Origin of the sequence: Pantoea sp. 9140, from assembly GCF_000745295.1 — a bacterium.
Taxonomy (GTDB): Bacteria; Pseudomonadota; Gammaproteobacteria; order Enterobacterales; family Enterobacteriaceae; genus Pantoea; species Pantoea vagans.
In genome coordinates, this window is the sequence record NZ_JQNO01000001.1 from 1 (window position 1) to 57671 (window position 57671).

Genomic DNA, 57671 nt, shown 5'->3' on the forward strand with positions numbered 1-57671 from the left:
CTAACAGCGTCTGGCAGATGCTGGAATTCATCTTCAACGGCATGGTCTTCCTGATGCTGGGCCTGCAGCTGCCGGACATTCTGCAGACCTCTATCGACCAGGCGCAGGCCGACACCAACGTCGAGCTGTGGATGTTGTTCGCCGATATCGGGCTGGTCTATGCCGCGCTGATGCTGGTGCGTTTTGGCTGGCTGTGGATCATGCAGCGTCTGAGCAAACGCCTGTTGAAGAAGAAGCCGCTGGAGTTCGCGAACTACTCGCTGCGTGAGCTGCTGATCGCCACGTTTGCCGGGGTGCGGGGCGATTACCCTGGCGGGTGTGCTGTCGATTCCACTGTATCTCACCACGGGTGATCCCTTCCCGGCGCGCTATGAGCTGGTGTTTATCGCCACCGGCGTGATTCTGGTCTCATTGCTGGTAGGGGTCGTGATCCTGCCGATTCTGCTGCGCGGCATTGATAGCATCGATAAAGGTGCCCATCGCCGTGAGCTGCAGAATGCCCGTGCGGTGATGGCGGGTGCCGCCATTGAAAGCCTGCATAAGATGGAAGATCGGCTGGAGAATGAGTCGGAAGAGAACATCGATCCGGAACTGCTGAAAGAGGTCAGTCTGCGCGTGATTGGCAACTTACGCCGTCGCGCTGAAGGGAAGAATGATCTTGAGCATGCGCTTTACGCTGAGAACCTTGAGCGTCGCTTCCGCCTGACCGGGCTGCGTGCCGAACGCGCAGAGGTCTATCATCTGCGCGCCACCCAGCAGATCTCCAATGAGACGATGCAGACGTTACTGCACCTGGATCTGCTGGAAGCACTGCTTGAAAAAAGAAAGAACCTGCACGCGCACATTCATGCCAGACAGGCGCGGCGGCCGGCCAGTGCTCGCGACAACAGTTGATCCACGCCTGCGCACTGCGCGACAGATAACTCCCTTCCCGCAGATCAATCCCAGACTCCACTTCAGTTCCGACTCCAGCGGCAGCCACAATAATGACTGCTTATCCAGACGCTGACAGATCGGCTCCGGCAGAATCGCCAGCCCCATCTCCGCCTGCACCATTGCCGCCAGAAAATCCCACTGACCGCTGCGCACCGCCACCGTTGGCGTCAGGTTAAGCCGCTGAAACGCCTGCATCAGCTGGCGATTCAGCGAGAATTCCTCATTGAAAATAAGTAAGGGATGCTCTGCCAGCTCTGCCAGTCCTATCTGCTGGCGGCTGAGCCACTCCGGGCGGCGCGGCAACAGCACGCAGAGCGGATGATGCATCAGGGGCAGCGTGTTCAGCGGCAGCTCAGGGTCAACCGGCAACGCAGTCAGGGCAATATCCAGACTGCCCGCCAGCACCGCCTGCTGTACGGTCAGGCCGCCGAACTCTGAAATTTTCAGCTTCACACCGGGATAGCGACGGCGAAAGGCGGAAATCGATCCCGCTATCTGCATACCCACCATCGGCGGAATACCGAGCCGCAGCTCGCCGGTTTTGAGCTGGTTGATGTCACCAATCTCCGCCTCCAGCTGATGAAACTCCTGCAGGATCGCCAGGCCGCGCTGATAAACTGCCTGGCCGCTGTCGGTAAGGTGCAGACGACGGCCATCTCGCAGGATCAGCGTGCAGCCCAGCTCCTCCTCCAGCTGACGCAGCATTTTGCTGATGGTCGGCTGGGTGACAAACAGCTTTTGCGCCGCACGGGTAAAGCTCTGCTGGCGGACCACTTCAGTAAAGTAACGCAGGGCGCGGACATCCATAACTATTCCTTTAAGGCATGATTGCGATAATTTTAATTCATTTTTTTCACCTTGTGCTGGCGTTTTATACTGGTGACATCAATTTAATCGGGGAGACAAGGTGATGGCGTCAGCACTCACTTTACGCAGCAACCGCGCCATGCAGTGGATCAGCCTGCCGCTGCAGCTGGGTTTCTATATCGGCCTGTTTGTCGCCTGTGACCGGCTGGTGAGCTGGCTACATCTGCCGCTGCCCGCCAACATTGTCGGGATGCTATTGCTGCTGGCGTTAATCGTGACGCGGGTTGTGCCGCTGAACTGGGTAAAAGCCGGATCGCGCTGGCTACTGGCCGAGATGCTGCTGTTCTTTATTCCGGCGGTGGTGGCGGTGGTAAATTATGGCGATCTGCTGCGGGTCGATGGCTGGCGCATCTGCGTGGTGATCGGCGTCAGCACGCTGCTGGTGCTGGCCTCCACCGCCTGGGTGGTGGATCGGCTTTATCACTATGAAGTCGCGCGCGCCGCGCGTAAGCAGGATCCTCATGCGTGATTTTCTGCTCAGCCTGCTGTGTGTGGCGGTTACGCTGCTGGTGTATGCGCTGAATAAACGGCTTTACCGCCGCTGGCGGACGCTGCTGTTAATGCCGCTGGTGATGACGCCGCTGGTGCTGGTGGCACTGCTGCTGCTGACCCACATCAGCTGGCAGGATTACATTGCAGAAAACCACTGGCTGCTCTGGCTGCTGGGCCCGGCGACGCTGGCGTTTGCGGTGCCGGTCTATGAGAACGTGGAGATTATAAAACGCCACTGGCTGTCACTGAGCGCGGGTGTTCTGACCGCCACGCTGGTCGCCGTCTGCAGTTCGGTCTGGCTGGCGCGGCTGCTGACGCTGCCGGAGTCGATCCAGCGCAGTCTGGCGGTGCGATCCATTACTACGCCGTTTGCGCTGGCCGCAGCCGGACCGATTGGCGGTCAGCCCGATCTAGTGGCGCTGTTTGTGGTCATTACCGGCGTGTTTGGCATGGCGGTGGGTGACGTGCTGTTTCTGCGCATCGCGATTAAGCAGGGGTGGCGAAAGGGGCCGGGTTTGGGCTGCGTCACACGGTGCCGGCACAGCTCGCGCTTATCAGCTTGGGCAGCAGGAGGGCGTCGTCGCCAGCCTGGTCATGATGCTCTCGGGCGTCGTGACCGTGATACTGGCTCCGGTGATTGGACACCTGATGTGGACAATATAGTCTACACTGCGTTGCGCAGGGACAGCTGTAATTCTGAACGCGACACGTATTTTTACGTAAAGTTTCCCGGATTTTGTTGTCTCCCCGTTTCAGGCTGTTAACCTTGCGGCCCAATTAATTGTCCTTCACGGAGTGGAATCATGTTTAAGCAACTTGTTACCGGGAGCGCCCTCGGGCTGGTTTTACTGAGTGGTGCTCAGGCGATTGAAGGGAGTGTTGATGTCAGCGAACACAACACCAACCTGAATCTGGGTCTGGGCACCACTACCCCCGGTCTGTTTCTGAAAGGTAACTGGCTGCGTAGCGACCATGACGGCAGCACCTACGGTGCTGGTCTGGGCTACAACGTTGACTTCGGGCCGCTGCGTCTGGCGCCGACGCAAAAGCGATCTTCACCCATCCTGAAGATGGAAAAGATGGGTTTGCGGTGGCGGTGGGTGGTGCAGCGCACTACAGCCTGAACAGCATGTGGGGCCTGTATGGCGAATATTATTATGCGCCAGAGTCGTTCACCGATCAGCTCGACAGCTATCAGGAAGCCGCTGGCGGCCTGAGCTTCACGCCGGTTTCACTGCTTAACCTGCGTGTGGGTTATCAGTACATCGAACTGAACAACAAAGATGGACGCAAAGATAACGTGCTGGTCGATGGCCCGTACGTGGGTGCATCACTGCGCTTCTGATTCTGCTGCGTGAAAGAAAAGGGCGACTACCCAGGTAGCCGCCCTTTTTTATTGTCCGATCGTCAGGAATGAAAATGGCGATCAGTGCGCTTTGCCCTGTTCAATGCCGGTACCGGTCTGCGAACGAATAAATTGTGCGCGGAAAGCGTGAACGCTCCTCTGCGCCCTGCTGCGAATGGTCGGTAATCGAGAAGAGCCAGATACTGACAAAGCCACCACCATCGAGAACAACGCCGGATACTCATACGGGAAAATCGGCGTGGCGTTGCCCAGCACCTGTACCCACACGGTCGGGCCGAGGATCATCAGGATAACCGCGGTCAGCAGACCGAGCCAGCCGCCCACCATCGCGCCACGCGTAGTGAGTTTTGACCAGTACATCGAGAGCAGGATGATCGGGAAGTTACAGCTGGCCGCAATCGAGAAGGCCAGCCCGACCATAAAAGCGATATTCTGCTTCTCAAACAGTATTCCCAGCGCAATCGCCACCACGCCCAGCGCCAGCACGGTAATTTTGGAAACCCGCAGCTCATCTTTCTCGCTCGCCTTGCCTTTACGATAGACGCTGGCGTAGAGGTCATGCGACACCGCTGACGCACCCGCCAGGGTTAAGCCTGCGACTACCGCCAGAATCGTGGCGAAGGCCACCGCAGAGATAAAGCCCAGGAAGGTGCTGCCGCCGACCGCGTTAGCCAGATGCACTGCCGCCATATTGGTGCCACCAATCAGCGCGCCGCTTGCATCTTTGAAGGCCGGGTTCGCACCCACCAGCAGAATCGCTCCGAAGCCGATAATAAAGGTCAGGAAGTAGAAGTAGCCCATAAAGCCGGTGGCCCAGAAGACGCTTTTGCGCGCCTCTTTGGCATCCGCGACGGTGAAGAAGCGCATCAGAATATGCGGCAATCCGGCCGTACCAAACATCAACCCCAGCCCCAGCGACAGCGCCGAGATAGGATCTTTGACCAGCCCGCCAGGCTGCATGATCGCGATGCCTTTGGGATGGACCGCCATCGCCTCGGTGAACAGTGTGTTAAAGCTGAAGTTGGCGCTTTCATCACCATTATGGCCATAAAGGAGGCACCAAACAGCAGCAGCACCGCTTTGATGATCTGCACCCAGGTGGTCGCCAGCATGCCGCCAAACAGCACATACATCACCATCAGAATGCCGACCAGAACCACCGCCACATGATAGTTAAGACCAAACAGCAGCTGGATCAGTTTACCGGCTCCCACCATCTGGGCGATCAGGTAGAGCGCCACCACCACCAGCGAACCGCAGGCTGACAGCGTACGGATCGGCATCTGCTTCAGACGATAGGAGGCGACATCGGCAAAGGTATAGCGACCCAGGTTGCGCAGCCGCTCGGCAATTAAAAACAGAATCATCGGCCAGCCGACCAGGAAGCCGAGCGAGTAGATCAGCCCGTCATAGCCGGAGGTGTAAACCAGCGCCGAAATGCCCAGGAACGAGGCCGCTGACATGAAGTCACCCGCCATCGCCAGGCCATTCTGGAAGCCGGTGATATTGCCGCCTGCGGTGTAGTAGTCGTTACGCGAACGGGTTCGCTTTGACGCCCAGTAAGTAATCCCCAGGGTGGCACCGACGAAAATCGTAAACATGATAATCGCCTGATAGTTAGTCGCCTGGCGCTGCACCGCACCGGTGATCGCATCGGCGGCCAGCGCTGAAAACGGCAACATTAAGGCCAGCAGCCATAAGGTGAGACGGGTCATGATTTCACCTCGCTGAGAATCGCTTTGGTTAAACGGTCAAACTCACCGTTGGCGCGCCAGACATAGACGCCGGTCAGCACAAACGACATCACAATCAGCCCGACACCAATCGGGATACCGCGCGTGACGTTGGTACCGGCATGCAGCGGCGTGCCGAGCCAGCCGGGGCAAATGCAATCAGCAGGATAAAGCCGACATAGAGCACCAGCATGATCAGCGACAGCAGCGTCGCGAACGCCTGGCGCTTACGGACTAACTCATGAAAACGGGGATTACGTTCAATCTGCTGATTGATTGCATCCTGATTCGAAAGGGCGTCATTCATCACATTTTCTCCAGAGGGCTTGCAGGCGAGAACCTCACGACAGGGCGCGGATTCAGCTGGTTATAATTTTTGTGACTAGCGAAACAGACTGCGTAGGGCGGGTGTGGCGGGAAGCGATCTTCCCGCCGGACAGCGTGCGCTTAAGGCATTTTGATCGACTGTTTCTCCTCAAGCAGTTTTTCGACAACGCCAGGATCGGCGAGGGTAGAAGTGTCACCCAGGTTACTGGTATCGCCGGTGGCAATTTTGCGCAGAATACGGCGCATGATTTTGCCGGAGCGGGTTTTCGGCAGTGAGTCGGTCCAGTGCAGTACATCCGGCGTGGCGAGCGGGCCAATCTCTTTGCGGACCCACTGACGCACTTCGGTGTACAGCTCTGGCGACGGCTCTTCGCCGTGATTCAGCGTGATATAGGCGTAAATCGCCTGACCTTTAATGCTGTGCGGAATCCCGACCACGGCCGCTTCGGCAATTTTAGGATGCGACACCAGCGCCGATTCAATCTCGGCAGTGCCAAGACGGTGACCGGAGACGTTGAGCACGTCGTCGACACGTCCGGTGATCCAATAGTAGCCATCTTCATCGCGACGGGCACCGTCACCACTGAAGTAGACGTTTTTAAAGGTGGAGAAGTAGGTCTGCTCGAAACGGTCATGATCGCCAAAGAGGGTGCGCGCCTGTCCTGGCCAGGACTCGGTGATCACCAGATTGCCTTCACAGGCACCTTCCTGGGGCTGACCTTCGTTATCCACCAGCGCCGGTTGTACGCCAAAGAAGGGTCGGGTGGCGGAACCTGCTTTCAGTTCGGTCGCACCCGGCAATGGCGTGATCATGAAGCCCCCGGTTTCGGTCTGCCACCAGGTATCCACTATCGGACAGCGGCTGTTGCCGATTTTTTTGTAGTACCACTCCCAGGCTTCCGGGTTAATGGGCTCACCGACCGATCCCATAATGCGCAGGCTGCTGCGATCGGTACCTTCAATGGCCTTGTCTCCTTCGGCATCAGTGCACGGATGGCGGTGGGTGCGGTGTAGAGCAGGGTGACTTTATGTTTATCGACCACTTCCGCCATACGGCTCGGCGTTGGCCAGTTCGGCACCCCTTCAAACATCAGCGTGGTGGCACCGCACGCCAGCGGGCCATAAATCAGATAGCTGTGTCCTGTTACCCAGCCGACATCGGCGGTACACCAGTAAATGTCATCCTGATGATAATCAAAGACGAACTTAAAGGTGGTGGCGGCATAAACCAGATAACCGCCGGTGGTATGCAGCACGCCTTTGGGTTTGCCGGTAAGAGCCAGAGGTATAAAGGATAAACAGCGGATCTTCCGCGCCAACTTCGGCTGCAGAGTGGTTGGTGCTGGCGTCCCGCATCAGGTCATGCCACCACCGATCTCGGCCTTCAACCCAGCCTACATCTTTGCCGGTGCGCTGGAACACCACCACGTTTTTCACGCTGGTGACATTCGGATTTTTTAACGCGTCATCGACATTTTTCTTCAGCGGAATACTGCGACCGGCGCGGATCCCTTCATCGGCGGTAATCACCAGCGAGGCGCTGGAGTCGACGAATGCGGCCAGCGACCGCTTCCGGTGAAAAGCCGCCAAAGATCACGGAGTGAACGGCACCGATACGCGCACAGGCCAGCATCGCCACCGCCGCTTCCGGCACCATCGGCATGTAGATCGCCACCACGTCGCCTTTTTTCACTTCCAGTAACTCCAGCACATTGGCGAAGCGACAGACTTCAGCATGCAGCTGGCGGAAGGTCAGGGTTTTGCTTTCGCTGGCGTCGTCGCCTTCCCAGATAATCGCCGGGTGATCGCCGCGCGTCGCTAAATGACGGTCAAGGCAGTTTGCCGCCAGGTTGAGCGTGCCATCTTCGTACCAGCGAATGTTAATGTTACCTGGCGCAAACGAGCAATTTTTCACCTTGCTGTAAGGTTTAATCCAGTCAAGGATTTTGCCCTGTTCGCCCCAGAAACTGTCTGGATCGTCGACAGATTGCTGATACATCGCCTGGTACTGTTCAGCCGTAATCAGGGTGTTTGCTGCAATGTTCTCTGGAACGGGATGTTTATGTATTTGGCTCATGGCGGATCTCCTTGAAGATGTTAATGATATGTCAATCAATGGTTAATTGAAGCCTGCGCCATAGCTTTGTTTCTTTTTTGCGCCACAGATCACGAGATAAACCTCTTCGGGAGAAGCGTGAAGCCGTTCTGATATTTCTGGTTAACTCTCTGGCGGCGAGGGGGAATTAAGAAGCGGTGTCATCCGGGATTAGACTGGATAAAAAGCAAGCAAACGCGCCGGACGCGTTTTTAACCCACTCTGCATAGCTATGCGGAAATTCATCTAAGTATTACTTTTCATAACAGCAGGTTAGGGATTTTTACTTCCGGCAGCACTTTATGCTACTCAGGTGGCTAACTTTTAATCGGATTCGCCAGGGGTTGCATTTACCACAGTGAAAATGGTACTTATCTCGCCCCTGTTCTGCAGGTATCAACTCAGACCGCGTCTGAAAATGGGTATGGGAATCATCAGATTTTCATACGAGGCGCTGTTTCTAAACACCCTCTAATTTACCGGGCTTTTTGCTCACTCCCTGTGTGTATTGTCTTCTGCACCTTCGCAGTAGAGAGAAACGGGTTTTGACTGAGGAAATTACGCGTTATGAAAGGTTTTAAAATCAGCCTGGCCTGGCAGATTCTGACAGCCCTGGTGCTCGGCATCGTTGTGGGTGCTGTGTTGCATAATCAGCCAGACAATCGTGAATGGTTAGTCACCAACATTCTCAGTCCTGCAGGCGATATCTTTATTCATCTTATCAAGATGATTGTGGTACCGATTGTGATTTCATCCCTGATTGTCGGCATCGCTGGTGTGGGTGATGCAAAGAAGCTGGGACGCATCGGCGTCAAAACGATTCTCTACTTTGAAGTGATCACCACCATTGCCATTGTGGTCGGTATTACGCTGGCCAACGTATTTCAACCCGGCACCGGCATTGATATGTCAACGCTGGCAACGGTGGACATCTCTAAATATGAAGCCACAACGGCAGAGGTACAGGGCGGTCCGCACAGCCTGGTGACCACCATTCTGTCGCTGATCCCGCAGAATATTTTCGCCTCTATGGCGAAGGGCGACATGCTGCCGATTATCTTCTTCTCGGTGCTGTTTGGCTTAGGCCTGTCGTCACTGCCGTCAGAACAGCGCGATCCGCTGGTGAACCTGTTCCGTGGTATCTCTGAAGCGATGTTTAAAGTGACGCACATGATCATGCGTTATGCGCCGGTCGGTGTGTTTGCGCTGATCGCGGTGACGATTGCTAACTTCGGTTTTGCCTCGCTGTGGCCGCTGGCTAAGCTGGTGCTGCTGGTTTATGCGGCGATTCTGTTCTTCGCCTTTGTGGTGCTGGGCGGGGTAGCGCGCTTCTGTAAGCTGCGCATTACCACGCTGATGCGTATCCTGAAAGATGAGCTGATTCTCTCTTACTCCACGTCCAGCTCGGAAACCGTGTTACCCCGCATCATGGAGAAGATGGAAGCTTACGGCGCGCCGAAAGCGATCACCAGCTTCGTGGTGCCGACCGGTTATTCATTTAATCTGGATGGTTCAACGCTGTATCAGAGCATCGCGGCGATCTTTATTGCGCAGCTGTACGGCATTGACCTGTCGCTGACTGATGAGATTGTGCTGGTTCTGACGCTGATGGTGACCTCGAAAGGGATCGCTGGCGTGCCAGGCGTATCCTTCGTGGTGCTGCTGGCTACGCTGGGCAGCGTCGGCATTCCGCTGGAAGGTCTGGCGTTTATCGCCGGTGTTGACCGCATCATGGACATGGCGCGTACCGCGCTGAATGTGGTCGGTAACGCGCTGGCAGTGCTGGTGATTGCCCGCTGGGAAAACCAGTTCGACGCCGAACAGGCGAAAGCGTATGAGCTGCAGCTGCGGACGCAGACGGCAAGCTGAGAACAGCGCTAACGTAAAAAGGGCTCAACGAAAGTTGGGCCCTTTTTGTTTGTGCGGCTTAGTTCTTACCTGCTCAATAGAGCAGAAATGAAAGATCAGCCTTTGTGCCGTTCAGTCGGGCACAAAGGCAGGCTGTGTAAAGTCGGCATAAACCCGTCCCTGGGCCTCGGCCGCCGGTTACTCGCCTCATCCATGAGGCTCGCCCGCAAGCGGGCCAGCGCTTTACGTTGTTCAAAAACGCTCCAGGCGTTTTTGTCCATGCGGCGGATGCTTTACTCCGCTACTCATGTTTATTCGCCACACTTGTTCGAACAGCAGTAAAACAGCCTGAGGGAAGAAAAGGTTCACCTGAAGAGTAAAGCGTCCCACGCCAGGGACGGCGTGGGACGAGCGTCATGGATGACGAATGCGTCTTTACGATCAGGTGAACCTTTTCTGACCGGCTCCGATTTCCCAGCAACACTACTCACACACCCTGCGCCCAGGCCGGAATGCACAGCATTTAAACTCCGTATACCAGTCACCCTGCTTAAACTCAACGCTGTCCCGCCCACTCCCCGCAACATGATTCACCCCACATCCATTGAAAAAAGATCTCACTCAATGAATTAATCATTCGTTATGATGTTTTGTAATTTGAATAATTTATTCCTTAACGGAGCCCGCCATGAAACTCGACCTCAGCCAGATGATCACCGAAGGCCGCAACCCGGCCAGCCAGAACATCGATGAACTCTCAACCGAAGCGATGCTGCGCGTCATTAATGATGAAGATAAAAAGGTGGCGCTGGCGGTAGAGGCCATCGTGCCGCAGATCGCCGACGCCGTTGACGCCATCTGCGCTGCGTTCCAGGCGGGTGGGCGATTAATCTATTGCGGTGCGGGCACCTCCGGGCGACTCGGCATCCTGGATGCCAGCGAGTGTCCGCCTACTTTTGGTACGCCACGCGAGCAGGTCATCGGCCTGATTGCCGGCGGTCATACCGCCATACTCCAGGCGGTCGAAAATGCCGAAGATAACCGGGAACAGGGCGCGCAGGATCTGAAAGATATCCACTTCAGCCGCCACGATGTGCTGGTCGGTATCGCCGCCAGCGGCCGCACACCTTACGTGCTCGGTGCGCTGGCTTACGCCAACGAGCTTGGCGCAACCACCGTGTCGCTCACCTGTAATCCCGGCAGCGCCATGTCGCAGGTCGCTGCGATTGCGCTCACGCCGGTGGTCGGCCCGGAAGTGGTCACCGGCTCCTCACGGATGAAAGCGGGCACGGCACAAAAACTGGTGCTCAACATGCTCACCACAGGCTCGATGATCCGCAGCGGAAAAGTCTACGGCAACCTGATGGTTGATGTGGAAGCGACCAACCAGAAACTGGTGCAGCGCCAGGTCAACATCGTCATGCAGGCCACGGACTGTGATGACGCGACCGCCAGCGCTGCGCTTACCGCCTGCGGCGGACACTGCAAAACCGCGATCCTGATGGTGCTGGCTGACCTGGCCGCCGATGAGGCGAAAGCGCTGCTCAGTCAGCATCAGGGCTTTATCCGTCAGGCTCTGCAGGCAGCGGGAGCACGCTAATGGCGAAAATCACCGAAGCACTGTTGCGTGACATCCTGCAGGCGGTCGGTGGCGCGCAAAATATCGCGGCCTGTGGTCACTGCATGACGCGGCTCCGCCTGACGCTAAATCAGCCGGAACAGGCTGATCTGGCAGGATTAAAAAGCCTGCCGGGCGTGCTGGGCGTTATCGACAGCGAGGCGCAGTTACAGATTGTGCTTGGGCCAGGCAAAGCGCAAACCGCCGCCGAGGGGATACAGAGCCTGCTGGCGCAGGGCGATACCGCGCTGGCACCGCGGGGTGAAACAGCCGATCTTAGCCAGCGGGCGGCGCAGCAAAAGCAGCAGCTAAAGGCAAAACAGACCAGCGGCGTGCATCAGTTTCTGTCGCGCTTCGCGACTATTTTCACCCCGCTGATTCCGGGTTTTATCGGCGCGGGGCTGCTGCTGGGCTTTGCCACGCTGATTGAACAGAGCCTCCACCTTAATGCGCCCGGCGACCATGCGCCCTGGCTGCTGCACACCGTGGCGTATATGAAAGTGTTTGGCAAAGGGCTGTTTACCTTTCTCAGCATCCTGATTGGTTACAACGCGCAAAAAGCCTTTGGCGGCAGCGGCGTCAATGGTGCCATCATCGCCTCACTGTTTGTGCTCGGCTATGTGCCCACCGCCACCACCGGCTACTACAGCGGCATGGAGAGCTTCTTTGGCCTGACGATCGACCCGCGCGGCAACATTATTGGTGTGCTGATGGCGGCGATTATCGGGGCGTGGATTGAGAAACGGCTGCGCAAAATCATTCCCGACAACCTCGATATGATCCTGACTTCACTGTTTACGCTGGTGATTACCGGGGCCATCACCTATCTGCTCATCATGCCGCTGGGTGGTGAACTGTTTAAGGGGATGTCGTGGCTGTTTATCCATCTCAATAACAATCCCTTTGGCTGTGCGCTGCTGGCCGGGCTATTCCTGATCGCGGTGATGTTCGGCATCCATCAGGGCTTTATTCCGGTCTACTTTGCGCTGATGGAAACGCAGGGTTTTAACTCGCTGTTTCCGATTCTGGCGATGGCGGGCGCAGGGCAGGTCGGTGCATCCCTGGCGCTGTGGTGCAAAGCAGAAAAAGGCGCGCTGTTACGGGCGCAGATCAAAGGAGCTATCGTGCCCGGCCTGCTGGGTGTTGGAGAACCGCTGATCTACGGCGTCACGCTGCCGCGCCTCAAGCCGTTTATCACCGCCTGTGGCGGCGGGGCACTGGGCGGTTTCTTTATCGGTCTGGTGGCGTGGCTGGGTTTGCCGGTCGGGATGAATACGGTATTCGGACCCTCCGGGCTGGTCACGCTGCCGCTGATGACCTCCAGCCAGGGGATCTTCGCCGGTATGGCGGTTTATCTGGCCGGGCTGATGGTGGCCTGGAGCGGCGGATTTCTGCTGACCTGGTGGTTCGGCACCCGAAATGTCGACCTCAGCTAGCCGACTGCCGGAATTCTGAAATCCGGCTAACGGATAAATAATCACCTGAAAATGTGAAAGCCGCTGCAAAGCGGCTTTTTTATTGCCAGTAATTTAACTTAATCGCTAAAGAGTAGGCGGACGGATGCCGAAAACATAAAAAAAGGTAATCGTTATTTCTCAGCCCACCGTTTTCACGCTGACACGCAGACTGTCACGTGCAGGACGTCGGGTCTTCAAGGACTTTTGATGCGTAACAACCAGCCTGTCTCTCAGCGTGAATATCAGTTTGACGATCATGCGACACTCATGTCGACCACCGATCTCAGCAGCCACATCACTTATGCCAACGATGCCTTCATTGAAGCGAGTGGATTCTCTGCCGACGAGATTAACGGCCAGCCGCATAACATGGTGCGTCATCCCGATATGCCTCCAGAAGCGTTTGCTGACATGTGGGCGACGCTGAAACAGGGTGAACCCTGGACTGCACTGGTTAAGAACCGCCGTAAAAATGGCGATCACTACTGGGTGCGGGCTAATGCCATTCCGGTGGTGCGCGACGGTAAAGTGCAGGGCTATATGTCAGTACGCACCAAACCCACGGCAGAGGAAGTCCGTCAGACCGAAGCGCTCTATCAGGATTTTCGTGAAGGTCGGGCCAGAGGGCGACGTTTTCACAAAGGCCTGCTGGTTCGCAGCGGCTGGCGTCGTCCCGCCTCTATCCTGAAAACGCTGCCCCTGCGCTGGCGGATCCGCAGTACGCTGCTGGCGTTACTGCCCCTCTCGGTGGCAGGCGTCTGGGCGCTGGGCATGACGCACGCAGCACTGGCCGGCTTTGCCGCAGGCATGGCGGCGCTACTCACACTGAGCAGTCTGTGGCTGGAGCAGCAGATTTCACGGCCTATCGAGCGGATGTGCAAACAGGCGCTGAGCGTGGCGACCGGTGCGAGTCACAAGGTCGAGCAGATGGATCGCGTTGATGAGGTCGGCGTCACGCTGCGCGCTATCGGTCAGCTCGGATTGATGTTCCGCTGGCTGGTGGATGATGTCAGCGGTCAGGCGATCAACGTGCTGAGCGCCAGCGACGCCATCGCCCGCAGCAATAACGAACTGAGCCGACGTACGGAGCAGGCCGCCGCTAATGTACAGCAGACTGCAGCCACCATGAACGAAATGACCGCCACGGTGAAGAGCAATACTGAAACGGCGAACGAGGTGAATACCCTGTCAGCTGACACCAGCCAGGCAGCCAGCAAAGGCGGTGAAGTAATGACCGAGATGATGGGCATGATGGGCGAAATTGCTGACAGTTCAAAGCGGATTGCCAATATTACCAGCGTTATTGACGGCATTGCATTCCAGACCAATATTCTGGCGCTGAACGCCGCAGTAGAAGCGGCACGGGCCGGTGAGCAGGGCAAAGGCTTTGCGGTGGTGGCAGGCGAAGTTCGTAGCCTCGCACAGCGCAGCGCCAAAGCCGCCAGCGAAATCAAAATGCTGGTCGAAACCAGTGCCAGCCGCGTTCAGTCGGGCAATGAGCACGCCAGCGCGGCGGGCCGGACGATGCAGGATATCGTTTCGCAGGTACAGAATGTGACTGCCCTGATCGCTCAGATTAGCGCCGCCACGGCCGAACAGGCAACCGCGCTCAGCGAAGTCAGTTCAGCGGTGGAAGATCTCGATGACATCACCCACCAGAACGCCGCCCGCGTAACAGAAAGCGCCGAGGCTTCAGGTCGCATGACCCACCAGGCTAACCGGCTAGTGGAAGCGATTAGCGTGTTTCGTTAAGAGATTAGATTACGAGGCCAGCGCCTGCGTGCCGTCGCGTCCGGCACGCAGCGCGCCTGGCGACTGCCCGACAATCCGCTTGAAGGCGCGACTGAACGCCGCAATCGAGCCGTAGCCGAGATGATAAGCGACGGCTTCCACCGCTTCGCCATTGTTTACAATCCGTTGCACCGCCAGCCGCATCCGCAATTCGGTCAGATATCGCAGCGGCGTCATGCCGGTAGCCGTGAGAAAACGTCCGGCGAACACCGAACGCGAACAGCCCGCCACGCTGGCGAGTCGCGCCACCGTCCAGTTTTCGCCCGGCTCCCGATGCATCGCGGCAATCGCCTGGCTCAGACGCGGATCGCGCATCGCCTGCACCAGCCCGCTACTCTGGCCGCAGCCGTTCTCTACCCAGCCGCGAACTATCAGCGCGGCAACCACATCAGCCAGACGCGACAGAATCCCGGCAAATCCCGCCTGGCGGGTCCGCGATTCCCGCTCCATCGCCGCCAGAATAGGCTGAATCTCCGGGTACTGCGACAGCAGCGTACTCACCAGCATCACATCCGGCATGGTGTTGATCAGCGGTTGCATGCCGCCAAGCTCAAACGCCATGCAGGCGCTGAACAGCAGCACGCTGTGCTCGTCATCACAGGCATCTTCCGGTGCGGCAATCGCACAGACGCTGTCGCAAATCGGCTTACTCGCCATGTTCTTAATACACTGGCAGTCCGCCTCCTCACTGGAGATCAGGCTGTGTGGCTTACCGTGCGGCACCAGCAGCGCATCACCGCTGTTGAGCTGAAACACCTCACCGGAGGCGCCGCGTACCAGCAGTGAACCGCGCCCGACAAAGTGAAACTGCGCCCGCCCCGGCGCGTGCTCATAATGCAGCCCGAACGGCGCGCTTACCGCGATACGCTGATAGTTCACGCCATACAAACGCATTCCCATCAGCAGCTCACTGGTCAGATCTCCATAGTGGCTCATACGATTCCAGACGAATTATCAAAAATGAAGGTGTAAGCATCATAGATCGTCCTGACGCTCCACTCTATGCTCTCACTCACTTTTTTATCTTCCGGAGAAGCAGCATGAGTCTGACAACCGAAGTGGCTGATGAGGTTTCCTCGCCGACCCGTCCCGCCTGGGGCGCGGTGTTTGCTATGGCGTTTGGGGTGTTCAGCCTGATTACCGCCGAATTTTTACCTGTGAGTCTGCTGACGCCAATGGCCCACAGCCTGGGCGTTTCAGAAGGGCAGGCGGGACAGACCGTTACTATTACCGCGCTGGTGGCGCTGTTTACCAGTCTGGTTACCGGCAGCGTCACGCGGCGCATCGATCGCCGCATCGTTATGCTGGTGTTCTCGCTATTGCTGATCGCCTCGGCGCTGATGGTAGCGTTTGCGGCTGACCTGACGGTGATCCTGCTGGCGCGGGTGCTGCTGGGGATGGCCATTGGCGGCTTCTGGACGCTCTCAACGGCCATCACCATGCGTCTGGTACCCACCGATCAGGTACCGCGTGCGCTCTCTATTGTCTTCAGCGGGATCTCGCTGGCGACGATTATCGCCACGCCACTTGGCAGCTATCTCGGTGGACTGGTGGGCTGGCGCAACATCTTTATGCTGACCGCCGGACTGGGTGCGGTGGCGCTGCTGTGGCAGTTCTTTACCCTGCCCGCCATGCCAGCAGAGAACAAAGCCCGTAATGGCGGCGTGCTGGCGCTCCTGCGTATCGGCGTGATGCGCTGGGGCATGCTGGCGGTGATCATGATGTTTACCGGCCACTTCGCTTTCTTCACCTATCTGCGTCCATTCCTGGAAGGCGTTGCACAGCTCAATCTTAATCAGCTGTCGCTGGCGCTACTCGCCTTTGGCGTGGCGAACTTCTTTGGTACCTCGCTGGCGGGTTTCCTGGTCACCCGTAGCGTATCGCTGACGCTGAGCGGGATGGCGCTGTTAATGAGCGTCACTGCGCTGATGCTGGTGAGCTTTGGCGATGTCAGCTGGATGGTAGGCGCAGGCGTGGCAATCTGGGGGATGGCATTTGGTTCGATGCCAACTGGCTGGTCAACCTGGATTTCGCGCGCGGTGCCGGATGACGCGGAATCGGGCGGCGGGTTACTGGTCGCCACCATTCAGCTGGCGATTACCGTCGGCGCGGCTGCGGGCGGCTGGATGTTTGACCTGCGCGGAGCAGGCGGCGTGTTCGTTGCCAGTGGCGTGCTGATGCTGCTGGCTGCACTGACTATCTTCACGCGGGTGCGGCATCACGGTTAATCTTCTGAGGGCAGCGCATTATGCTGCCTTTTTTTATGGTAGTGGGTTATTAACCTTTTGAGCGATAACTGTGCGATACGTGCTTTTTATGTTCAGTTTTACTGAAAGAGTTAAGCAAAACCCTCCGCTTTTTACTGATCAATTTCCGGACTAATATATCTATCAACAAGGCAGCACGCCTTACCTGATAAAAATTAACCGAGGAATTGACCATGAAATCTATCAAAACTTTTGCAGTTGTTATCGCGCTTTCTGTTCTGCCATTCGCCAGCTTCGCGCAATCTGTGACCGCCATCGACTCTACGCTGGATGGTGCAGAAGCGAAAATTGCTGCACAGGCGCAGGAAGCTGGTGCTTCATATAAAATCACTGAAGCTTACACCAACAACGGCGTTCACATGACCGCTGAGCTGCTGAAATAAAACGCTTTACCCTCTTGTGCTGACAGGACGCCTCCGGGCGTCCTGGCTTCGTTTCTCCGCGAATAATCCTGTCCCTTTCCTTCATAAATAATTATCATTCTCAAAAAACGTAAATCAGCCTGTGCGTCAGGCCTTTCTGGTTGCAATGTCGGGCTTTCTTATCACTGCGTCTGCAGTGGATTAACTCTGGAGAAGTTATGAAAGCGATTACCATTACGCGCCGGACCCTGCGTCCGCTGTTATTGGCTACGGCCCTGTTCTCTGCCTCAGGATGGCTGGCGGCGCAGGCGGCGGATCTTAATCAGTCCGTGGGTAAAGGTGTTTATGAACTGGCGGTCAGCCCGAAAGACAACGCGCTGTTTGTGGCGACAGCGCAGAACAGCAGCGGTAACGGCGGTACGGTTTTCCGTCTTGACCCGGCTACGCTGGCGGTACAGCAGGCAATCAACACTGAGCTGAAATCCTTTGGTGCGGCAATCAATCCCCAAACCAACGTGCTTTATATTGGTAATACCGTAAACGGTTCGGTCACCGCTATTGATGCCAGTAGCGGTAAGGTACTGAATACGCTGGTGCTGGATAGCCGTCCGCGCAGTGAGACCGTGCGTCCGCTGCAGCCGCGCCAGGTGGCGGTGGATGTGAAAACTAACCGGGTGTATATCACCGGACTGGGACCGCAGAGCGTGGTCTGGGTGGTGGATGGCAGCACGATGAAGCTTGTCAGCACCATTCCGAATACCGGCAAAATGGGCACAGGTCTGGCTGTGGATGCCGATGCGCAAAAGGTCTACGTCACCAATGCGGATGGCGAACTGGTTACGATTAATGCGCGTACAAATGCGGTTGAGAAGAAGCAGAAGATTGACGGTAATAAAGCGCACTTCTTCCTGAACCTTGCGCTGGATACGCGTGGTCAGCGCGCTTTCCTGACCGATTCAAAGCAGGCGCAGGTGCTGGTTGTGGATCTGCGTAATCAGCAGATAATTCAGCGGATTGATGTGCCTGAATCGCTGGCGGTGTTGTTCAATGCGCAGCGTGATGAGCTTTATGTTACCCATCGCAAAGCCGGTGAAGTCAGCATCATCGACGCCAGCAGCTATAAGGTGAAGCGCACGGTAAAAACCCCGGCATTGCCTAACAGTCTGGCGCTCTCGGCGGATGGTAAGGTGCTGTACGTCAGCGTAAAACAGCCCGGCTCGCGCAAGGAACCGCCCAAAAATCCTGATAGCGTGATGCGTATTGTACTGTAAGTGATTCCTCTTCCTCTCCAGCCAGAGAGGAAGAGTCTTCCCCTGAACCACTAAACCTCTTCCGATGCCTCGCGCATCATCTCATCATGCGGCACATCATCCAGGATCTGTTCAAAGCTGCGCAGACGTTTGTAGATCGACATCAGCTCGATCAGCGTTGACCAGGAGGCGATCAGATACTGGAACGAACCGCGCACCTGATCAAACACGTTGGTGATCTGGTTGAGTAAGCCCAGCGTGATGGTGCCTGCCACAATCGACGGGAACAGCAGGAACAGACCAAACACGTTATCGACTTGCAGATAAAGAATGCGGGTGATGTTGAAGTAGAGATAGTGGAAGTAGAGACGAAAGTAGTTAACCCGTACCCGACTGAACAACTCCTGCACTGTCTGTGGCTGTGCACGATCGGCATTGTCTTCGCCGTAGACCAGCTCTTTACGGTATGCAGCTTCAACCCGCTGATTACGGAACTCCAGACCCGGTAGCTTAATCCCGACCAGCGCCAGCAAGCCGGTGCCGAACACAGACCAGAGCACCGCTGCAATCACCAGCGCGTAAGGGATATTGCCGAGGATCGGGATATCTTTCACGTGATGTGACAGCGCCACCAGCACCGGTAAAAACGCCACCAGCGTCATAATTGCCTGAATAAAACTCACACCCCAGTTTTCCAGCGTGGTCGCAAACCGCATGGTGTCTTCCTGCACACGCTGTGCGGCACCTTCGACATGACGCAGACGCTGCCAGTTGTGCATGTAGTAGTTATTCATGGCAGTACGCCAGCGGAAAACCCAGTGGCTGATAAAGAAGGAGTTGAGGACGCCAATCACCACCGCGATTAATGCGATGCCGAGAAAAGAGATAACCTCATGGTAAAACTCTGCAATCTGCACCGATCCCGCTTTGGTCAGGGCTTTCTGAATCAGGTCATAGAACGGACCATACCAGGCATTAATGGCCACGCCCACCTGCACACCAAACCAGGTGACAAAGATAATCAGCGCGGAACCCCATACTGACCAGCGTTGCCACGGATGCGCATCAATCAGCCGCCAGGCCAGGGCAAAAATGGCTACCATGATCCAGTAATAGAGATAAAACCAGATCTGACTCGCGGCGATAAAACGTGCCGCTGTGGTCGGTAAAGGTTGTTTCATTGCCGTTTCAAAAGTTGGCCACATGCCGGGCAGATGCGCGGCAAAGCCGAACCAGGCAAAAATCGCTACTAAGCTCCAGACAGCCGCAGAGCTGAAAAACAGCGCTGGCCGCGGAAAAAAAGACTTAAACATAGGCACTCCGCTGTTGTGTGTTGCCTGTTATAACGTTTTTGGCGGGTCGCTGTCTGTAGTCTGTTGTTTCTGCTCATGACAGGACGGTGAGAGATGTTAATGAAATTGTGCGGTTTTGTTTCGTGGAACTAAATCTTTGTGAATGGCAGTGTTACAATATGGTGCTTTGTTACCGGTAACAAAAATCTGTCACCCTGAATTTGCTTATAAAAACCATTACAACGCAACCCTCTACTTTTTCATACCGCTCACGATAGCGGGAATGAGGCAATGTCATGTCAGAACAAAAAAAGGGTCATTCACGCAGGGATTTTTTGCTGAAGACTATTACCCTGGCGCCTGCAATGGCGGTAGGTTCCACAGCGATGGGCGCGCTCTCCCTGCCGCTCGCTGCGCAGGCGGCTGAAACCCCGGCGGGTCCACAGCAGGCGCGTGACTACCAGCCAGCCTGGTTTACCGCCGAAGAGTTTGCCTTTATTGCTGCCGCCGTAGCTCGCCTGATCCCCAGCGATGAATGCGGGCCGGGTGCGCTGGAAGCGGGCGTGCCGGAGTTTATCGATCGTCAGATGAATACACCGTATGCCACGGGTTCAAACTGGTATATGCAGGGGCCGTTTAATCCCGATCTGCCGAAAGAGCTGGGCTATCAGCTGCCGCTGGTACCCCAGCAGATCTACCGGCTCGGTCTGGCCGATGCCGACAGTTACAGCAAGCAGCAGCACGGCAAGGTTTTCGCCCAGCTCAGTGGCGAGCAGCAGGATGCCCTGTTGCAGGCGATGGAGAGTGGCAGCGCGGAATTCAGTCAGCTGCCATCAAAAGTCTTCTTCAGCTTCCTGCTGCAGAACACCCGCGAAGGCTTCTTCAGCGATCCCATCCACGGCGGAAATCAGGGCATGGTCGGCTGGAAGCTGATCAACTTCCCTGGCGCACGCGCCGACTTTATGGACTGGGTAGAGCGCGGCGAACGGTATCCGTTCCCGTCAGTGTCGATTCGCGGGGAGAGAAGCTAAGCATGGCTAACGAAATGAAAAAAGTGGATGCAGTGATTGTCGGCTTCGGCTGGGCAGGCGCAATTATGGCGAAAGAGCTGACCGAAGCGGGCCTTAACGTGCTGGCGCTGGAGCGCGGACCGCATCGCGACACCTATCCTGATGGCTCTTATCCGCAGTCAATTGATGAGCTGACCTATAACATCCGCAAAAAGCTGTTCCAGGATCTGTCGAAAAGCACCGTGACCATTCGTCATGACGCCTCGCAGACGGCCGTTCCCTATCGCCAGCTGGCGGCGTTTCTGCCCGGCACCGGTACTGGCGGCGCGGGCCTGCACTGGTCCGGCGTCCATTTCCGTGTCGATCCGGTTGAACTGCGGATGCGCAGCCATTACGAAGAGCGCTACGGCAAGAACTTCATCCCGGAAGGCATGACGATTCAGGATTTTGGCGTCAGCTACGATGAGCTGGAGCCGTTTTTCGACAAAGCAGAAAAAGTCTTTGGCACCTCCGGCAGCGCCTGGAGCATCAAGGGGAAAGTGGTCGGCAAAGATAAAGGCGGCAACCCGTTTGCGCCGGATCGCTCCGATAACTTCCCGCTGCCCGCGCAGAAGCGCACCTATTCGTCACAGCTGTTTGCTCAGGCGGCCGAGTCGGTTGGTTATCACCCTTACGATCTGCCGTCCGCCAATACTTCGGGTCCTTATACCAATACCTATGGCGCGCAGATGGGGCCGTGCAATTTCTGCGGTTACTGCAGCGGCTACGCCTGCTACATGTATTCCAAAGCGTCTCCTAACGTCAACATCCTGCCCGCGCTGCGTCAGGAGCCGAAGTTTGAGCTGCGCAACAACTCGTATGTACTGCGGGTCAATCTCAGCGGTGACAAAACGCGCGCAACTGGCGTGACCTATGTGGATGGTCAGGGTCGTGAGCAGATTCAGCCTGCTGATCTGGTGATCCTTTCCGCCTTCCAGTTCCACAATGTTCACCTGATGCTGCTGTCAGGCATTGGTAAACCGTACAACCCGATCACCAATGAAGGCACCGTAGGCCGCAACTTCGCCTATCAGAACCTCTCTACGCTCAAGGCGCTGTTTGATAAGAACACCACGACCAATCCGTTTATCGGCGCGGGTGGTGCAGGCGTAGCGGTTGATGATTTCAACGCGGATAACTTCGATCACGGGCCGCAGGGCTTTGTCGGCGGTTCGCCATTCTGGGTTAACCAGGCGGGCACTAAACCGATCTCTGGCCTGCCGGTGCCAGCGGGTACCCCTAACTGGGGCAGCAAATGGAAAGCGGCGGTGGCGGATACCTACACCCACCATCTGTCGATGGATGCGCACGGTGCACATCAGTCCTATCGCGCCAACTACCTCGATCTCGATCCCAACTACAAAGATGCCTATGGGCAGCCGCTGCTGCGCATGACCTTTGACTGGCAGGATAACGACATCAAAATGGCACAGTTTATGGTTGGCAAGATGCGCAATATCGCGGAAGCGATGAATCCGAAGATGATCATCGGCGGCGCGAAAAAGCCGGGCACCCATTTTGACTCGACGGTGTATCAGACCACCCACATCAGTGGCGGGGCGATCATGGGCGACGATCCTAAAACCAGTGCGGTGAACCGTTATCTGCAAAGCTGGGACGTGCCAAATGTGTTTGTACCAGGCGCATCCGCCTTCCCGCAGGGACTGGGTTATAACCCGACCGGCATGGTGGCGGCGCTGACCTACTGGTCAGCCAAAGCGATTCGCGAACACTACCTGAAAAACCCCGGTCCACTGGTGCAGGCATAAGGAGATGGCGATGAAAAATGGCATTCTGGCTCTGATTCTCGGCTCCCTGTCGTTCGCCGCCCTGGCGGATAACAGCCAGGACGATCTGGTTAAACGGGGTGAATATCTGGCGCGTGCCGGTGACTGTGTGGCCTGCCACACCAGCAAAGGCGGCGCGGCGTTTGCCGGTGGTCTGCCGATGGCGACACCGATTGGCACCATCTACTCCACCAACATCACGCCCGATCGCGACACCGGCATTGGCGAATACAGCTACGACGACTTCCAGAAAGCGGTGCGTCACGGCGTGGCGAAGAACGGCGATACGCTCTATCCGGCAATGCCATTCCCCTCCTACGCGGTGGTCAGCGATGAGGACATGAAGGCGCTTTACGCCTACTTTATGCATGGCGTTGAGCCGGTTGGACAGCCAAACCGGGAGAGCGACATTCCCTGGCCGCTGTCAATGCGCTGGCCGCTGGCGATCTGGCGCGGCATTTTTGCGCCCGATGTAAAAGCCTTCCAGCCTGCAGCGCAGGAAGATCCGGTACTGGCGCGTGGTCGTTATCTGGTTGAAGGACTGGGTCACTGCGGGGCCTGTCACACGCCGCGTAGCATTACCATGCAGGAGAAGGCGCTGACCAACGAGGAGGGCAGCGACTATCTGGCGGGCAGCAGCGCACCCATTGATGGCTGGACCGCCAGCAACCTGCGCGGCGACAACCGTGACGGGCTGGGTCGCTGGAGCGAAGAGGACCTGCGTCAGTTCCTGCGTTATGGCCGCAACGATCAGACCGCCGCTTTCGGTGGTATGACCGACGTGGTAGAACACAGTCTGCAGCACCTTAGCGAGTCCGATATCACGGCTATTGCACGCTATCTGAAGTCGCTGGGCGCAAAAGACCCGCATCAGGCAGCGTTCAGCGTGGATGATGCCACGGCAAAAGCGCTGTGGCGTGGCGATGACAGCCAGACCGGTGCGGCGACCTACGTCGACAGCTGTGCGGCGTGCCATAAGACCGATGGCAGCGGCTATAAACGCTTCTACCCGGCGCTGCGCGGTAATCCGGTCGTCATGGCGGATGATCCGACCTCGCTGATCCACATTGTGCTGGTGGGCGGACAGTTGCCTGGCGTGAATGGTGCGCCGTCGACCATTACCATGCCGGCATTCGGCTGGCGCCTCAACGATCAGCAGGTGGCGGACGTGGTGAACTTCGTGCGCAACAGCTGGGGCAACAAGGCGTCGGAGCAGGTCAGCGCGAAACAGGTGGCTGAGCTACGTAAAGATGAAAAAGATCGGCTGGGCAGTGCAGATATCCGGGTACTGGAAGGCAAGTAACCGGCAGTAAAAAAGGCCGTCATCATCAGGATGACGGCCTCTTCTTTTAAATATTCTCCAGATCGATTCCGCGCGTTTTCGGCCCGTAAATTCCCACCGACAGCATTACCATCACCATGCTCAGCACGATAAAGGTAATCACGCCTGGCGTTCCGGCATACTGCAATATCACCCCGATCAGGATGCTGCTGAAGACTGTAGAAAGGCGGCTGAAGGAGTAGCAAAAACCGACTGCCCGCGCCCGAATATGGGTGGGGAAGATCTCGGTCTGATAGGCGTGGAAGCTGAAGGTCAGCCAGGCATTTGACCAGGTGATCAGGAAGCCGCACATAATCAGCAATACCGGCTGCGTCTGGAAGGCAAAGAGCGTACCGAACACCACCGTCATCAGCGACGACAGGACGATTTGCCACTTATTCTCCATTTTGTCAGCGTAGCGGCTACAGATTAGCGATCCCAGCGGATAGGCCAGCGTGATGAAGAAGGCGTAGAGCAGGCTATGCGTCACCGTGGCACCGCGGCCTGACAGCAGTGCAGGCAGCCAGTTACCAAAGCCGAAAAAGCCAATCGCCTGGAAGAAGTTCATCACCACCAGCATCAGGGTGCGCTTACGGTAAGCGGGTGACCAGATCTCACTGAAACGCCCCTGTTTTGGCAACTGTGCCGCCGCATCATCGGCTGAAAATGCGGGTCCGGCCGGGATGCCACAGCGCTGCTCCATCGCGGACAACACCTGATGCGCCTCCTGATGACACCCCTGCTGCGCCAGCCAGCGTGCTGATTCCGGCAGGTTCCTGCGTACCAGCCAGATCACCAGCGAACAGACCGCGCCCGCGATCACCACCCAGCGCCAGCCTTCCAGGCTGAGCAGCGTTTGCGGAATCAGCCACCACGACATCAGCGCCACGGCAGGCACCGACAAAAACTGCACGAAAAAGGAGAAGGCAAAAGCGCGGCTGCGCAGATGGCTCGGCACCCATTCCGACAGATAAGTATCAATGGTCACCAGTTCGACACCCAGCCCGATCCCCACCAGGAAGCGAAACAGAATAATCATCTCCGCACTCTGCTGAAACGCCATCAGCAGCGAAAACAGTCCATACCAGAGCAGCGCGCACATAAAGGTCAGGCGGCGGCCAAAGCGGTCAGCATAGGGTGCCAGCAGGCTGGCACCGAAAAACAGACCGAGAAAGGTGGCCGAGGCGAACGCGGCCTGATCGGAGAAGCCCAGTACACCCGCCGCGCCGGTGTGAAATACGCCCGCCGATAGCAGGCCGGTGCTGATATAACCGGTTTCAAACAGATCATAAAGCTCAAAAAAACCGCCCAGCGCCAGTAGCGTGATAAAGCGCCATAATCCGGCAGAGGAGGGCAGCGCATCAACGCGTGCGGCTAAGCTGTTACGGGCCGCCGATGAAGCGTGCATCGGCGGCAGTCTGGTGGAAGTGGTGGTCATATCAGCGTGAACCTCAGGCAGTGTGGATACGACTCGCAGCCGGTCAGAGGCTTATTAAAATAGTTAACCGTTAGCAAGCGAAGAGATAGCAGGATAATCAATTCATCCGCCGTTGCCGAGAGCGTCGTTGCTGACGATTTAGCAATGTACGTTGCAGGTTTTGCCATCCATGGCACGGCGCCTTAAGGCAGTTTCGGCCAGACGCCTGGCCCGATTGGCAGACCCAGCAGATACCACACCATCAGCAGCGCTATCCAGCTGATAAAGAACACCAGCGGATAGGGGAAGATCAGCACGTAATAAGTGCCGAGCTGCGCATCCTTCTGGTAACGCTGCAAAAAGGCCAGGAACAGCGGCAGAAACGGCGACATCGGTGCCAGCGGCAGCACGGCGGAGTCCGCGATGCGGAAAATCATCTGGGCAAAGGCGGGATGGAAGCCAAGCAGCATAAACATCGGCACGAAGACCGGGGCGAGAATCGACCAGATTGCTGAGCCGCTGGCAATAAACATGCAGAGAAACGCCGACAGGAACATCAACCCCAGAAACGCGGGCGCACCGCTGACGCCAGCGCTTTCCAGCACGTCGGTCAGCCCGATTGCCATGAACTTGCCCATGTTGCTCCAGTTAAAGAACGCCACGAACTGCGACAGCGGAAACACCATCACGATAAAGCCCGCCATGCCCTTCATCGGATCGACCAGCAACTGCGGGATATCATCCGGACGGCGGATCTGTCGGGTGACCACACCGTAAGCAATGGCGACCACAAAGAAGAACAGAATGATGATCGGTACGATGCCCTGAATAAAGGGGGAGGGGATAATGGCGCCGGTAGCGGGGTTGCGCAGCGGCGCATGTTCCGGCACCACCAGCAACGCCATTACGGCGATAAACAGTAATGCGGCGATCCCGGCGGCCCGCAGGCCGCGGTTCTCCAGCGGCGTCAGTGCCGCCAGCTTCTCACCATTGCCCTGCCACTCTGGCAGGCGCGGCTCGACAAATTTGTCGGTCAGCAGCGCACCCACAATCGTCAGTACAATCACCGAGGTAGCCATAAAGAACCAGTTATCGATGACGCTGACGTGCACTGTGTCGCTGACCGCTTTAGCCGCTTCGGTGCTGATCCCCGAGAGCAGCACATCGGTGGTGACAATCAGCAGGTTGGCGGTAAAGCCAGAAGCCACACCGGCAATCGCGGCCAGCAGGCCCGCCACCGGATGACGCCCTACCGCCAGGAAGATCAGCGCACCCAACGGCGGCATCACTACCAGCGCGGCATCCGAGGAGATATGGCTGAAGAAGGCGATAAACAGCACCATGTAGCTGGCATAGCGGCGGCTGACGCGCGATGCCATCTTTACCATCAGCGACTGTAACAGGCCGACCTTTTCCGCCAGTCCGGCACCAATCACCAGCGCCAGAATCGATCCCAGTGGGGTAAAGCTGCTGAAGTTCTTAATGATATTGGGCAGTATCCACTGAATGCCTGCGACGCTCAGCAGGTTGTTCACCCGGACAAGTTCGCCGTTGCTGGGGTTTTTTACCGCCAGGTCCAGCGCGCTGATAACGGCGGTCGCCACCATCAGAACAACAATCAAATAGACAAACAGTAAAAAAGGGTTGGGCACTTTATTGCCCACGCGCTCGATCCAGCTGAAAAGCCGGCCAGGGCTGCGGTTCCCGGAGGTTGCTTCCATGGTATTGGTTCTCGTCTTGTATTCCCCTTATCGGCGGAGGTCCGGCCTGGCGCCGGTCGTGGTAGACGACAGACGGTGAGTTCAGTTCCGGCTCCGCTGAATCAGGGAAGTGTTTGCAATATTTTTATAATGGTCCGCGTCAGAGACACGGCCGTTGGCTCATTCGGCCAGTTTTGTGGGTGTGATCCCCGCCGGGATCGGACAGATATAAGGCTGCGCGGCGCGTACTCGATCAAACTCGGCCCGGCAGCCAGCCAGCGCCTGCGGATCCGTTAACAGCGTTAACACCGTGGCTGCCATCACTTTGCCCGCCAGAAACATCCCCTTATGCCCGATACTGGTGCGGCCCTGCGCCACCAGTTGCCAGGTGTGCAGCGGTGTACCGAAGGTAAAGCAGGGCGCAAAGCACTGTGCGGTCGGCGTCACCCAACTGACATCGCCGACATCGGTGGAGCCGTAGAGCAGCTCGCGCGTGACCGCATAGGGCGCGACCTCATCCATAAACAGTTTATCGCCCAGCTGTTCAGCCCAGGTATGACCGGCTTCGCCACCGGTGCGGGCGGCATTGAGCCGGGCATTGCGCAGATCGTCATCGGTCAGGGTGGCACGCAGTTCAGCCGCAAACGCGCGTTCTTCGTCGCTGTAACCGGGCAAACCAAACTGATGCAAATAACGCTCCATCACCGCTTCCAGCGCGCGATTAGGCACGTAGTCAGAACAGGCTTTGTCAAAACGCACGGTCAGCGTGGTGTCGGTCATCAGCGCTGCGCCCCTGGCGATATTGATCACCCTCTCATAGATCGCCTGCGCCTGAGGCAGTTCCGGGGCACGAATCAGGTAGAGCACCTCCGCATCGGCCTGCACCACATTCGGCGAGACGCCGCCGCTGTTGGTGATGGCGTAATGCAGACGCGCTTCCTGTACGATATGCTCGCGCAGGAAGTTGGCGCCGGTGTTCATCAGCGTGACGGCATCCAGTGCGCTGCGGCCCAGATGGGGTGAGTTGGCGGCGTGAGCGGCGACGCCTTTGAAGCTGAAGGCCGCCTGAATATTGGCAAGCGTGCGCAGATTAAACATCCCGCTGAAACCTTCCGGATGCCAGGTCACGGCGGCGTCAACGTCGTCAAACAGCCCCTCGCGCACCATAAAGGTTTTGCCCGAGCCGCCCTCTTCGCCAGGACAGCCATAAAAGCGAACCGTGCCGCGGGTATGATGCTGCTCCATCCAGGCTTTCACGGCGCAGGCGGCGGCAACACCCGCCGTGCCAAGCAGGTTGTGGCCGCAGCCATGTCCGTTGCCATTAGCTTCCAGCGGTTGTGGCCGGGCGCAGCCCGACTGCTGGCTCAGACCGGCCAGCGCATCAAACTCACCCATGATAGCAATCACCGGCTTACCGCTGCCCTTGCTGGCGATAAAGGCCGTGTCGATACTCCCCACACCGTGTTCCACTGTAAATCCTTCTCTTTCCAGCGCATCGGCCAGCAGAGCAGAGGAACGGGTTTCGGCGAAGCGCGTTTCCGGCGTGTCCCAGATGGCGTCGCTGAGCGTGCTGAAGCGGAGCTGATGGCGATCGATATAATCGGCAATAAACGCTTCCATCATCGTGAGCCCCCAAACTGCGCCTGGTTCAGCACCAGCGTTGCCAGCAGCGTGATGGCGTCTGGCATGACCCGCTCGTCAAAGTCGAATTTCGCATTGTGGTGACCTGCCGCCAGCGCACAGCCGAAAATGACGTAAGAGGCCTGACCGCCGCGCTGCTTTACCCGCTCCATCATGTAGGTCGCATCTTCCGACCCTGCCGCCTGCGCTTTACGATCGACCACCGAGTCGAAAAGGCCGAGTGCGTCCGCCTGCTGGTGGATGAAGTCGACCCAGGGTTGCGTCGGCGTACAGCTGCGCGCAGCACCCATCAGTGAAACCTGCTGCTCAACGCCATACATCGCTGCCGCACCGGCAATCACCCGCAGCGCCTGCTGATAAATATCGTCGTTAACCTGATTGGTCACGCCACGGGTTTCGACTTTCAGCAGGGCGCAGTCGGCCACTACGTTGCGGCCGGTTCCCGCCTGCAGCACGCCCACGTTAACCCGCGCCACACCGCCGCTGTGCTGGGTTAAACCATGCAGCGCCAGCGTCGCCTGTGCCGCGGCCAGCAGAGCATTGCGACCCTCTTCAGGGCGACCGCCCGCATGGGCACCGACGCCGGTAAAGTGAACATCCAGCTTGGTGGTAGCCAGGAAGCTGTCGCTGCCGCACACCACTTCACCTGCCGGCACGCCGGTACCGATGTGAATCGCAGTGAAGCGCTCAACGTCATCGACCACGCCCGCGGCGACCATCGCTTTCGCGCCGCGCACACCCTCTTCGGCGGGCTGGAAGATCAGTTTAATCGTACCGCTGAGCTGATCTTTCATCGCCATCAGCACTGCGGCGAGGCCCAGGCCAATGGTGGTATGGCCGTCGTGCCCGCAGGCATGCATCATGCCCGCGTTACAGGAAGCAAATCCTTCACGCTGCGGCAGATGATCGGTGGCCTGGCTTTCGTTGAGATCCAGTGCATCCATATCGACGCGGAAGCCCATCACCGGGCCGGGACGGCCGGTATCGAGTGTTGCCACGATGCCGCAGAATCCGCCAGAGAAGTGGCTGATCCACTGCGGCAGTGCGCCCTGCTGCAGCGCACGGGCTTCCTGCTGCTTCAGCACGGCGTCGTCGGGCAAGCCCATCCGCGCATCGGCATCGATCACTTCACGGCCCAGCTTCAGTTGATAACCGAGCCTATGCAGTTCTTCAGCCACTAAGGTGGCGGTACGGAACTCCAGCCAGCCTGATTCGGCGTAGTGATGGAAGTCGCGACGCCACTGTTGCAGCTGTGGCAGCAGGGCGCTGACGTGGTCTGAAAGGGGTTTCATCGGCTCTTTCCTCATTGTTGATTTTTTATGCACTGCGTTGAATCTACACAATGGTACTGGGTGGCATAAGATGCGAATATCTTGTGACTGATAAACAACGGTTATCGCAAAACTATGTCTGCCAATCTTAAACTTCATCAGCTGCGCGCCTTCACTGACGTAGCACGACAGGGCAGTATCCGGGCGGCAAGCCGGCTGTCCGGGCTGTCGCAACCGGCGTTAACCAAAGCGATTCAGGAACTGGAGCGAGAGCTGGGCGCAAAGCTGTTTATCCGCCGTCAGCAGGGCGTGGTACTGACCGATATCGGTGATAACTTTTTTCGCCATGCCAGCCTGGTGCTGGCGGAACTGCGGGTCGCAGAAGAGGATATCCAGCAGCGGCTGGGACTGGGTGGCGGTCAGGTGAACATCGGCGTGGGGGGCAGCGTGGCGCGCACCATCATGCCGCAGGTGATAAACCAGTTTCATCGCGAATACCCGCTGATTAAGGTACGCATCGTCGAGGGCCAGCTGGTGTCGATGGTGCATGAGCTGCGTCAGGGCGCGCTCGATTTCACCATCAACACCTACGATCAGAGTCATCTCGATCAGGAGCTGATGTATGAGCGGGTGATGGAGCGCGAGTATAGAGTGGTGGTGCGTAAAGGCCACCCGCTGGAAAAGGCCCGTTCTCTGGCGGCGTTACAGCAGGCGGACTGGACGATGCCAACGCCAAAAGGGAGTTACTACCGCCTGCTGCACGATTTGTTTGGCGAGCGCGGTATGGCACCCAAAATCGTGGTGACCTGTGAAACCTTTATGGCCTGCACCAGCCTGGTCGCGCAAAGCGATTTCATCAGTATTCTGTCGGTCGACGTGATTGACGATCCCATTCTGGGGCGGTCGCTGGTGGCGCTGACGCTCGACGAGCCCCTGCCGAAAGCCATCTTCTATCTGATCCAGCGCAAAGACACCGCGCTGACGCCGATGAGCAGTTATATGGCGCAACTCTTTCGGCGTTATTGCCAGTAAATTCAGGGAGTAAAGTCGATCGTCTACACTATAGGGGTACTGTAATAAATCCACCCGACAAATAGAGGTTACGATGCAAGTCAGTCCTTATCTGTTTCTCTATGGCCGTTGTGAAGAGGCTATCGACTTTTACCTGCAGGCGACCGGGGGAGAGCTGCTCTCTAAAATGAAATTTGGTGATATGCCGGATCAGGGTGAGCAGGTAGGCGATCAGTCTGCTGCGCCGCAGCCGCCAGAAAAGATCATGCATGCGCAACTGCGTATCGGTGACGGTGAGCTGATGTTGAGCGATGGTAATACCGAGAAGCCGCCCGCGTCTGAACATGCCGGTTATGCGGTCAGCCTTTCAACTACTGATGTCGAAAAGGGTAAAGCCTGGTTTGAGAAACTATCGGCAGGCGGCAAGGTCACAACGGAGTGGCAGGAGACGTTCTGGTCGAACGGATTCGCGATGTTTATCGATAAGTTCAACATTCCATGGCGCATCAACGTTGAGAAGCCACAGGAATAACCGAAGGTAAGATGGAGGACTGAGTTGCTAAAACTGCCTCTCAAAAGCTGGCCTGGAGAGACAACGCTCCAGGCCAGATCTCCTGCGTGACGGGCGGTTTTTTCAGCCGCCCGTTATCTTTATCAGAAGTTGTAACCCGCCACCAAGTAGTAACCCCAGCCCGTCGATTTCACTTCAAACGGGCCTTTGCCGAAGTTCAGCTCCTGACCATCCGCCCACTGTCCGCCGTTGTGGAAGTAACGCGCCACCGCAGAAAAGTGCCAGTGATCGTAACCCAGTGACAGAATGTGGCTGGAGGCGATGGAGTTGCTGGTGCGTGATGAACCGCCTTTCTCGTTGAGATCGGAACCCCAGTCGAAGTTGGTGAAGCCCACATAGCCCAGATTACCGCCCCACAGCGTGGTGATAGGCACGAAGTATTTCACCTTGAAGCGATAGCCATCCCAGCTGTTTTCGTTCGCCGCGCCGTAGTTTTCCCACTGATATTTGGCGTAGACGTTCAGCGACAGGCCGACATCGCTGTGCGTATCGATATCGGTGCCCAGACCCATATACCAGGTGTTCTGGCGGTTATCGCTATTGCGGCCCATATCGTAGATGTAGTTGTTAGCGAAATACCACTCTTTGAACGGACCAAAGGCCAGGCTGGTGCCGGTCAGTTTATCGATAGAGAAGCGCGGTTCAATCTCCATAAACATCGGTGAACCGTGGTCGAATACGCCGTTGGCATTGCTGTTGCCGACGCCGAAGAAGTTAGGTACGTCGAGATAGCCGTAGAAATCGAACCAGTCTTTCTTCGCAAACGCTTCATATTCCAGATAAACGTCGTTGTTAAACTGCGGTCCGAAACGCGTGTGGTAGCTGCCTACCACATTAACGCTCTGATGCCACCAATCCGAGAGATACTGCGGATCGCTTTCAGCGGCCTGCGCAGCACCACTCAATGAACATGCCAGCACGGCACCTGCTATCAACGTTTTATATTTCATTATTATCAGCCACATGCTTTTGACCGCTGCACACCAGACGCAGTCAGAGAAAAATCGGTCCCTTGATGGGAATGAGGGTTTCACAGCGAATAACAACCCGTTCTTCAGCCCGCGTAGCGTGCCTGTAACAGATCGATAGAAAATAGATTTTGCTCACGTTTGTCAAAAAGTGTTGCATTACAATTCAGCTAAAATGTGATGCACTTCACAATAACGGCGTGGATCGAACGGAACCAGGCAACCGTTTACGTTGTCTGGTTCGTGATCAAACAGGTGGGATCAGGGAAGAGTGACGCGAACCTGCAAACCACAAATTGCACCCTGTGGCGTCAGGCAATTGGAAAGGGCGACGTGAATCTGATGTTTCTGTGCGACGTTGCGCACAATCGATAATCCCAGCCCGCTGCCCTGGGCTTTAACGTCTGGCGAACGGGTAAAACGGTCGAACGCACGTTCGATAAAGGATTCCGGCATGCCCGGTCCGTTATCAACAATATCGACCACCGTTTTGCCCGCGACCCGATGCAGCAGCACATCGACCAGGCTACCTTCCGGCGTGTGCAACATAGCGTTACCAATCAGGTTGTCGAACAGGCTGCGCAATTCGGAACGGCTGGCCTGCAGGCGATACTGCGTGGAGCCATTAAAGCCGATATCGATGCCGCGCTTATCCGCCACCACCATCAACTGCTCAATGCTCTCTTTTAGCAGATCTTCAAGTTCGATCTGCTCCACGCTGGACACCACGCTCTGGTCATCCTGGCGTGAGACATTGAGTAACTGCGTGACCAGGTGACGGGTACGCGTGACGCCCGCTTCCAACTGGCTGAACTGACGGCTCGCTTCACCCGGCTGAATATGCTGACGCAGGTTTTCCAGCTGTAACGTCACCGCTGTTACCGGCGTACGCAGCTCATGCGCGGCATCTTCCAGGAACTGACGCTGCGACGACCAGGCGTCACGCAGCTTACTCAGCAGCGAGTTGTAAGCGGCTACCAGCGGCAGGATCTCATCCGGTAAGCCTTCCGGTGAGACATTGTGTGGATGATGGGTTTCCTGCGCCGCAATCTGACGCGAAGCGACCTGCAGATCGCGGGTGATCTTGCGCACCACCAGCCAGATCACCAGCAGCGACAGCGGCATCATCAGGATCATCGGAATGATCGCCGACAGCGCCCGCTTGACCATTGAGGCCTTCATGTAGCTGAGGTTGTGCATCACCTGAATCGTTTTGATCTCGCTGCCAGGCATGCCGGGCCGGGAAAAAATACGCCATTCACAGTCGTCGCACTGACCCACATGCACATCGTGATAACCGCGCTGGTTTTGCAGCGGGGCCTGCAACTCCGGCCATGAACTGGCCCGCAGCTGGCCCTGATCGTCCCAGAGCTGAACTACAAAGGCGCTCTTTGCTTTGTCAGGTGCAATAAGCATCGGCATCAGGGCGGGCATCTGTTTATTGGTGGACCAGGCATCAGCGATTTTTGCCAGCTGATCGTCCTTCATGGTACCGACCATATCGCCGTAACAGCTGAAGAAATACCAGGTGACGCCGCCGATCATCAGCAGATGAATAATCAGCAGGGTAGAGAGAAGTTTATTGCGCAGTGAGCGCATAAAGCGGAAAGGTTTCATATCGCCGGAACCCGCCAGCCCAGTCCGCGTACATTACGGATCACGTCGTTATCGAGTTTGCGACGCATGCCGTGGATCAGGACATCCACCGCGTTGCTGCTGACTTCATCGCCCCAGCCGTAGATGCGGTTTTCCAGTTGCTCGCGCGACAGAATAGCGCCCGGCCGCTCCAGCAGCGCGTAGAGCAGGGCATATTCCCGCGCCGTCAGCTGCTCGCGCTGGCCTTTGTAGAGCACCTCGCGGGTCATCATGTCCAGCTGCACATCGCCGCTGCCAAGCACCGAGTCTGCCGCGCCGTGGCTGCGCCGGGTAATGGCGCGCATCCGGGCCATCACTTCCTGGAGATCGAACGGTTTAAGCAGGTAGTCGTCCGCGCCGCTGTCGAGTCCCTGAATACGCTGCGCCACCGTGTCGCGTGCGGTAAGAATCAGGACCGGCGTGGCGTCGCCGCGCCCGCGCGCCCGGCGCAGAACCTGCAGACCGTCATCGCGCGGTAAGCCGAGATCAAGCAGTACACAGCTGTAGCCGCCCTCGCTCCAGGCATTCTGGGCATAGACGCCATCGCGCACCCAATCTACTGACCAGCCCGCGCCCTGCAGTGCCTGTTGCAGGTTCGCGCCGATCATTTCATCATCTTCAACCAGTAACACGCGCATGGCTGATCTCCTTTATAAAGATGAGAGAGAGTTTATCCATCAATTGTTAGGCCAGAATTATCCTTCCGCCGTCATACTTCGCACTGTGGCGGCGTTGGCTGCTTTTGCTCACCCCAGTCACTGACCAATGTCAGCTCCTGGGGATTCGCGCCTTTGCCGCCTTGCCACAGCACGAATTATTTTGGCGGACAATCGTCATAGCTTGCTCTGAAATGGCTATTATCGCCCCATTCCCGCCGTTGCTAATTCTGCGCTAATTTTCTGCTAATTAAGGGATAAATTTTAGCGGGTAGAGTGGCTCCACTGCACATCAGCATCAACAGGAGGAACCATGAATCAGCGCGAGTTTATTCGGAGTTTGCTGGACTGGATTGAGAACAACTTAGGACACGATCTGCATCTGGATGAGGTGGCACGCCGCTCGGGCTATTCGCGCTGGCATCTGCAACGCCTGTTTCGCCAGCACACCGGCTTTTCACTGGCAGAATATATCCGCCAGCGCCGCTTAACCGAGTCTGCACTCAGTCTGCTAAGCAGCAACGAAGCGATACTGCAGGTGGCGATGAACTACGGCTTCGATACCCAGCAGGCCTATACCCGCACCTTTAAAAACTACTTTATGATGACGCCGGGCCAGTTGCGCCGTCAGCGTCGCGTTGAGCCGGATCGGCTGCTGTTTCCTCTGGCGATGGCCAGCTGATGCCTGTTAAGACCTTCCCGTCACCGCGCATACAGACGGGAAGGTCGGCCCGCGCTCAGCGCCGCTCTCCTCCTGAACTTTGCCTCGTCTTTTTTTGCCCGCCCGCCACAGTGACCCCGCCCTGACGTGTTAGTTTGTTGCCTGCCCCTTTTACTGTCGGAGTCGGGAACATGGAAAACGGCGAGAATTTAACCGCCATGTTGGTGTTTGCACGGGTCGTGGAATTGCAGAGTTTCAGTGAGGCAGCACGGGCACTTGGCCTGTCCAAATCTCACGTCAGCCGGGAAATTGCCCGTCTGGAGCTGCGGCTCGGTATCCGGCTGCTACAGCGTACCACCCGGCGGCTGGCACTGACTGAGCTGGGCCAGGCTTATTATCCCTACTGTGTGCGGATGCTGGCTGAAGTGCAGCGCGCCGAGGCGTTTGTGCAGCAGGTGCATCAGCAGCCCACTGGGCATGTCAGGCTGCAGGCGCCCGTCACGTTCGGCTGCCAGTGCGTGGTTCCCGTTCTCAATCATTTCCTGCGCCGCCATCTGCATATTAACGTCGATCTCGATCTGACCGATCGCAATCACGATCGGCTGGACGATCAGGTGGATCTGGCGATTGTGATCCGATCCCGATCGCCGCAACAGGGCAATTTCAGGGTACTGAGCGATATCGAGTGGGGGCTTTATGCCGCGCCGGCTTATCTGGCGCAGCGACCCGCCATCACTCATCCTGAGATGCTGCCGCGCCACGACCTGCTGCTGTTTCATGGCCCGGCGCACACCGCCGCGCTGCCGTTCCGCCGTGATAAACAGCGGCTGGCACTGGACGTGCGTAGCCGCTTCCGCGCCAATAACAGTATGGCGCTGCTCAATGCCGCACTGGCGGGCAGCGGCATTGCCTATCTGCCTTCCTACATGGCGCAGGAGGCGGTGGCGCGCGGCGATATCCGGCAACTGCTGCCGGAGTGGCAGATGGATCGTCTGCAAAGCTATCTGCTGCTGCACGACACGCCTGAACCGGCATCACCGATGACGCTGCTGTGCGATGCGCTGGTTGCTGCACTGAATCCGGGCTGATTGTTGCCTGCTGACAACAATCAGCGCCACAGAGTAACTATTCCGCCATCACTGTTGTTACTGCGCTGCGCCGGTTAGCCTGTATCCCTGATCATTCAACGGATATCACCATGCAACAGTCACCCGAAACGGCAGAGTTTCAGTACTGGAGACGCAACTTAGCAGTCTGCGTCGTTGGCTCTTTTACCACCATTGTGGCGATGACGCTGCTGCTGCCGTTTCTGCCACTCTATGTGCAGCAACTCGGCGTTGAGCAACCCGCCGCTATCGCCTGCTGGTCGGGGCTGGCCTATGGCGCGACCTTTTTCAGCGCCGCGCTGACTGCGCCGCTGTGGGGCAGGCTGGCTGACCGTTATGGTCGTAAGCTGATGCTGATTCGGGCCAGTCTGGGGATGGCAATTGCGATGTCGCTGATCGGCATGGCGACCGCGCCCTGGCAGCTGGTGGCGCTGCGGCTGCTGGCCGGGCTGCTGGGTGGCTACGCATCGGGATCGACCATTCTGGTGGCAGCGCAGACGCCAAAAGCGCAGACCGGCTGGGCGCTGGGCGTATTGTCCTCCGGCATTATGGCGGGCAATGTGGTCGGGCCGCTGCTGGGTGGAGTGTTACCGCCGCTGATCGGCATCCGTCAGACGTTCTGGCTGACCGGCGCGGTAATCTTTCTTGCCTTCCTCGCTACCACCTTTTTACTTAAAGAGCAGTCGAGCGCTACCGCGACGTCGCGCGCCAGCCAGCAAGCGCAGTCCGCAGACGAGCCGGTTAATCACACCCTGGTACGGCTGATGTGGCTCTCCGGCATGTTGCTGATCTTCGCCAGCATGTCGATTGAACCGATAATCACGCTCTACGTGGGCGAGTTCGTGCAGGGCGACCATCAAATCACGATGATCGCCGGACTGGTGATGTCTGCGGCGGCGCTGGGCACGGTACTGGCGTCACCCCGGCTGGGTCGTCTGGCCGATCGGGTAGGGCACTGGCGGGTTCTGACCGGCGGACTACTGGTCAGTGGGGTGCTGCTGATTCCGCAGGCGTTTATTACCGCGGCCTGGCAACTGGTGATACTGCGTTTTCTGATGGGGATGGCGCTGGGCGGATTGATGCCGTGCATTACAGCGATTATCCGCCATAACGTGCCCGGTTCCCAGGTCGGGCGGATGCTGGGATATTCGACGTCGGCGCAGTATATCGGCCAGGTCAGCGGTCCGTTGTTCGGTGGGCTGGTGGGAGGGACATTCGGGATGCGGCCAGTGTTTCTGGCGACCTGCGTGGTGATGCTGTTTTGCGCCTGGCTCAACTGGCGCGGGATGCGTAAATAACGCGATCAAAAAAGGCGGACCGGAGTCCGCCTTAGGTTATTCACAGCGTAGTGAATTACTTCTGGTCTGGCAGGGCGTAGGCAATCACATAATCGCCCAGCTTAGTACCAAACGAACCGTGACCGCCTGCTGCGATGACAACGTACTGCTTGCCATTCACTTCATAGGTCATTGGGGTCGCCTGGCCGCCTGCTGGCAGACGTGCCTGCCATAACAGCTCACCGGTATCGGTGCTGAACGCACGCAGGTAGTTATCTGCTGTCGCACCAACGAAGAACACCTTACCGGCAGTGGTGATAGGACCACCCAGCATCGGCATACCCATTTTGAACGGCAACGGAACCGGTGCGCTATCGCGAACGGTACCGATACGCTGTTTCCACACCACGTCGTTGGTCTTCAGATCCACCGCGGAGATGTAACCCCAGGCAGGCTGTTTACATGGCAGACCAAACGGTGACAGGAATGGATTCAGCTCGACGCCATACGGCACGCCATACTGTGGCTGAATACCGGTTTCCGTACCTGAACCACCCTCAGCGCCTTTCGACGGCTCAATCGGGTTGCCCGGGCCACGTGGAACCAGCTTCGAGACAAACGGCAGCGCCATTGGGTTAGCAATCGCAATCTGACGATGTGGATCGACGGCAATACCGCCCCATTCGAACATACCGAGGTTACCCGGGAACACCAGCGTACCCTGCTCAGAAGGCGGGGTGAACGGACCTTCATAGCGCAGGCGCTTGAAGATCACGCGGCACACCAGCTGGTCAAACATCGTTGCGCCCCACATATCCTTGTCCGTCAGGTTCTGCTTCGGACGGAAGGTCAGCTCAGAGTAGGGCTGAGTAGCGGCAACGTGATCGCCTTTGGCAGCACCCTGTGGTACTGGCGTTTCTGGCGCAGGTACCACTGGCTTGCCGGTGCGGCGATCCAGGACAAAGATGTTGCCGGTTTTCGCTGGCGCATAAACCACCGGTACGGTGTTGCCATCTTTATCGGTGATGTCAGCCAGCGTTGGCTGCGACGGCAGATCCATATCCCACAGGTCGTGATGCACGGTCTGATAAGACCAGACCAGCTTACCGGTGGTGGCGTTCAGAGCCAGCACGCTGCTCGCATAACGCTCCTGCTCTGGTGTGCGGTTACCGCCCCAGATATCCGGTGTGGTCACGCCCATTGGCAGATAAACGGTATCCAGTTTCGGATCGTACACTGCCGGTGCCCATGAGTTCGGTGAATTCATGGTAAAGGTGTGTTCATCCGCCGGAATGGCATTCGGGTCTTTCGCGCCTGGATCAAACACCCACAGCAGTTTGCCGGTATTCACATCAAAACCACGAATCACGCCTGACGGCTCGCGGATTGAGAAGTTATCGGTAACCGCACCCGCCATGACGATGGTGGTGTTGGTAATGATCGGTGGCGAGGTCGGCTCATACATACCCGCAGTCGTGACAGGCTGTTTGTGCTGCAGATCCAGCTCGCCGTTGACGCCAAATGACGGGCAGCGTTCGCCGGTCTCTGCGTCCAGGGCAAACAGGCGACCATCGTTGACAGGCAGATAGATACGACGTGAGCAAAGCGCAGGCTGCGTGTTTGCCGCATCGGCTGCTGCCGGCACTTCGTGGTAAGAAACACCGCGACAGGTCACGTGCTGGAAGGTCGGATTCACCTTCATGCCCGGATCAAATTTCCACTTCTGCTTACCGGTGGCCGCATCCAGAGCAAACAGGATCTGATGTGGCGAGCAGAGGTAAAGCGTATCGCGGATTTTAATCGGTGTAACTTCGTCGGTGATTTCACCCGGATCGTTAGGGGTTTTCATGTCGCCCGTCTGGAACTGCCAGGCAACCTGCAACTCTTTCACGTTCTGGCGATTGATCTGCTTCAGCGGCGAGAAACGGGTTCCCTGCTGATCACGCGCATAAGCGGGCCAGTCAGCATCCGGGATGTTGCTCAGCGGCGCAGCCTGCGGGGCGTTGTCAGCGGTTTCTGGCACTGAACCGTTTATCACCTGCGGGTCGTTAAACACCGCATAGGCCAGCACGAGAGCACTGGCAACCAGCGCTACAGCCATCGTACCCAGCGCGGCTTTACTGCCCGCGTTGAAGCTGCGATAAACAAACGGCAGGATCAGCCAGACACCAAAAATCACCAGCACATCGGTGCGCGGTGCCAGTGCCCAGAAGTCTGTACCCACCTCCCATACACCCCAGATCAGGGTGCCGATCAGCAGCAGCGCATAGAGAACCAGCGCGGTGCTTTTACGACGGGAAAGCAGATAAGCGGTGATAAGCATCACCACACCGCCGAAAACGTAATACCAGGAACCACCAATGGCGGCTAACCAGCCACCGCCAATCAGCATAAACGCGCCCGTCAGTACTGCGAACAGCACTGTCAGGAAACGAATTACGCCAAAAGATGAGGAGTTTTTCCCCATAATATCGACCTCGTTTCGTTGCCATAAAACACACGAAAACAACCAGATAGGCTGTTTCCAGTTATCAAGTACAAATGATTAGGGTGTTCTGAAGTATCTCTTCCGTTAAGACAGACGATCCCTTTGTGTTAAATGTTATAGCAAAATCAGATCGAGATTTGATTTTTTTGGCTTAAATCGCTTAACAACCGGAATAATACGACATTTTATGGGGGATTAAAGGACGTTAAGCGCACCGCCGTGTGCCCTTAACGCCGGAAGGCAGGATTTGTGAATCAGCAGCTAATAAGATCGCCATCCGAGCGTTGCTGTTGCCAGCCGCTGATATTTATCTCAGCAAACTGCTCAGCCGTTAAAGTCGGCGTATGACTTCGTACGATGACCTCTGCTCCTTTTTCACGAAATGTCGCCATAAAAAAGGGAAAGGTAAATTTTTCATAATTGTCATTAAAGAACGCTTCGTTTAAAACAATCCCTGAAAAAGGAAAGGATTCCAGCAGTCGCCAGTCTGCTCCCGGCGGCGCAAAATCATAAAGCCAGAAATCAAATTTCTTAGTTAATTCAAGCAGTGGCGCATAATGTGCCGCTAAACTGGAATAATTGATTCCAATCCGGATACGCCCATTCTGTAAATGTGAATAAGCGTCCGGTACAGCAATCATTCCCCGTAATCGCATATCATCGATCGGAATAATCATTAATGCTGCTTCAGTGGCAATTTGATTGTGTAATGAAATAATGTTGTTTGTATTAAGTGTATTTCTGCTTTCCTGGTTTTGCTGAAGATAAGGCACGCTATAGCAAATGCCAGAGACATTACGCTTAACGTGATGGATAGGTTCAGTAACATAGGGGTTATATAAACTGTTTTTCATTATCTCTATGAAATGCAATAAAAAAGGATTTGTTGATAATTAATCATATAAAAAGTCGCATTTTTTTAAACGCGTGAATAAATATAGATCACATGCTTAATCCAAATCATCCTTTTGTTGCCTGAGAAAGTAAATAAACCCATTAGCAAAGAGATCATAATTCCTTTGGCGTCTGATGATGTGCTGGAATATATTCAATAGTCGGGACCAATAGGCTGGTAATAGTCAGGAGCGGTCGGACGTACCTGTGCCGGACAGGTATGCGTTTTGTTGGACAGAGAGACAGGGCTGGAGCCGCAGCCATTCAGGTCTCATCCGGTCTGTTAATTTAACATCATCAATCACCACACCAATAACACCGTGAAACGATGCGGGCTTCCTCACCTGATTTGGGATAAGACATGGGATTTATGGCATCAACAGCGGAAGAGTCGCTGTGGCGACATCGGACATTTGTGGCGTTCTGGCTGGCGCGTACCTGCTCATCATTTGGTTTTCAGATGTTCTCGGTAGCGATCAGCTGGCAGATCTATGCGCTGACCAACAGCGCAATGGCGTTAGGGATGATTGGCCTGATGCAGTTTCTGCCGTCGGTATTGCTGGCGCTACCTGCAGGTCATCTTGCGGATCAATATGACCGGCGGCGCATTGTGCTGCTGGGGCAGCTGGTGGAATTTGCTGCACTGGTGGCATTAGTGGTGCTTACCTTATTCCATACCGCCGATAAGACCGCCCTGTGGGGGCTGGTGTTTATGATTGCGGTGGCGAAGGCGCTGGAGTGGCCCGCGATGTCCTCAATGTTGCCGTCGCTGGTGCCGCCCTCGATTCTGGCACGCGCGATGGCGATGAACTCGGTAGGGGGCCAGGCGGCGGTGATTGTCGGGCCGACGATAGGCGGCTTGCTGTATGTTGCCGGGCCGCATGTTGTGTATGGCGTTTCCGGGCTGTTTTATCTGATTTCGCTGACGCTGGTGAGTCTGCTGCGTTATGAGCGTCCGGTGCAGACCCGTCTGCCGATGAATATGAAGAATCTGTTTGCCGGGATTCACTTTATCCGTGAGCGCAAAGATGTCCTTGGGGTGATTTCGCTCGATCTGTTTGCGGTGCTGCTCGGTGGCGCAACGGCGCTGCTGCCGATTTTTGCCAAAGATATTCTGCATACCGGGCCGTGGGGATTGGGGATGCTGCGCGGCGCGCCGTCGGTCGGTGCATTGCTGGTAGGCATCTGGCTGAGCCGTCACAAGCTGGACAAGCATGTCGGGATGATTATGTTTGGCTCAGTAGCGGGCTTTGGCGTGGCCACGCTGGTATTCGCGCTGTCCACGCAGCTGTGGCTGTCGCTGATTGCGCTCTGTGCGCTGGGCGGCTTTGATATGGTGAGTATGGTGATCCGGGGTGCGCTGGTGCAGCTGGATACGCCGGATGCCATGCGCGGACGGGTGAATGCGGTTAACGCAATTTTTATCAATACATCAAATCAGCTGGGCGAGTTTGAGTCGGGATTGCTGGCAGCCTGGATGGGGGCGGCACCCGCGGCAGCGATTGGCGGCATCGGTACACTGATTGTGGTGGCGTTGTGGATGAAGCTGTTTCCGCATCTTCGGCGGCGTCAGAAGCTGGAGAATGAGGTGGATCCGGTTTAGAGCTGGTTAGAGGTATGCAGCGGTCATGGGCCACTGAGCAGGCTCAGGGAGTATACGCCTTTCGCAAAGACGCAAAAGACGCCATCCCTGGCAGGCTCAGCGCGGCCCATCCCTGGCCCGCGATGCTTTGCTGCAGGCGTATGCTCCCATCGCTTTAAGTGCGTAAGTTGCCTTGGGCTGAGGAGTGGTTTGTTAGGGCTGGTTGTGGAGAGCAGGTCTGGATCGGATGCAGGCCTATGTCCCCATCGCTTTAAGAATGTAAGTTGCCTCAGGCTGGGGAGAAGGGAAAAGACGTTGGTTGAGAGTTGGGCAGAGTTATTAAGGTGGCGCTCAACATCAATAATGTCACTGGCCCGAAGGCCAGTAGAGGAAGTTACCAGTCATACTGCCATTCAAAACCCGGAGTCAGAGGGGGAGACCGACCCGCAGGCTGGGGCCATCAGGCCCCGGTTTTTCCCAGGTTGGCGTCAAATGTTAGCCAGCTTTCACGCATGTCCACTACGCTGCGGGTTTTGCGCGCCTCATCGATTTTTATGGCGGTGAGGCCCGCTTCCAGCGCGTCCACAACTGAAACTTTCAGCGGTGTTCCCTGTTTAATATGTTTAACGATCTCTTCTGCCATCAGGGCATCTGCACCGTAGTGACCATCATAAGCATTGCCGCTGTAAGCGGTGTCGACCTCTTTCTCACCGCTGCGCGCGTTGTGAACGCGGAAGTAGTTTCGCACGAAGTCGCCTTCCGCCATGCCGTCCGTGCCCATGACGCAGAAACGGCGGAACTCATCCGGAACGTTGAGGTTGGCATGGAAAGCAAGTGTCGCGCCGCCTTCGTACTCAATCAGGGCTGTCTGGTAATCAACAATATCGGCGTCGCTGTCGAAGACCGCATCGGTGCTCGACCAGCCGCTGGGTTTCTCGTGATAGAGCGCTGATTCAGCGGTGATCGCCCCCTGCGGGGCATGCGCCGGGGTAAAAGATTTGCGGCCACCAAAGCTGGCGACGCGGATCGGACGCTCCTGCAACAGGCCCTGATAGAGGTCGATGTCGTGGCAGCACTTCTCCAGAATGTAAGGGCCGGCATACTTCTCCAGACGTCGCCAGTCGCGCTGGAAGAACGCGCCGTGGTAAGGCTTGATATGTTCCGTCGCCTCAATCGAGGTGATTTCACCTAATTGCCCGGCATCGCGTGCCGCCAGCAGATCGTGATAAAGCGGGGAGTAGCGCAGCACCAGGCCGACCAGAATGCGTGCCTCGCCATACTGGCGCACCAGCTTCGCCATCTCCATGGTCTGCTCTTCATTGATCACTACCGGCTTTTCGGTAAAGACCGTGTAGCCCGCCGCCAGCGCCTGACCTACATGCTCCAGATGCAGGAAGTTGGGGGAGCCAACCAGCACCACATCCATGCCGCCGTGTTCCAGCAGCGCGTCGATGGATGCAAAGGCCTGGCCGGGCGCGATACCAAAGCTGTGCAGATTAGGCAGTCCGGCCGGGGCCGGATCGTAATAACCCACTACCGAGAAGGCGTCATCGGCTTTGCTGAACTCTTTGATCACGTGGGACAGACGAAAGCCGAGACCAATAATGCCTACTTTCATGTTAAACCCCTGCTCCTGAAATCGGATAATGCATAGCCCGCCTGCGATCGGGCGCGCCTGTTGATAATCTGACCACCAACTTATTACGACGGAAAAACTAATGTCAATAACACGCTGCGCGTTTTGCGGCGCACTTTTTGTTATCTCAATGTAAAATAAACAAAAAGTGTCGATATATTTTTGCCATATTTATTTGTTATTGCGATTTAAGTTTTTTTATCCTATCGTTCGCTCATTATGGCTATAACCCAAAATCGGGAAGGAAGCGCGTGCAACCACACTATCTTCTTGGCATTGATGGCGGCGGTACACAGTGTCGCGCGCGGTTAACCGACCTGCAGGGCCGCGTGCTGGCGGAAGCCACCGGCGGGCCTGCCAACGTCTGGTCAGACTATGACGCGGCGCTGACCTGCGTCGGACAGCTGATTGACCGGATATTGTCACTGGCGGGATTAGCGCCGGAGGCGCTGGCACAGACCGCGCTGGTGGCCGGATTAGCGGGTGCCAATGTCGCTTCGGTGCAGGCGCGGCTCGCCAGCTGGCAGCCTGCCTGCGCGGCGTTACAGATGGTCAGTGATGTGGAAATCGCCTGTGCGGGCGCGCATGCTGGCGCTCCTGGCGCCGTCTTTATCATCGGCACCGGCAGTCAGGGCGCGGCCTGGGATGGCGAACGCTTTACGCTGCTTGGCGGCTGGGGCTTTGCCCTGTCCGATCAGGGATCGGGCGCGGAGCTGGGCCGCCGTGCGCTGCGTCTGGCGCTGCTGGCCCATGAGTTCATTATTACGCCGACCGCCTTTTCCCGGCAGCTGATGGCACAGTTCGGTGACAGCCCGGAAACGATGCTGCTCTGGACGCGCTCAGCGACGCCTGCCGACTGGGCGCGCGTGGTGCCACAGATTTTCGCATCCGCCGATGCGGGCGACAGCCACGCACAGGATCTGCTGCATCAGACCGCCGCCGATATCGGCCTGATGGTGCGCCGTCTGATTGCGCTGAGCAGCGGACGGGTGGCGCTGATGGGTGGCCTGGCTACGCCAATTCAGCGCTGGCTGGACGACGATATCCAGGCCCGGCTCGTGACGCCACAGGGCGATGCCCTGAGCGGGGCGCTGATACTGGCGCAGCAGCTGACCTCTGTCCGATTACCGATCTGAAACTGGCTGAGCCTTCTCAGCCAGATAACCCGAGGAATTTATGACCGCTCCCAACGTAACCGCGCGTATTCTGCGGTTGATTGTTGAAAATGCGCCGATCAGCCAGTCAGACCTGAAAGTCCGCAGCGGACTGAGCATGTCGACCGTGTCGCAGGCCACTAATCGGCTGCTGGCGCAGGAGATTGTGCAGGAGCTGGGGCTGCGTCGCGTGTCGATGGGGCGACCAAAAACCCTGCTGGGCCTCAATCCCGATCGCGCCAGCGTGATTGGCATTCAGCTCAATGCGGAACGTAACCTGATCGTCATGACCGATCTCAGCGGCAATCTGCTGGGCGAACAGCAGATGCCGAAAGGTACGCTGACACCACGTCAGCTTGGCGATGCGCTGGCGAAGTTCCTGCGCGGCGTGGAGGAGAAGCGGGTTGGGGCGATAGGCCTGGCGCTGTCGGGCCTGGTCGATGCCGAAAATGGCTACTGCATCCGCTCCAAAGTGCTCGACTGGGATAACGTCCCGATTGCACGCCTGCTGGAAGAACGCTTCTCGCTGCCGGTGTTTATCGAGAACGACGCCAACGCCATGGCAATGGCTGCGCTGGTGTTTGGTCAGCTCGGCAACGCCCAGTCGGCGGTGATCGCGACCTACGGCAAAGGGATCGGGGCGGGCATCATCCTGAATCGTCAGCTCTACCGCGGTCGTCACGGCAAGGCAGGCGAGATCGGCAACGGGCTGGTGGGCGACGGCTCGCTGCGTCTGCTGGAGGATGTCGCCTCATCGCGCGCCATTCTGCAGCGGCTGGCTGAGCAGGAACCGGTAGAAGGCCTCACGTTGCAGGCGCTGGATCAGCGACCCACGCCTGAGGTTCTGGCGGTACTGCAGGAAGCCGGGCGCGAGCTGGGAATTTCGCTGGCGAACCTGTCGGTGGCCTACGACCCGGATGTGGTTTATCTGGCGATGGAGCCGCATATGGCGTCACGTATTCTGCTCGATCACATCACCCAGAGCTTCCAGGCTTACCGGCTTAAACTGACACCGCACATGACGCCGCTGCAGTTCCTGACGGAATCGAACCGGATGTGGGCGCTGGGCGCAGCGGGTTTTGCCGTCAACCGGCTGCTGGATCTGCTGGCGGCGCAGGCCGACGAAGAGCCGGTCACCTGATTGAGCTCTCAAATAAAAAACGGGCGCTTCGGCGCCCGTTTTTTATTTCCGCGTTTGCCTTAGCGCAGGCGCATTCCCTGCTCATCAAACAGCAGGCAGTGTGCGGCAGAAAAGCCCAGTTCAACCTGCGTACCCAGACCGCGCGTAGTTGCCTCGCGCTCTTCCACCACCAGCATCTGCTCGCGCCCGATATCCAGGTAGAGATAGTTGGTGTGGCCCAGCATCTCGCCATAGGCCAGCTCGCCATGAAAGCGCTGTGCCTCCGGTGTCTGCGCGGCAGGCTGGAAGTGCTCAGGACGAATGCCCAGCGTCACGGTTTGCCCCTCGCGGCAGTCGGCGGCAATCTTCAGCACCAGCCCCTCAATCTTCAGTTCCGGCACCCGCAATTGCACTTCACCCTCGCCGGTGGCACTGATCTCCGCCCGCAGAAAATTCATTTTTGGTGAGCCGATAAAACCGGCGACAAACAGATTATCCGGGTCGTGATAGAGCGTCAGCGGCGCGCCGACCTGCTCAATGCGGCCCTGACGCAGCACCACAATGCGGTCAGCCAGCGTCATCGCCTCCAGCTGATCGTGGGTCACATAAATCATCGTGTTACCGAGTGAGGCGTGCAGCCGGGCGATCTCAATCCGCATCTGTAGACGCAGCTCTGCATCAAGGTTAGAGAGCGGCTCATCGAACAGGAAGATACGCGGATGACGGATAATCGCCCGGCCAATTGCCACGCGCTGCCGTTGTCCGCCCGAGAGCGCGCGCGGCAGGCGATCGAGCAGTTCGGTGAGATGCAGACGGGCTGCCGTCTGAGTGATCGCCTCGTTGATCTCCGCTTTGGACTTTTTCATCACCTCCAGCGGATAGGCCAGATTGCCGCGCACCGTCATGTTGGGGTAGAGCGCATAGGACTGAAACACCATCGCGATGCCGCGCTCGGTGGCGGGCTGCTGCGTCATGTCCTGCTCCTCAATCAGCAACTGTCCGCTGCTGATCTCCTCCAGCCCGGCGATCATCCGCAGCAGCGTCGATTTACCGCAGCCAGATGGCCCGACAAACACCACAAATTCGCCGCTGTTGATCGTCAGATCGATGCCATGAATGACATTAACGTGTTCATACGACTTCTTCACATTCTGCAAGCGCAGGCTGGTCATCGGCTACCTCACTCAGAGTAACTGGCCCATGTAGATGGCATTGCTGCGCAGGATGGGGGTAAAACCCATGCGCGCATAGAAGGCGCAGACCTGCTCATTCTGCAGGCTTACGCCAAGATGGACACCACTGACGCCCGCCGCCCGCAGCGCCGCCAGTTCATGCTCAATCATCCGACGACCCCAGCCGCCTTTCTGCGCTGCCGGCAGCAGGTTGATATGCAAATGCGCGGGCCACTGTGTCACCAGCGTTTCTGCGGGCTGGTCGGGATGGCGGATCGCGTCGAGCACCTTGCTGTCGAGCGGGGCGCTGGGGCTGCGGTCGCGATATTTTTCCTGCAGCTGTGGCCACCATTCGGCCTCAAGCTGGGCTTCGAACGCGCGGGTATCCGGTGTTGCCACCACATATCCCTGCACCTCATTGTCCCGCTCCAGCACAAAAGCAAAGTCTGGCGCGAAGCGCGCATAGGGGACGGCAAAACGCTGGCCGGGATAGTCAGGATCGGAGTAGAGCGCGCGGGCATCGCCGCCTGCATCGGCTGTTTCCAGGCAGATGCGGTAGAGCGCCGGGTAGTCCGCCGGCGTGGCCGGACGAATGACACCTTGATTCGCCATGGTGAATTCTCGTGAGTGAGGGAACCGGTCAGGGATTGAACAGATCCGCAGGTGAAAGTTACGTTAATGAAAGTGGACTTAGTTTTCAAGATAGAATAATTACCTTATCGCACTAACATGGGCGGTTCGGCAACGTTTAACGGCGTCAGGATGCACAACTGTGATCGCCAACACGCCCGGAACAGGGCGGCTGGCGGCAGATTCACGGCCGATCAAAAGAGAAAATTGTGAGCGTGATAGGATTTTCATATGTTTTATCAGGACGTTATTTTGCGATTATCAGGCTGGTATCTCCTGCTGAAGAAAAAGCGGCTGGCGACGTGCCGCCACGGTTAATGACGTAAAAGCCAGCGTGGCGTGCTGAATTTCGCCTCATATCGTTGTTTATTTGCGCGTGCTCACAGCGTTGCAATTCCCAATGCAGGCTGTTTGACTTTATTTTTCCATTAAAGTAAGTATGAGTGAGTGCGTTTGTGTGCGGCTGCAGCCTGCAGGATGTCAGGCGGTGAGATGAAAGGATGCCGATCCTGGTCTGAAGAAGGTGAGCATAATGTCTGTTTCCTCCGTTCGTTCGTTCCGAATTCGCAATGTGGGTCGGCTGCTGGCAGCGGGCCTGCTGGCGGGCAGCGTTTCTCATGCCGCTCACGCCGCCGTTACTCTGAATGAGTGGGATATCTACAATTACCCGGAGCAGACTGCTGCGGTGGATGAAGGGATTAAAGAATTCTCACAGCAGAATCCCGGCATCGTGATTAACCGCTCGGTTCACTCCTTTGAAGATACCCGTATTCCGCTGAAGCTGGCACTGACCGCCGGTGATGGCCCGCAGATCGCGCAGGTCAATCAGGGCGGCGGTGATATGGGTTCGCTGGTCAAAGATAAGCTGCTGCTGCCGCTCGACAGCTACGCCGCCAGCTATGGCTGGACGACCCGCTTCCCGGACTCGATTCTGAAACGTAACCGCTGGTCAGACAGTGGCGAGTTCGGCAGCGGCAAGCTTTACGGCGTCGCCAGCCTGGGCGAAATGGTCGGCCTCTATTACAACAAAGCGCTGCTGGATAAAGCGGGCATCGCGGTGCCAAAAACCCTGGCCGAACTGGAAAGTGCCATGGCGAAGCTGAAACAGCAGGGCACCGCACCGATGATGCTGGGCCTGCTGGATGGCAACATGGGCCAGCAGCTGCTCAGCACCCTGTGGCAGGCGCAGATTGAGAGCCACGACCGCAAGACGCTGGATAATCTGATTTACGATGTGGGCGGCACCTTCAAAGACAGCAAGCTGGTCAATGCTGCCACGATGATGAAGAGCTGGACCGACAAAGGGTACTTCTTCCCGGGTTTCCAGGGCATTGGTCACGACGATGCGGCGACACTGTTCCAGAACGGCCAGGCGGCGTTCCTGGTCAGCGGCACCTGGTATCTCGGCCAGTTTAAAGACAACAAGGATATTCACTTTGCTGCGATGCCTGCCGGTGACGGCGTGAAGCAGCCGCTGATGGTAGGCGGAACCGATCTGGCGTTCTCGATTACCAGCACCGCTAAAGGCAAAGATCAGCAGGATGGGGCGGCGAAGTTCATCAACTATATGGTCTCGGATGCCATGGCGAACCGCTGGCTGAAAGTGGGCTTCCTGCCGGCCAGCACCAACAAGGCGGCCAAAATGCCGGCGGATAATCCGCTGCTGGCAGAGGCGTATCAGGTCTGGCTGACGCTCAACGACTATGACGGTTTAGGTCACTATGTAGACTGGGCCACGCCGACCATGAATGCCGAGCTGAATCAGAATGTCCAGCTGCTGCTGGCGGGTCGTCAGACTGCCGATCAGATGGTGGTGAATTTTGATAACAACTATCAGCGTTACCTGAAAACCCTGAAGCATTAAGCCGGAGGCCCGGCGCACAGCCGGGCCTGAGCATCGTTCTGAACCACGAGTAGGGTTATGTTGAATTTAAGCAGCTGGCGTAATTTTCTCTATGTTCTGCCTGCGGTGCTGGTCTATGCGGTGTTTCTGCTGTTCCCGCTGCTGGCCTCGCTGGGCATCAGTTTTACCGAATGGGACGGCACCTCGCTGCCGGTGTTTAGCGGCATCAGCAACTATCTGCGGATGTTCAGCGATCCGGTGTTCTGGATTGCGCTGGGCAATAACGCCATCCTGATGCTGTTCTATACCCTGTTGCCGATTGGCGTCGGCCTGCTGCTCTGCAGCTTTCTCTATGACACGCGCAACAACAGCGAACGCAGCGTACTGCGCATTCTCTTTTTCCTGCCCTACATCATGCCGATGGCGGTACTGGGCGTGGTGTGGCGCTGGCTCTATAACCCGGCGTTTGGCCCGATCGACCAGATATTACGCGCGATCGGCCTGCCACAGCTGGCGCTCTCCTGGCTGGGTGATTTTACCTGGGCGCTGCCCGCTGTCGGTCTGGTCGCCACCTGGTACTTCTTTGGCTTCTGTCTGGTACTGTTTATGGCGGGCCTGCAGCGCATGGACCCTTCACTGCTGGAAGCCGCCGACCTGGATGGCTCATCGCGTCGCCAGAAATTTATGCGCATCACGCTGCCTGGCCTGCGTCCTGAGCTGCGGATTGCCCTGCTGCTGACGGTGATCGCCAGCCTGAAAGCCTTTGACCTGGTCTATGTGATGACCCAGGGCGGGCCGGGCACCTCCACCATGGTCACCAACATCTTTATGTATAAGCAGGGCTTTGACCTGCACTACTTTGGCTACGCCTCATCGGTAGCGGTGTTCAGCATGATTATTGTTTTAGGGATTAACTATCTGATCCATCTGGCCCTGAAGGAGCGTTACTGATGCGAAGCACGCCGGTAATTTCACGCGCGCTGATCTGGATCGTGGCGCTGATGACGATTCTGCCGTTTCTGATGGCGCTGATGACCTCGTTTAAAACCCAGATGGAGCTGTTTCAGGGTGTTTTCACGCTGCCCGCCTCGCTGAATTTCAAAAACTACGTGACCGCCTGGCAGCAGGGACACTTTAACGTTTATTTCCTGAACTCTGTGCTGGTGGTCATTCCGGTGGTGCTGTTCAGCGTGCTGCTCGGCATTCTGGCCGGGTTCGGTTTTGCCTGGCTGAAAATCCCCGGTAAAAAAGTCATCGGGGCGATGCTGGCGCTGGGGATGGTGCTGCCGAGCGAAGCCTTTATCATTCCGCTCTATCACGAGCTGCGCTGGATGGGGCTGACCAACACCTACCTGGCGCTGATCCTGCCGCAAATCGCCCTGTCGCTGCCCTTTACCACGCTGATGATCGCCAGCGCGTTTCAGCAGGTGCCGAAAGAGCTGGTAGAAGCGGCGGTGATGGATGGCGCGTCACGCGTCAAAATTCTGTGGGGCATTTTGGTGCCCGCTATCTGGCCGACTCTGTCAACGCTGGGGCTGCTGCTGTTTATCTGGACCTGGAATGAGTTCCTAATCCCGCTGATTCTGGTTAACAAGGATGAGCTGCGCACGCTGCCGATTGGCATGATGTTTTTCCAGAACAAAAACACCATCGACATTCCGGTGCTGATGGCGGGCGCGATGATTGTGATTATGCCGCTGATCGTGGTGTTCCTGATTTTCCAGCGCAAGTTTATCAGCGGCGTCACCGAAGGGGCCGTTAAGTAATTTGTGATGTCCCGCACGAAACGGCGCACTGGCGGCCAGACAAAGGTTTGCCGCGCCGTGTCGTGCTGCAATTCCTCCTCCTCAACCCTGCGGGAGACGCATGATGCACCTTTCCCTTGCTGATTTTCACCCTGTCGCCGATGGCGAAACCCCGGACACGGCCGTGTTGCAACGCGCGATGGATCAGATTGCGGCGGCAGGCGGTGGCCGTCTGACGCTGCCTGCCGGACGTTATCGCAGCGGCTGCCTGAATCTGCCCTCTGATTTTGAACTGCACCTTGAAGCAGGTGCGGTGCTGATCGCCAGTCCGCGGCTGGCCGACTACCAGGCGGTGCAGGCGCTGAGCTGCGCGGAAAAGTCCCACAACGTGCTGCTCTATGCGCTGGGCCAGCGCAATATCATCATCAGCGGCACCGGTCGCATCGATGGCGAGGGTGAAGCCTGGTTTGCCGCTGAGCGGGATGAGCAGGGCTATCGTCTGCCGCGTGCCGACCGGCCACGCATTATTGTGTTTGAGGATTGCGAGCAGGTGACGCTCACCGCTTTTACCATTGTGCAGGCACCGATGTGGACAGTGCATCTGGTGAGCTGTCGCCATGTGCATATCGACCACCTCACCATCGACAATGCGATGACCATGCCGAATACCGATGCGCTGGATATCGACAGCTGCGAAGCCGTGTTTGTCAGCAACAGCTACCTCAGCGCCGCTGATGATGCCATCTGCATTAAAACCACCCATAAACCGGCCGCGCTGCGGCGTCCGGCGCGGCAGATTATGATCACCAACTGCCTGCTGCGCAGCTACAGCTGCGCCTTTAAGATCGGCACCGAAACCTGGGATGACGTCGAAGATGTCACGGTAACCGGCTGCACCATTTTTGATTCCAACCGCGGCATCGGCATTCTGTCGCGTGACGGCGGCGCGATGCGGCGTCTGCTGTTCAGCAACCTGACCTTCGCCTGTCACCACGCGCCGCCCTGTCACTGGGGTAAAGCCGATCCGCTGCATATTTCGGTGCGCCGCCGCGATCCCGCCATCACGCCTGGCATTGTGGAGCAGGTGCAGTTCAGTAATCTGACGGGGGTGGCAGAAGGGGCGATTAACCTGCATGCGGCTGAACCCGGCTGGATACGTGATGTGGTGATCAGCCAGCTGCAGATGCGGCAGAGCGTGTCGCCGATGACACAGGGACACTATGACGTGCGGCCGCCTTGTAACCCGGACTCACCGACCGGCATGGGGCTGGATAACGCCTACAAACTTGACCTGAAAACTGGCGAAGCCTTTGGCGTAGAGCGCTATCCCGGCGGACTGCCGGGCCTGTTCGCGCGTGGGGTAAAGAACCTGCAACTGCAAAGCCTGGTGATAACACGTCCGGAGCCGCTACCGCCAGGCTGGCACCCTGAGTGTGTGGTGCAGTTGCCGGATTGATTTACAGCGCGGCGGCGATGGCGGCACCAAGCTGTCCGGTGCTGGCGCTGCCGCCGAGATCGCGCGTCAGATGCTGTCCCGCCGCCAGCGTGCGTTCAATCGCATCTAACACCTCATCACCCGCGGCTTTGTAGCCGAGGTGTTCCAGCATCATCGCCCCGCACCAGATCTGACCGATGGGATTGGCGACACCTTTGCCAGCGATGTCGGGCGCAGAACCGTGAACCGGTTCGAACAGGCTGGGGAACAGGCCTTCCGGATTGATATTGGCGGACGGCGCAATGCCGATGGTGCCGGTACAGGCCGGGCCGAGGTCGGAGAGGATATCGCCAAACAGGTTGCTGGCGACCACCACATCAAACCAGTCCGGGTGCAGCACGAAGTTGGCGGTGAGAATATCGATGTGATATTTGTCGACGCGAACCTCGGGGAACTGGCGGGACATCGCTTCGACGCGGCTATCCCAGTAAGGCATGGTGATGGCGATGCCGTTGGATTTGGTGGCGGAGGTCAGGTGTTTCTTCGGCCGGCTCTGCGCCAGCTGATACGCAAACTTCAGGATGCGATCGACGCCGGTGCGCGTCATCACCGTCTCCTGAATCACCACTTCACGGTCGGTGCCGGGGAACATGGTGCCGCCAACGCTGGAGTATTCACCCTCGGTGTTTTCGCGTACCACATAGAAGTCGATATCGCCGGGCTGACGATTCGCCAGCGGCGCTTTGACGCCTGGCATCAGTCGTACCGGACGCAGATTAACGTATTGATCAAACTCCCGGCGGAACTGCAGCAGCGAACCCCACAGCGAAACGTGGTCGGGCACCACATCGGGCCAGCCGACCGCACCAAAGTAGATCGCATCAAAGGCTTTCAGTTGCGGGAACCAGTCGTCAGGCAGCATTTTGCCATGCTGCTGCCAGTAGTCGGCGCTGGCGTAATCGAACCACTCCCAGCGCAGCGGAATGTTAAATTTCTCTGCGGCCGCATTCATTACGCGGACGCCTTCCGGCATCACTTCTTTGCCGATGCCGTCGCCAGGGATCACAGCAATGCGGTGGATTTTGTCAGTCACAGGGCACCTTTCCGGTTGATGTTCGAATTGTGTACGCAGTATAACTGTCGATTCCGGGGAAATAATGAGCCTGAAAGGCAATCCATTGTTGAATCAAAGTAGAGAATCCCGCACCTCCACCGATGACTTAGCCTTCTTTGTTCGCCTGGCCGCACTGGATAGTCTGACTGCGGCGGCGCGCGAACTGGGCCTGTCGCTGGCGGCGGTAAGCAAACGTCTGAGCCAGCTGGAGCAGCGCCTTGGTGTGCAACTGCTGCGCCGCACTACGCGACGGCTGGAGCTGACGCCGGAAGGCCGCCGTTATCTGGCGGGCGCGCGCCCGTTGCTGGATCAGCTGGCGGCGCTGGAGGAGGCAGTCAGCGGTGAAACGGCTCAGCTGCGCGGCACGCTTAACATCAACGCCTCATTTGGTTTTGGCCGTCGCCATATTGCGCCCTGTGTCTCTGCCTTTGCTGCGCTGCATCAGGAACTCTCACTCTCACTGCAGCTCAGCAGCCAGCCGCTTAATTTTCTGGATGCGCACATGGACATTGATATCCGCGTCGGCGAACCGCCGGACTCACGGCTGGTGGCGCGTAAACTGCGCACGAATCCACGCATCCTCTGCTGCTCACCCACCTATGCTGCCCGCCACGGCCTGCCCGTTACGGTGCGCGATCTGGCGCAGCACAACTGTATTCTGCTGCGCCAGCACGACAGCGATTTTACCCTGTGGCGGCTGACCAGCGGCGAACAGAGCATCAGCCAGAAAGTGCGCGGCAGCCTGATCACCAACGATGGTGAAGTGGCGATGCGGCTGGCGATGGATGGGCATGGCATTCTGCTGCGTTCCTGGTGGGACGCGCAGCACAGCCTGGCAACAGGCGAGTTACTGCATGTTTTACCCGACTGGCAGGCACCTGATGGCGATATTTTTGCGGTCTGGCAGGCGCAGCGCCAGCTGCCGGCACGCATCATCGCGTTTGTGGCGTTTCTGCAGAGCAATCTGCAATCGGTTGATTAATCATGTTTTTATACTGACTGACTGACTGACTGACTGACTGACTGACTGACTGACTGACTGACTGACTGACTGACTGACTGACTGGCGTGCGTGAAAAAGCGCCTGTGGACAATCAACATACCGTATTAAGCTGATTCGGTGGCTTCAGGCTGCCGCTGCGTTTACAGCCTTTTTTCTGCTGCGTATGATTCTCATTCATTTTCTTCCCTGCCTGCCCTCTGCATTGCGGCCAGCCGGGAGAGCAGGTCGATAGGGGAGTTAAGCATGAAAGCGTTGTTCAGCCCGCGTAAAACGGCACTCGCACTGGCGGTGGTCATCACCTTCAGCCTGACGGCATGCCAGACCGCGGTGAAAAAAGTCGATGGCGGCGCCGTAGTGATGCAGCCCTCCAGCCCCGATAACCTGATTGAGCGCGAGCTGGGTGAAGGTTTGTATGAGATGGCTTATCTGCCCGCGAAAAACGCGCTCTATGTCGCCAGTGCGCCGGAAGGTAAGGATATCAGCGGCGGGATGATCTACCGTCTTGATGGCACCACGCTGCAGAGCACCGGGGCGGGGCATTTCGACCTGAAAAACTTTGGGCTGATTAGCGAGCCGGACGGCAGCGCACTCTACGCCGCCAACTCACTGGACGGCGGTATCTCGAAGATTGATCCGGAGAACGGAAAGGTGCTGAAGCGCCTGATGTTTGACGACAAAAACGAGAAAGAGTTACCTGTTGGCACGCGTGAAATCTTTCTGCATGACGGGCTGCTCTATGTCGGCGGCACAGGCGATCCGGCTGTGATCTGGGTGGTCGATACCAAAACGCTGACCCTGAAAACCCGGATTAAAAATGCCGGGAAGTGGGTCACAGGCATTATCTTCTCGCCGGTCAGCGACCGGATTTACGCGGCGAACGGCAGCGGCGAAATCCTGGTGATCAATCCACGTAATCACAGGATCGAACAGCGTCTGACAGCCGGTGACGGGCAGAACACTCAGTTCCTGAACATGGCAGAGGATCCGGCGACGGGCCGCCTGTTTGTCACGGATAATTCTAAGGCGAAAAACACTCTGGTGTTTGATGAGCGCAGCGGCAAGCTGATTCAGCGTCTGGATCCGGCTGATTCGATGGGGATTAAGTTTAATGGCAAGCGCAATGAGATTTATATCAGCCAGCGCGACTCGAAGAAGGTGCTGCAACTGGATGGCACGACCTATGAAGTGAAAAACAGCTGGTCATTTGATAGTCACCCGAACAGCCTGCTGGTGTCACCGGACGGGCAGACGCTGTTCGTGACATTGAAGCAGGGCTTTAATAGCGATCACAGCAGTCAGGGGCTGGATGGCGTAGCGCGCATTCAACTCAACTAAGATAAATAATGGGGGGCTTCGGCCGCCTGAATATATCCCATTATGGATGTGATGTTATATTTAATTAATTCAACTCGAGAAAATCCACATAAAATTAACTTTTAAAATATAATTTCTTAAAGCAGGTTTTATTTTTAGAAATGAATCAGGACTTTTTAAGATGTGGCCTTTTTTTATATGAACAAATAAAACGAAAAAGTTATATGTATCCTGAAAATGGATGTTTTTACTATTTCTTCAGGTTAGTATCTAAGGTATTGTATTAAATCAATGAGGTTTGTACCTCCTGAAATAGCAGTGCTATAAAACCTACAGTTATCAGTCGAGGTTAAAGAATGAGAACACTAAAAAAATATGAAATTAGTGTCGTCAGTGGTGGTGCTGTAGCGACTGCCAATGAGGTTAACGCTTTTTTTGAAGGTATTGTCTGGGGGGCGCTGGATGGATTAGCAACCGGTGTTACCGTCGGTGGAAGCGCAAGCCGTGATGCAGTATTCGGCATTATCGCACAGGGAGTCGGAGCGATATTAGGTGGCATTATTGGCCCAATAGCGGGCGCGATTATGGGCGCAATGGTTGGCAGAGACGCAGTCGCAGCGTATGCGGCTGACTTCAGAAAGCAATACGCCAGCTAACTGCAAGCGTTGCGTCATACCCTCTTCATTAAAAATACTTTTTAATGAAGTGTTTTTATCAATACTTATTTTAAATAAAAGGAAATTAATCATGCGTGAATTATCTTTGATTG

At 57.0% G+C, this 57671-nt stretch carries 42 protein-coding genes and 7 pseudogenes (1 of these 49 running past the window's edge); 30 read left to right on the forward strand and 19 right to left on the reverse strand.

Translation table 11 applies throughout. The features are described from left to right. Positions 1–828, forward strand: a pseudogene (locus FA92_RS00005) (Na+/H+ antiporter); the annotation flags it as partial. Positions 829–868: 40 nt separating this feature from the next. Here FA92_RS00005 and FA92_RS00010 read toward each other — a convergent pair. Beyond that, positions 869–1743, reverse strand: a pseudogene (locus FA92_RS00010) (LysR family transcriptional regulator); the annotation flags it as partial. Positions 1744–1846: 103 nt separating this feature from the next. Between FA92_RS00010 and FA92_RS00015 the strand changes: the two are divergent. The 3 genes and pseudogenes from FA92_RS00015 to FA92_RS00025 all read left to right on the forward strand — a co-directional run bounded on the left by FA92_RS00015 (position 1847) and on the right by FA92_RS00025 (position 3640). Continuing rightward, positions 1847–2272 carry a CidA/LrgA family protein gene (locus FA92_RS00015; protein ID WP_013359803.1) on the forward strand — a complete coding sequence of 142 codons (426 nt, stop codon included), beginning with the start codon at positions 1847–1849 and terminating at the stop codon, positions 2270–2272. Then, positions 2265–2958, forward strand: a pseudogene (locus FA92_RS00020) (LrgB family protein). The gene FA92_RS00015 and the pseudogene FA92_RS00020 overlap by 8 nt, the downstream one beginning before the upstream one ends. A 140-nt stretch (positions 2959–3098) precedes the next feature. Beyond that, positions 3099–3640, forward strand: a pseudogene (locus tag FA92_RS00025) (YfaZ family outer membrane protein). Between the two features lie 81 nt (positions 3641–3721). On the opposite strand, the pseudogene FA92_RS00030 reads toward FA92_RS00025, so the two are convergent. The 3 pseudogenes from FA92_RS00030 to acs all read right to left on the reverse strand — a co-directional run bounded on the left by FA92_RS00030 (position 3722) and on the right by acs (position 7798). Next, positions 3722–5376 (reverse strand): annotated as a pseudogene (locus FA92_RS00030) (cation acetate symporter). Beyond that, positions 5373–5701, reverse strand: a pseudogene (locus FA92_RS00035) (DUF485 domain-containing protein). Before FA92_RS00035 ends, FA92_RS00030 begins: the two co-directional pseudogenes overlap by 4 nt. A gap of 140 nt (positions 5702–5841) precedes the next feature. Continuing rightward, positions 5842–7798 (reverse strand): annotated as a pseudogene (gene acs, locus FA92_RS00040) (acetate--CoA ligase). 585 nt (positions 7799–8383) lie between these two features. Between acs and gltP the strand changes: the two are divergent. The 4 genes from gltP (at position 8384) to FA92_RS00060 (ending at position 14491) form a co-directional block, all read left to right on the forward strand. Continuing rightward, positions 8384–9685, forward strand: coding sequence for a glutamate/aspartate:proton symporter GltP (gene gltP, locus FA92_RS00045; RefSeq protein ID WP_013359809.1), 1302 nt, complete (start codon positions 8384–8386; stop codon positions 9683–9685). A gap of 667 nt (positions 9686–10352) precedes the next feature. Then, positions 10353–11264 (forward strand): N-acetylmuramic acid 6-phosphate etherase, encoded by a 912-nt coding sequence (gene murQ / locus FA92_RS00050; protein ID WP_033781566.1) that lies wholly within the window; start codon positions 10353–10355, stop codon positions 11262–11264. Then, positions 11264–12718: a PTS N-acetylmuramic acid transporter subunit IIBC gene (gene murP / locus FA92_RS00055; protein ID WP_033781567.1), complete on the forward strand. Its 1455-nt coding sequence runs from the start codon at positions 11264–11266 to the stop codon at positions 12716–12718. Before murQ ends, murP begins: the two co-directional genes overlap by 1 nt. A 228-nt stretch (positions 12719–12946) precedes the next feature. Then, positions 12947–14491, forward strand: coding sequence for a PAS domain-containing methyl-accepting chemotaxis protein (locus FA92_RS00060; protein ID WP_013359812.1), 1545 nt, complete (start codon positions 12947–12949; stop codon positions 14489–14491). A gap of 9 nt (positions 14492–14500) precedes the next feature. On the opposite strand, the gene FA92_RS00065 is transcribed toward FA92_RS00060, so the two are convergent. Continuing rightward, the gene (locus tag FA92_RS00065; protein WP_013359813.1) at positions 14501–15466 is read right to left on the reverse strand and encodes an AraC family transcriptional regulator; all 966 of its coding nucleotides are present in this window, start codon (positions 15464–15466) and stop codon (positions 14501–14503) included. 104 nt (positions 15467–15570) lie between these two features. Here FA92_RS00065 and FA92_RS00070 point away from each other — a divergent pair, with 104 nt between their 5' ends. The 3 genes from FA92_RS00070 to FA92_RS00080 all read left to right on the forward strand — a co-directional run bounded on the left by FA92_RS00070 (position 15571) and on the right by FA92_RS00080 (position 18430). Then, entirely contained in the window at positions 15571–16758 is a 1188-nt protein-coding gene (locus tag FA92_RS00070) for an MFS transporter (protein ID WP_033734929.1), read from the forward strand. A gap of 212 nt (positions 16759–16970) precedes the next feature. After that, positions 16971–17180, forward strand: coding sequence for a DUF1471 domain-containing protein (locus FA92_RS00075; protein ID WP_033781568.1), 210 nt, complete (start codon positions 16971–16973; stop codon positions 17178–17180). Positions 17181–17377: 197 nt separating this feature from the next. Beyond that, positions 17378–18430, forward strand: coding sequence for a YncE family protein (locus FA92_RS00080; protein WP_033781570.1), 1053 nt, complete (start codon positions 17378–17380; stop codon positions 18428–18430). Positions 18431–18480: 50 nt separating this feature from the next. On the opposite strand, the gene sbmA is transcribed toward FA92_RS00080, so the two are convergent. Further along, positions 18481–19722, reverse strand: coding sequence for a peptide antibiotic transporter SbmA (gene sbmA, locus FA92_RS00085; RefSeq protein WP_033781572.1), 1242 nt, complete (start codon positions 19720–19722; stop codon positions 18481–18483). 275 nt (positions 19723–19997) lie between these two features. Here sbmA and FA92_RS00090 point away from each other — a divergent pair, with 275 nt between their 5' ends. The 3 genes from FA92_RS00090 to FA92_RS00100 are packed head-to-tail and all read left to right on the forward strand — an operon-like array spanning position 19998 to position 23840. Continuing rightward, positions 19998–20732 carry a gluconate 2-dehydrogenase subunit 3 family protein gene (locus FA92_RS00090; protein ID WP_033781574.1) on the forward strand — a complete coding sequence of 245 codons (735 nt, stop codon included), beginning with the start codon at positions 19998–20000 and terminating at the stop codon, positions 20730–20732. Between the two features lie 2 nt (positions 20733–20734). After that, the gene (locus tag FA92_RS00095; protein WP_033781575.1) at positions 20735–22519 is read left to right on the forward strand and encodes a GMC family oxidoreductase; all 1785 of its coding nucleotides are present in this window, start codon (positions 20735–20737) and stop codon (positions 22517–22519) included. Positions 22520–22529: 10 nt separating this feature from the next. Then, on the forward strand, positions 22530–23840 hold the full coding sequence (locus FA92_RS00100; protein ID WP_033781576.1) for a cytochrome c: 1311 nt from the start codon (positions 22530–22532) through the stop codon (positions 23838–23840). A gap of 46 nt (positions 23841–23886) precedes the next feature. Here the strand turns inward: FA92_RS00100 and FA92_RS00105 are convergent, their stop codons facing one another. The 4 genes from FA92_RS00105 to FA92_RS00120 all read right to left on the reverse strand — a co-directional run bounded on the left by FA92_RS00105 (position 23887) and on the right by FA92_RS00120 (position 29908). Continuing rightward, a complete protein-coding gene (locus FA92_RS00105) occupies positions 23887–25296 on the reverse strand; it encodes an MFS transporter (RefSeq protein WP_013359820.1) in 1410 nt (469 codons plus the stop codon). 182 nt (positions 25297–25478) lie between these two features. Next, positions 25479–26996 carry a p-aminobenzoyl-glutamate transporter gene (gene abgT, locus FA92_RS00110; protein ID WP_033781577.1) on the reverse strand — a complete coding sequence of 506 codons (1518 nt, stop codon included), beginning with the start codon at positions 26994–26996 and terminating at the stop codon, positions 25479–25481. A 159-nt stretch (positions 26997–27155) separates the two neighbouring features. After that, positions 27156–28598, reverse strand: coding sequence for a M20 family metallopeptidase (locus tag FA92_RS00115; RefSeq protein ID WP_033781578.1), 1443 nt, complete (start codon positions 28596–28598; stop codon positions 27156–27158). Next, positions 28595–29908, reverse strand: coding sequence for an amidohydrolase (locus FA92_RS00120; RefSeq protein WP_033781579.1), 1314 nt, complete (start codon positions 29906–29908; stop codon positions 28595–28597). The genes FA92_RS00115 and FA92_RS00120 overlap by 4 nt, the downstream gene beginning before the upstream one ends. Before the next feature lie 114 nt (positions 29909–30022). Here FA92_RS00120 and FA92_RS00125 point away from each other — a divergent pair, with 114 nt between their 5' ends. Next, a complete protein-coding gene (locus FA92_RS00125; RefSeq protein WP_013359824.1) occupies positions 30023–30919 on the forward strand; it encodes a LysR family transcriptional regulator in 897 nt (298 codons plus the stop codon). A gap of 73 nt (positions 30920–30992) precedes the next feature. After that, the gene (gene yjdN, locus FA92_RS00130; RefSeq protein WP_013359825.1) at positions 30993–31430 is read left to right on the forward strand and encodes a VOC family metalloprotein YjdN; all 438 of its coding nucleotides are present in this window, start codon (positions 30993–30995) and stop codon (positions 31428–31430) included. Positions 31431–31552: 122 nt separating this feature from the next. On the opposite strand, the gene FA92_RS00135 is transcribed toward yjdN, so the two are convergent. From FA92_RS00135 to FA92_RS00145, 3 genes are all read right to left on the reverse strand, one after another. Then, positions 31553–32419 carry a nucleoside-specific channel-forming protein Tsx gene (locus FA92_RS00135; protein ID WP_033781580.1) on the reverse strand — a complete coding sequence of 289 codons (867 nt, stop codon included), beginning with the start codon at positions 32417–32419 and terminating at the stop codon, positions 31553–31555. Between the two features lie 279 nt (positions 32420–32698). Continuing rightward, entirely contained in the window at positions 32699–34054 is a 1356-nt protein-coding gene (locus FA92_RS00140; protein ID WP_033781582.1) for an ATP-binding protein, read from the reverse strand. Continuing rightward, positions 34051–34710 (reverse strand): response regulator, encoded by a 660-nt coding sequence (locus tag FA92_RS00145; protein WP_003855687.1) that lies wholly within the window; start codon positions 34708–34710, stop codon positions 34051–34053. The genes FA92_RS00140 and FA92_RS00145 overlap by 4 nt, the downstream gene beginning before the upstream one ends. 331 nt (positions 34711–35041) lie before the next feature. Between FA92_RS00145 and FA92_RS00150 the strand changes: the two genes are divergently transcribed. The 3 genes from FA92_RS00150 (at position 35042) to FA92_RS00160 (ending at position 37793) form a co-directional block, all read left to right on the forward strand. Beyond that, on the forward strand, positions 35042–35410 hold the full coding sequence (locus tag FA92_RS00150) for a helix-turn-helix domain-containing protein (RefSeq protein WP_013359828.1): 369 nt from the start codon (positions 35042–35044) through the stop codon (positions 35408–35410). 170 nt (positions 35411–35580) lie between these two features. Further along, a complete protein-coding gene (locus FA92_RS00155) occupies positions 35581–36477 on the forward strand; it encodes a LysR family transcriptional regulator (protein WP_033781583.1) in 897 nt (298 codons plus the stop codon). A 110-nt stretch (positions 36478–36587) separates the two neighbouring features. After that, complete coding sequence (locus tag FA92_RS00160; protein ID WP_033781584.1) at positions 36588–37793, forward strand: MFS transporter; 1206 nt, start codon at positions 36588–36590, stop codon at positions 37791–37793. Between the two features lie 55 nt (positions 37794–37848). Here the strand turns inward: FA92_RS00160 and FA92_RS00165 are convergent, their stop codons facing one another. Next, positions 37849–40239 (reverse strand): glucose/quinate/shikimate family membrane-bound PQQ-dependent dehydrogenase, encoded by a 2391-nt coding sequence (locus FA92_RS00165; RefSeq protein ID WP_033781585.1) that lies wholly within the window; start codon positions 40237–40239, stop codon positions 37849–37851. 275 nt (positions 40240–40514) lie between these two features. Next, positions 40515–41114, reverse strand: coding sequence for a hypothetical protein (locus tag FA92_RS00170; protein ID WP_033781586.1), 600 nt, complete (start codon positions 41112–41114; stop codon positions 40515–40517). 401 nt (positions 41115–41515) lie between these two features. Between FA92_RS00170 and FA92_RS00175 the strand changes: the two genes are divergently transcribed. Beyond that, positions 41516–42757: an MFS transporter gene (locus tag FA92_RS00175; protein WP_013359834.1), complete on the forward strand. Its 1242-nt coding sequence runs from the start codon at positions 41516–41518 to the stop codon at positions 42755–42757. Between the two features lie 439 nt (positions 42758–43196). Here FA92_RS00175 and FA92_RS00180 read toward each other — a convergent pair whose 3' ends face one another. Beyond that, positions 43197–44354 carry a Gfo/Idh/MocA family oxidoreductase gene (locus tag FA92_RS00180; protein ID WP_013359835.1) on the reverse strand — a complete coding sequence of 386 codons (1158 nt, stop codon included), beginning with the start codon at positions 44352–44354 and terminating at the stop codon, positions 43197–43199. Between the two features lie 269 nt (positions 44355–44623). Between FA92_RS00180 and FA92_RS00185 the strand changes: the two genes are divergently transcribed. Together FA92_RS00185 and FA92_RS00190 are read left to right on the forward strand one after the other, a co-directional pair. Continuing rightward, on the forward strand, positions 44624–45508 hold the full coding sequence (locus FA92_RS00185; RefSeq protein ID WP_033781587.1) for a BadF/BadG/BcrA/BcrD ATPase family protein: 885 nt from the start codon (positions 44624–44626) through the stop codon (positions 45506–45508). Positions 45509–45548: 40 nt separating this feature from the next. Next, positions 45549–46667, forward strand: coding sequence for an ROK family transcriptional regulator (locus tag FA92_RS00190; protein ID WP_033781589.1), 1119 nt, complete (start codon positions 45549–45551; stop codon positions 46665–46667). A gap of 59 nt (positions 46668–46726) precedes the next feature. Here FA92_RS00190 and FA92_RS00195 read toward each other — a convergent pair whose 3' ends face one another. Together FA92_RS00195 and FA92_RS00200 are read right to left on the reverse strand one after the other, a co-directional pair. Further along, the gene (locus tag FA92_RS00195; RefSeq protein ID WP_033781591.1) at positions 46727–47818 is read right to left on the reverse strand and encodes an ABC transporter ATP-binding protein; all 1092 of its coding nucleotides are present in this window, start codon (positions 47816–47818) and stop codon (positions 46727–46729) included. Between the two features lie 12 nt (positions 47819–47830). Next, positions 47831–48430, reverse strand: coding sequence for a GNAT family N-acetyltransferase (locus tag FA92_RS00200; RefSeq protein WP_033781592.1), 600 nt, complete (start codon positions 48428–48430; stop codon positions 47831–47833). 550 nt (positions 48431–48980) lie between these two features. Between FA92_RS00200 and FA92_RS00205 the strand changes: the two genes are divergently transcribed. The 4 genes from FA92_RS00205 to FA92_RS00220 all read left to right on the forward strand — a co-directional run bounded on the left by FA92_RS00205 (position 48981) and on the right by FA92_RS00220 (position 53492). Continuing rightward, on the forward strand, positions 48981–50312 hold the full coding sequence (locus FA92_RS00205) for an extracellular solute-binding protein (RefSeq protein ID WP_033781595.1): 1332 nt from the start codon (positions 48981–48983) through the stop codon (positions 50310–50312). Positions 50313–50369: 57 nt separating this feature from the next. Continuing rightward, entirely contained in the window at positions 50370–51242 is an 873-nt protein-coding gene (locus FA92_RS00210; RefSeq protein WP_013359841.1) for a sugar ABC transporter permease, read from the forward strand. Further along, complete coding sequence (locus tag FA92_RS00215; protein WP_013359842.1) at positions 51242–52057, forward strand: carbohydrate ABC transporter permease; 816 nt, start codon at positions 51242–51244, stop codon at positions 52055–52057. Before FA92_RS00210 ends, FA92_RS00215 begins: the two co-directional genes overlap by 1 nt. 103 nt (positions 52058–52160) lie before the next feature. After that, on the forward strand, positions 52161–53492 hold the full coding sequence (locus FA92_RS00220) for a glycoside hydrolase family 28 protein (RefSeq protein ID WP_033784478.1): 1332 nt from the start codon (positions 52161–52163) through the stop codon (positions 53490–53492). 1 nt (position 53493) lies between these two features. Here FA92_RS00220 and FA92_RS00225 read toward each other — a convergent pair whose 3' ends face one another. Next, on the reverse strand, positions 53494–54564 hold the full coding sequence (locus FA92_RS00225; RefSeq protein ID WP_033781598.1) for a tartrate dehydrogenase: 1071 nt from the start codon (positions 54562–54564) through the stop codon (positions 53494–53496). A gap of 64 nt (positions 54565–54628) precedes the next feature. Here FA92_RS00225 and FA92_RS00230 point away from each other — a divergent pair, with 64 nt between their 5' ends. The 4 genes from FA92_RS00230 to FA92_RS00245 form a co-directional block, all read left to right on the forward strand. Continuing rightward, positions 54629–55567 carry a LysR family transcriptional regulator gene (locus FA92_RS00230; RefSeq protein ID WP_033781600.1) on the forward strand — a complete coding sequence of 313 codons (939 nt, stop codon included), beginning with the start codon at positions 54629–54631 and terminating at the stop codon, positions 55565–55567. Positions 55568–55831: 264 nt separating this feature from the next. Next, positions 55832–56923: a YncE family protein gene (locus FA92_RS00235; RefSeq protein ID WP_033781601.1), complete on the forward strand. Its 1092-nt coding sequence runs from the start codon at positions 55832–55834 to the stop codon at positions 56921–56923. 335 nt (positions 56924–57258) lie between these two features. Continuing rightward, the gene (locus FA92_RS00240; RefSeq protein WP_033781602.1) at positions 57259–57558 is read left to right on the forward strand and encodes a hypothetical protein; all 300 of its coding nucleotides are present in this window, start codon (positions 57259–57261) and stop codon (positions 57556–57558) included. 91 nt (positions 57559–57649) lie between these two features. After that, on the forward strand, positions 57650–57671 hold the start of the coding sequence (locus tag FA92_RS00245) for a hypothetical protein (RefSeq protein ID WP_013359847.1). Its footprint extends 293 nt past the window's final position; 22 of the gene's 315 nt are visible here — the first part of the coding sequence; it begins with the start codon at positions 57650–57652; its stop codon lies off the right edge, out of view.

Excerpts from the sequence above, each read along its gene's own strand:
- FA92_RS00105 (WP_013359820.1), bottom strand. The coding sequence starts at position 25,296 with ATGACCACCACTTCCACCAGACTGCCGCCGATGCACGCTTCATCGGCG.
- FA92_RS00100 (WP_033781576.1), top strand. The coding sequence starts at position 22,530 with ATGAAAAATGGCATTCTGGCTCTGATTCTCGGCTCCCTGTCGTTCGCC.
- FA92_RS00165 (WP_033781585.1), bottom strand. The coding sequence starts at position 40,239 with ATGGGGAAAAACTCCTCATCTTTTGGCGTAATTCGTTTCCTGACAGTG.
- FA92_RS00015 (WP_013359803.1), top strand. The coding sequence starts at position 1,847 with ATGGCGTCAGCACTCACTTTACGCAGCAACCGCGCCATGCAGTGGATC.
- FA92_RS00095 (WP_033781575.1), top strand. The coding sequence starts at position 20,735 with ATGGCTAACGAAATGAAAAAAGTGGATGCAGTGATTGTCGGCTTCGGC.
- FA92_RS00120 (WP_033781579.1), bottom strand. The coding sequence starts at position 29,908 with ATGAAACCCCTTTCAGACCACGTCAGCGCCCTGCTGCCACAGCTGCAA.
- FA92_RS00205 (WP_033781595.1), top strand. The coding sequence starts at position 48,981 with ATGTCTGTTTCCTCCGTTCGTTCGTTCCGAATTCGCAATGTGGGTCGG.
- FA92_RS00090 (WP_033781574.1), top strand. The coding sequence starts at position 19,998 with ATGTCAGAACAAAAAAAGGGTCATTCACGCAGGGATTTTTTGCTGAAG.
- gltP (WP_013359809.1), top strand. The coding sequence starts at position 8,384 with ATGAAAGGTTTTAAAATCAGCCTGGCCTGGCAGATTCTGACAGCCCTG.
- sbmA (WP_033781572.1), bottom strand. The coding sequence starts at position 19,722 with ATGTTTAAGTCTTTTTTTCCGCGGCCAGCGCTGTTTTTCAGCTCTGCG.
- FA92_RS00150 (WP_013359828.1), top strand. The coding sequence starts at position 35,042 with ATGAATCAGCGCGAGTTTATTCGGAGTTTGCTGGACTGGATTGAGAAC.
- FA92_RS00235 (WP_033781601.1), top strand. The coding sequence starts at position 55,832 with ATGAAAGCGTTGTTCAGCCCGCGTAAAACGGCACTCGCACTGGCGGTG.
- yjdN (WP_013359825.1), top strand. The coding sequence starts at position 30,993 with ATGCAAGTCAGTCCTTATCTGTTTCTCTATGGCCGTTGTGAAGAGGCT.
- FA92_RS00240 (WP_033781602.1), top strand. The coding sequence starts at position 57,259 with ATGAGAACACTAAAAAAATATGAAATTAGTGTCGTCAGTGGTGGTGCT.
- FA92_RS00140 (WP_033781582.1), bottom strand. The coding sequence starts at position 34,054 with ATGAAACCTTTCCGCTTTATGCGCTCACTGCGCAATAAACTTCTCTCT.
- FA92_RS00135 (WP_033781580.1), bottom strand. The coding sequence starts at position 32,419 with ATGAAATATAAAACGTTGATAGCAGGTGCCGTGCTGGCATGTTCATTG.
- FA92_RS00220 (WP_033784478.1), top strand. The coding sequence starts at position 52,161 with ATGCACCTTTCCCTTGCTGATTTTCACCCTGTCGCCGATGGCGAAACC.
- FA92_RS00125 (WP_013359824.1), top strand. The coding sequence starts at position 30,023 with ATGTCTGCCAATCTTAAACTTCATCAGCTGCGCGCCTTCACTGACGTA.
- FA92_RS00065 (WP_013359813.1), bottom strand. The coding sequence starts at position 15,466 with ATGAGCCACTATGGAGATCTGACCAGTGAGCTGCTGATGGGAATGCGT.
- FA92_RS00075 (WP_033781568.1), top strand. The coding sequence starts at position 16,971 with ATGAAATCTATCAAAACTTTTGCAGTTGTTATCGCGCTTTCTGTTCTG.
- FA92_RS00210 (WP_013359841.1), top strand. The coding sequence starts at position 50,370 with ATGTTGAATTTAAGCAGCTGGCGTAATTTTCTCTATGTTCTGCCTGCG.
- FA92_RS00215 (WP_013359842.1), top strand. The coding sequence starts at position 51,242 with ATGCGAAGCACGCCGGTAATTTCACGCGCGCTGATCTGGATCGTGGCG.
- FA92_RS00080 (WP_033781570.1), top strand. The coding sequence starts at position 17,378 with ATGAAAGCGATTACCATTACGCGCCGGACCCTGCGTCCGCTGTTATTG.
- FA92_RS00195 (WP_033781591.1), bottom strand. The coding sequence starts at position 47,818 with ATGACCAGCCTGCGCTTGCAGAATGTGAAGAAGTCGTATGAACACGTT.
- FA92_RS00200 (WP_033781592.1), bottom strand. The coding sequence starts at position 48,430 with ATGGCGAATCAAGGTGTCATTCGTCCGGCCACGCCGGCGGACTACCCG.
- FA92_RS00060 (WP_013359812.1), top strand. The coding sequence starts at position 12,947 with ATGCGTAACAACCAGCCTGTCTCTCAGCGTGAATATCAGTTTGACGAT.
- FA92_RS00190 (WP_033781589.1), top strand. The coding sequence starts at position 45,549 with ATGACCGCTCCCAACGTAACCGCGCGTATTCTGCGGTTGATTGTTGAA.
- FA92_RS00070 (WP_033734929.1), top strand. The coding sequence starts at position 15,571 with ATGAGTCTGACAACCGAAGTGGCTGATGAGGTTTCCTCGCCGACCCGT.
- FA92_RS00160 (WP_033781584.1), top strand. The coding sequence starts at position 36,588 with ATGCAACAGTCACCCGAAACGGCAGAGTTTCAGTACTGGAGACGCAAC.
- FA92_RS00175 (WP_013359834.1), top strand. The coding sequence starts at position 41,516 with ATGGGATTTATGGCATCAACAGCGGAAGAGTCGCTGTGGCGACATCGG.
- abgT (WP_033781577.1), bottom strand. The coding sequence starts at position 26,996 with ATGGAAGCAACCTCCGGGAACCGCAGCCCTGGCCGGCTTTTCAGCTGG.
- FA92_RS00180 (WP_013359835.1), bottom strand. The coding sequence starts at position 44,354 with ATGAAAGTAGGCATTATTGGTCTCGGCTTTCGTCTGTCCCACGTGATC.
- murQ (WP_033781566.1), top strand. The coding sequence starts at position 10,353 with ATGAAACTCGACCTCAGCCAGATGATCACCGAAGGCCGCAACCCGGCC.
- FA92_RS00170 (WP_033781586.1), bottom strand. The coding sequence starts at position 41,114 with ATGAAAAACAGTTTATATAACCCCTATGTTACTGAACCTATCCATCAC.
- FA92_RS00230 (WP_033781600.1), top strand. The coding sequence starts at position 54,629 with ATGAGCCTGAAAGGCAATCCATTGTTGAATCAAAGTAGAGAATCCCGC.
- murP (WP_033781567.1), top strand. The coding sequence starts at position 11,264 with ATGGCGAAAATCACCGAAGCACTGTTGCGTGACATCCTGCAGGCGGTC.
- FA92_RS00115 (WP_033781578.1), bottom strand. The coding sequence starts at position 28,598 with ATGATGGAAGCGTTTATTGCCGATTATATCGATCGCCATCAGCTCCGC.
- FA92_RS00155 (WP_033781583.1), top strand. The coding sequence starts at position 35,581 with ATGGAAAACGGCGAGAATTTAACCGCCATGTTGGTGTTTGCACGGGTC.
- FA92_RS00145 (WP_003855687.1), bottom strand. The coding sequence starts at position 34,710 with ATGCGCGTGTTACTGGTTGAAGATGATGAAATGATCGGCGCGAACCTG.